We start from the raw sequence: 57,468 nt of genomic DNA, 5'->3' as shown, positions 1-57,468 counted from the left end.
TCAAAAATGCGGTTTTAGAATGACTTCAATTGATCGTGATTTTTTTGTTAGGCATTATGATGAACCAATATATGAAAATGGCATCCAAGTTATCGATATGGTTCGACTTTCTCAATATTTATAAGGGTTATCGTCTTAAAACAGCCTTCAATAGGGCGCGTTCTTATTGTGGAATACAAAATAACTTTTTTGTAACTTATTTTTGGTTCAACAAACGAACAACTATTTTTTTAAGCAGCCGCATTTTTCAATGAAAAAATGCGGCTTTCGGACGCTGAAGGCAAATGACTTTATTTGTACTGAACAACAGAAGCCCAACATTGGGCAAAAAGGGTTTATGAAAAATTGTCTGTTTATAATACTTTACAAATCCATTTTTAGTTGGATTTATGAACATGGGCTAAAATAAAGTTTGATCAGAATTCAACTTTCGTGTTCCGTTAAAGGGACGCTTGTATTATAAGGTCAATTAAAATTTTATTTTCTGGTTAATTATGCTTCATAGTTTAATTGTTTATAAAGGTATACCTTTAAGGATGGCGAAAGTACAATTATAAAACCGTGATAGATCAAGTTTGTAAACGTGGTTAATAAAATTTATAAACGTTTGTATATTTTATTTACCTTTACAAACAAAAGTTTTATAATTTAGTAGTATAAAAGGGGGAAATGAACATGGCAGCCACTTATGGATACATACGGGTAAGTTCCAAAGATCAGAATGAACAGCGTCAGTTACACAAAATGATGGAGAAGGGTGTAGAGGCACGCCGCATTTTGGTTGATCGAGCAAGCGGAAAAAATTTCGAACGCCCACAATACCAAATACTGCGTAAAATTCTCGGTGAAGGAGACATTGTTTATTTAGATGCCCTTGATCGCATGGGGCGTAACTACGATGAGGTCATTGCTGAATGGAAGTACATAACAAGAGAATTAAAAGCGGACATCGTCGTACTTGAGAACGAAACCTTATTTGACAGTCGCAAGTTCCGTGAAATGGGCGATATGGGACGTTTAATGGAAGACCAATTTTTATCTTTGCTTTCGTATGTTGCGGATCAAGAACGTAAGAAAATTCGTCAGCGACAAGCAGAAGGAATTGAGGTAGCTAAATCCCAAGGGAAACACTTAGGGCGACCCCGAATGAACTTTTCCAATTTGAGCAAGAAACAGCGCCAAATACTAGAAGAAAACCATTCGAAATGGAGGAACGGAGACATAACCGGCGCTATGTTTATGGAGATGCTTGAACTCAAGAAAAACACGTTTTATAAAATAATGAAAGAATATGATGAAGTAAGGAGCAACCAGCTTATATAAAATACCTTTTTGTCCCAAGTCATGTTATCAAAAATAACTTGATAAAGAGTTCTAATCAGTATGAAAATCAACTACTTCAAAAATTATTAGAAGAATCAGGCGAAGGGAAATGCTAAAATGAAAAATATAATACTATAGCAGCGTTTCATATTTTGGGCACTGAGAATGGGGCTTTAAAATTAAATACAAATAAAATGTATCATTGGAATATACCTAAACGTTTGAGAAAAGATCCTATTCAAAAAGGTGATATTGTGTTAGTCCCCACAGCACATGGTAAAAGTCGTGTGCTGGTAATGGATGTTTTTCGGGAGGAATTTGAAGAAACACAAAAAACATATAAGAAGGTGATAAAAGTAATTGAAAAAGCACCAATCAATGAAAGAGGTAACCAATCATAAAACAACCCATTATTGTAAAATAACTGGAAAATTTCAAAATAATGCCATGATGTTTATGAAGCTGAAACGAAGCAGGCAGTTGAACGATTCCTGAAAGAAGTAGAACGCTAAATAGCTTGCTCCGGATTCGGGCCATATTTTTGAGTAACACAATTTTGGAATCATTAACCACGGAGGGAGATAAGTGAGACAAAATATTTACGACAATCCAAATTTCTTCAAAGACTACACAACCTTGCGTGAAAGTGAAATAACCGCTAATGACTTCATAGAACAGCCAGCAATCAAATCATTAATTCCGTGTTTGAAAGGAAAATCAGTATTAGACTTAGGTTGCGGTGATGGTTATTTTTCAAAGTATTGTATAGAAAACGGTGCGAAAAACGTAATAGGTGTAGACATCTCAAATAATATGATTGAACGGGCTAAAAAGTTAAACTTGGATGATAACATAGAATTTATGTGTCTTCCTATGGAGGATTTGGAACTAACCAATCAAAAATTCGATCTAATCATAAGCTCACTCTCTATACATTACGTTGAAGATTATCCGGCAATGATCCAAAAAATTAATGGACTGTTAAAAAACAGTGGGGAATTTATCTTTTCAACCGAACATCCGATAGCAACAGCTCGAAAGGGAAACAATCACTGGATAAAAACTGTGGATGGTAATAAATTACACTGGGCATTAGATAATTATCATGAAGAAGGAATCAGAGAACACGACTGGTTTGTTGAATTTAGTGTGGTGATTTATCATAGAACCATTTCTACCTTAGTAAATGCTTTGATTGAAAATGGGTTTTCGCTGGATAAAATTATCGAACCACAATCAACTTTGACAGGAATAGAAAAAATGCCAGAATTAATAAATGAAAAGCGTAGACCATCTTTTATTATAATTAAGTCAAAAAAATAAAATAATTTTTACCGATCGGGCGCCATTCCGGAATAAGACCTGGTGCCCCTTTCATACATAGGGCCATATTCTTGATTTCTATTAAGTCAGGTACAGTAAAGAGGAGATAAAAAATGATTAATCCAGATTTAAAAGGAAAAACAGTCTTAGTAACAGGTGCAAATTCAGGAATAGGAAGGGAGTTATCCGTTAATTTCGCCAAAATGGGTTGTAATATAATCCTTCATTATTTTGAAAATGAGGAAGAGACAAAAGGGATTATTAAAACACTAAATGAGTACAATGTAGAAGCTCATCCAGTTCAAGCAGACTTGAGAAATGAAGATGAACTCAATCGTTTATATAATAGAAGCATTGAATTGTTTGGATCTATTGATATCTTAGTCAATAATGCAGCAGTTGCATTGTTTCCTGATAATATTTTTGAGACAGATGAAGATTCATTTAACAATCACTTTAATGTAAACACAAAAGCCACACTACTGCTAATCAACCATTTTGTGAAAATGCATAAAGAACAAGAGAAAAAGGAAGCAAGTATTATAAATATCTCAACAGATGCCTCTCAAAACTTCCCAAATCAGATTTCTTATGGAGCAAGTAAGGCGGCAATTGAATCTTATACTAGGAGTATAGCAACAGAAGTAGGCTATTTAGGAATTACAGTGAATTGTATATCACCTGGTCCTGTACAAACAGGTTATATCACTAAAGATCTTGAGGAATATGTATTACCTGACATCCCTATGAATAGATTAGGGACGCCAAAAGATATCTCAGATGCTGTAACTTTCTTTTCTTCCGCACAGGCAAGATGGATAACAGGTCAAGTATTACTAGTATCTGGAGGGCATTACATTTAATTGACCAACAATATCAGATAATTTCAGAAAAGGACTATTCAAGAATAGGGAGCTTTCGCGGAATAAGAAATGAGATCACTATTGCTTTCTTGGACCATTATATGGAATAACTTACTGTGAGAATTGGGGGATTAAATGCGTAGTGAAAAAGAGATGCTAAACCATTTTGAAAATATTGTTAAGAATGACGATGGTGTCAGATTATCAGTTCTTGAAGGCTCTAGAACAAATCAAAACATTTCAAAAGATGACTTTCAAGATTATGATATTTCCTTTTTTGTTAAAGATATAACATCCTATAAAAAAGATGATGATTGGCTAAATATTTTTGGTGATATCGTTTTTATGCAAAAACCGGAGGATATGGAGTTATTTCCTGCAGAATTTGAGAACTGGTTCAGCTATATTATGTATTTTAACGATGGTATAAAAATTGATCTCTGTCTAATCCCCATAGATGAGGTCAACCAATATTTTTCTAACTCAGATGGGTTAGTGGAAATATTAGTTGATAAAGACAATCGAATCAATCAAGAGATTATTCCAAGTGATTTTAAATACTGGATAAAAAAACCCAATGAACAAGAGTTTGATGATTGCTGTAATGAGTTTTGGAATGTGTCAGCTTATGTAGCAAAAGGGTTGTTTAGAAAAGAACTTCTTTTCGCATTGGATCATTTTAATCAAATTCTCCGTCCAGAACTATTAAGAATGATGTCTTGGGAAGTTGGTCTACGTAAAGGTTTTAATTTTAGTGTTGGTAAAAACTACAAATTTATCGATAAGTATCTACCCGAAAAGGAATTTGACAAACTGACTAAAACATTTTCACTAGCAGGTTATAAAGAAGCTTTTGGATCCTTTGAGTTTTGTTGTCAAATGTTCAGGACATATTCTAAAAAAGTTGCTTCTGCATTAGGATACAAGTACCCCGAATACGATCAAAAAATGACAGGCTTTATTCATAATGTTTATGAAAAAATGAGTGAAAAGTAATTTTATGAAATGTAAACTCATGCTTACGCGGAACAAACATTGCCCGCATTATTGCTTCATCGGGCCATTTTCTGAAATACTTATGGTCAAAAGAAATAAGAAGCTGACTGTTGCAACTTTACAAACAGCTATGGTATGTTCAAATGCTAAGAAATAAAAAATAATAACGAGAGAGGTGGATGAATTGCCATCAAGGCAGGATGATTCAAATTCAACACCTAAAAGTGATGAAGATCTTCAGAAGGCTACGGTTGGAGAACGTAAGCCTCACAATGCGCCCATCACCCTTCATGAATATGATTCACGGTGGCCTGAGCTATTTGAACGGGAAGCCAACCGGATACGCTCTGTACTTGACAACACGGCCTTGCAAGTGGAACATGTTGGCTCAACGTCAGTGCCGGGACTGTGTGCCAAGCCAATTATAGATATTTTATTGGTTGTAACGGACGCTGCTGACGAAACGACCTATGTCTCGGACTTGGAGGAAGCAGGCTACACGCTACGTATTCGGGAACCCGAGTGGCTTGAGCACCGTATGTTCAAAGGTCCCGATACAGATATTAATTTACACGTATTTAGCAAAGGTGTATCTGAGGTTCAAAGAATGTTGAGATTTCGGGATTGGCTTAGAGCTAATGCGTCTGATCGAGATCAATATGCATCTGTTAAACGTCGTCTGTCTCAGCGTGAATGGCGACATGTACAGCACTATGCGGATGCCAAAGATTCAGTTGTCCAGGAAATCATGGAGCGAGCAGAGGAGTTTGTCGTTGATGAGCAGTATGACTAATGAAGAAATACCAAAGGAAGCATTTGACGCGTTAGGAATTGCGAAGAATGTACTCGGAAGCAAGTTAGTTGGTGTGTCTCTTTATGGTTCGGCAGTTATCGGCGGGTTACGCATCAATAGTGATGTCGATGTTCTCGTTGTCGTGAATCAGCGATTATCTGAAGCTACTCGAAGAATACTAACAGAACGCTTAATGCCGATATCGGGAAAAATAGGAAATGAAAAGGGGATGCGGTACCTTGAATTAACCGTTATTAATGAAGGAGATAGTGTACCTTGGCAGTATCCACCAAGGAATGAATTGGTCTATGGTGAATGGCTTAGGTCTGAGTTTGAGAATGGTCAAATTCCGGAACCAACGTTTGATCCTGACTTAGCTATTGTTTTAGCACAAGCACGAAAGCATAGCGTTTCACTATTTGGTCCTGATCTCTCAACGATACTTGATCCCATTCCGATAACAGATATTCAAAAAGCAATAGAGGAGTCTTTGCCAGAGTTAATTGATGATATTAAGGGTGACGAACGTAATGTGCTATTAACTCTCGCTCGCATGTGGCAAACAATGGCTGAAGGTACAATTTCTCCAAAAGATGTGGCTGCACAATGGGCGATCCCTAAGTTACCGAAGCAGCAAGTGGAAGTGCTCGATATCGCTAGAAAAGCGTATCTTGGCGAGTATGATGATGATTGGGACGGAATGGAAGCCGAAGTCATGTCATTGGTCAATCATATGAGGGGCAAAATAGAGGCTTATTATAGTATCTGAGCAAGTTCTTGGAAAACCATGATCTTCCTCAATTGGGTTTTTCTGGAATAAAAACTATTCCGGATTTGGGCCATATTGTGTTTGGGAATATAATGCGTGAACAGAATAAGTCTAACCAAGTATCTGGGGGAAAATAAGTTATAAGGGATTGCTGTCATTAAAGCAACCCCTTAACACTATTTATTAAACAATTTATAACTATTGAAAAGAGATAAAAATTGTTTAAAGTTAACGTTATTTAAGTCATATATTTTTGCATGTTTCAAGGCTTGTCTGAACTGATTTTTAGTAAAAAGAGTGTGATATTCTTTGTTTACCCATCTATAAACAAACGATTGATATTTTTTGTAGTCTTTCTTTAAAATCAATGGCTCGTGGCGTTCAAGAATAATCAATACAGAATCCACACTCGGCTTAGGGTGGAAATACGTTCTCGGCACTTTTGTGAGAATTTTTATATCCATTTCTACCATCAACAGCAAGCCTAAAGCACGTTGCAGGTTTTGTAGCCTTTTCGAAAAACCTTCCTCCACGATAAGATAACTGTACTTTGCCTGGCTTTCAAAAGTAATTTTTTTAACAATATCCGTACTGATATTATAGGGGATATTGCCTAATATTTTATAGTTTATTTTTTTGGGGAAGGCAAATTTTAGAATATCCGTATGGATCACTTTTACATTCTCGAAAGGCTCCACCGCTTTTTGAGTGGTTAGACATAAATTTTCATCAATTTCTATGGCAGTCAGCGACCGACTCATTTTGACTAGCTCTTTGGTAAAATGCCCTTTTCCTGATCCGATTTCTATTACGTTGTCTTGTTTATTGATATCCGTATGATTCAATAGTTCTTTTACATGCTTTTTAGAAGTAATAAAATTTTGCGTATCTTTTGGGCTTTTCTGGTTCATTATAACCTTCTCCTTGCTGGTTATAATGAACTGACTTTAAGCGTTCATTATAACCAATTAATTTTGGTTTGGTTGATAATGAACTCTATTAATGACAAATATAGAAAATAAACCCATACCTTTATCTCCTTTCCATTCTTTTCATTATAAAAGAGATAAGGTAAAATCGACTACTGCTATGCTAGCACACATATTTGAACCCTCCATGACTTGCCTTTTATGTAACTCATTATATCATTTTCGTAAACAAATACTCAAATACAGGTTCTCGTTTGCAAGCCCCTTAAAACCGTAAGCTTTTTTCCGCAACACGATCGGGCGCTTTTCTGGAATAACAGTTAAGAACTTTTTTATCACAAATTTTGTGTGTGATGATTAGGTGAATGTTGAAAGTAAAGAACTATTTTTTAAAGCAGCCGCATTTTTCAACGGAAGAATGCGGCTTCACGTTGTCAAAAGTAAACAACTTTATTTTTACATAACATCCCCTGAAAGCACATATGGCTTTCAGGGGATTTATTTATAATTCAACTTTATATTCTGACTGTTTCTTTTTCACGTGCGGCAAATGTCACAACGAGCAGTACTAATGTAGATACAGGCAGGCCGATAAAAATCGGATGCAGTCCAAACGGATGCCCGGCTATCTGCCAGATAACTGCAGTGATCAGTCCGGCCCACATGGAAGCGACGCCTGCCTTCATTGTCGCTTTTTTCCAGAATAAGCCGAACATTATCGGTGCGAGCAGGCCGGATACCGCCATCGCCGTGCCGGTGACCATCAAGTTGACCAGTCCCGGAATTGTGAGCGCGAGAACGAGACCGACGACGGATATGATTAACACGGACAATCTGCTCCACAGCAGCATCTTTGTATTGGAATAATGTGGGAAGCCCGGTCTGACGATATCGTTCACGATGGAAGATGCGCCAGCCAGCAGGAAAGAATCTGCACTGGATATCACAGCTGCGAGCAGGACAACAATCATTACAACGACAAAAGCAAATGGGAATACATCGCCAATCACACCGTAATAGATGAGTACGGGATCGATACTTTCGAGTTCGAGACCGTATCTGCCGAATACGCCGATAAATACGGCAAACACACCTATCGAAACGGCAATGACCATCGAAATCCAATAACCGGTGCTTGCTGTTTTTAAGCTGCCGGCTGCCCACACACGCTGCCAGAGATCCTGTCTCACAAACTGAAAGACAGCAAGCGTCAGTAGGTAGATGAGTATGTCCCCGGGTGTGATGTTCATTACGCTGAGCATGTCTGCTGCACCGGCTGAAGCGGCATAGTCAGCAGTCTCCTGCCAACCGCCGGATTGTCGCAGGACGGCAATGAACATCAGCGTTGTACCGATTACCAGTATGGTCCCGTGTATGACGTCCTGCCATATCACTGCTTTCAGACCGCCGAGATACGTTTTAAGCGTCAGTAATATCCACCCGATAATTATACCAAGAGTGAGATTCATTCCAATTGTCACATTCAATATCGTGGCAATCGACACAAAAAGTGTACCGCTCATCGCACAGTAAGAAAATAAAATGCTGATGACTGTCGGAAGGCGTGCAGCATTCCCATAGCGCAATGTGGTGAAATCTCCGATAGTAATCATTTTGTGCTTTTCTCCGAGAGCTCTGATCCGTTTGAGGAGAAATAATGCGAAAATGCTGATGCATGTAAACATCGTAATATGTATCCACTGCTGTCCCATACCGAGACTGTAACCATTCTCCATGTAGCCGAGCAATGTCGAACCGCCGACACCTGTTCCGATAAACGTCAGCAGCAGAGGTAAAAATGAAACAGAACGTCCTGCAACGTTGTAATCCTCATATGTCTTTGTTTTTTTGTTCATGTACAGTGCCAGTACAATCAGAAAAACAAAGTAAACGAAAACAATGATTGATAAGATGATTCTTTCTTCTCCGTTGAACATTCAATCACTCACTTCTGATTATTTGATTTATAAATGTGTAACACGATCACATGTATAAACCTTCTAAATTTTATCATATTACCAAGCGGATTGAGAAACGGTAAGCGACTGGGTGAAGGATAAAAGTAATGAAAATATTGCAGAAATACACATCGTTGCGCTATGCTCTGTAAAAAGCAGTTTATTACGAATAGAAAAATCGGGAGGCTTAAAAAGATGACCAATCATCCAAAAGAAATCGATCTGATTATACCAAAGGACTGTGAGAATGCACCCAGAAAAAAGATTCTGATTGATTTTACAGTTGCGGTAATGCAAGGTCTGAGTAATGTCATTGAAGATTATGCCCATGAAGATATTGTGTGGCAACAATTGAAGGAGCGAAAAGCTACAGTGGGGCTTTTCGCTCTGCTTTCGTGGTTGGAAAATGAAGGTGACGAAATTGATACGCTTGAAATTTATCAGGTCATCACCCACGGTAAATTTGCTTCTATCAATGGTGTCATCACACACTCAGATGATACTGAAGTTGATTTTTGTGATGTCTATACTTTCAGCAGCGCCGCAAAGTCGGGAAGAGTGAAAGAAGTAAAATCATACCGGTTGTAGAATATGAAGAATGTCCATATAGTTTTGGAGGGAATTATGCGAGAACCTTTAATCAGTTTGTTGAATTATATTATAAGGTTGAAAATTAAACAGCATGGCATGTTTGCAGAAAAGCATCTCAATAAAGAAGAGTCCATTTTGAATAATCATCAAAATGGAGTCTTCTTATATTTGTTCGAGTACTTTGATCTATTCTTCTGCCGGCTGTCTTTTAACCAGCAGGTGAAAAGCAATAAACCCGATCAGCACCGTGGAAAATAATATCAGACCCATCGGTACTGCGGATGATTCATCAATACCCGCGAGTGGTGTGAATATTGCACCCAGAGTCAAAGGCAGCATACCGAGCACTGCACTGGCACTTCCTGCGCGGTGCCCCTGTTTGGACATGCCAAGGGTGAACGTGCTTGTAATGACCATTCCCATAGTCGTCATATATATGAAAATCAGTATGACGATGGAAGCAAGCGGTCCTTCAACAATTGTCATGACCAGGAGAACCGAAGTTGTTACGAGAGCAATCGTTACAGCTGTCTGAAGCAGTTTTCTTTCGTGAATGATACCGCCGAAACGCCCGATCAAGAAACTGCCGATTATGATGGCCATGCCGTTTATTCCGAAAAGTATGCTGAACGTCTGCGGTGACACACCGTAAATTTCCTGATAGATGAATGGTGTGCCGGATACATAGGCGAAACTTCCGCCATGGACGAAGCCGACTACGAGGGCATAACCGATGAATGAGCGGTCTTTCAGCAGGTTGCCCATTGTAATGACGGTCGCACCGAGAGAGCTTGGAATTCTGTTTTCCGGCGGAAGCGTCTCCTTCAACATCAGTGCTATGATGACAACGATTAAAACACCGATAAAAGCCAGGAAAATAAAAATGCTCTGCCAGTTTGTAAATTCGAACGACAGAATTGCTCCGCCGGCTATCGGTGCCATCATCGGAGCGACAGCGTTAATGACCATTAAGAGTGCAAAGAATTTTGTCAGTGCCTTGCCGCTGAAAACATCACGTACAACGGCTCTTGAAAGTACGACGCCTGCAGCGGCTGTGAAGCCCTGAATGAATCTTGCGGCGATTAAGGTTGTGATATTGGGTGCAAAGGCACAAAGCACTGAAGCCAGCGCAAAAAGGGAAGTGGCAATCAGTAAAGGTTTCCTTCTGCCCTGACCGTCACTGATCGGACCGATAACGACCTGACCGAGGGCAAGGCCGAGAAGACACGAAGTCAGGCTCGCCTGAACCATTGTGGCACTGGTGCCGAGGTCACCGGCAATGCCCGGGAACGCAGGCAGATACATATCGATATTTAAAGGACCGAGTATAGCGAGCAGACCGAGAAGAAAAGCCAGCTGCATCCGTTTTTTCCCTGTTGGATTATGTAGTAATGTATTTTGATCTCCGTTATAGATAAGGCTTCACTTCCAATCTTTACATGAATGAACATCGCATATGTTCCAGGAAATATTATAACAGGAAAATATGAGATTGATACAAAATCTGTCTGGAAAATGGGCGGACTTTCAGATAAACTTAACAATGGTATTAATCCGGTTAAATGGATGAATGAAAATGAGTGATAAAAATATTTGAATATCAGACTCCTTTGCAAAAGTGTGTAAAGGAGTCCGTTTATTGTTCATATGGAAGGTATATAGGAGGAAAAAGAATTGATAACATTAGCAGGTACGATCGGTGCAGGGAAAACGGCATGGGGCGGAGTGATAGCAGAACATTTTGGTAGAGAGCTGCTGATAGAAAAAGTGGAAGGCAATCCATTTCTGGCAAAATTTTATAAAGACCCGAAAAGGTACAGCTTTCATCTGCAGGTATATTTCTTAAACCATAGATTCAAAGCATTGAAAGAAGCGATGATTCATCCGAATACGGTGCTCGACCGTTCCATTTATGAAGATGCGATGGTATTTGCAAGGTTGCAGTACGAAAATGGCTCCATGGATGAAGATGAATTCAATACTTATCTTGAGCTGCATGACAACATGATGGAAGAACTTCATGATCTGTATGAACAGCAGGTCATTCTTAAAAAGTCCCCGGACCTGCTGGTATTTGTGCACGGCTCTTTTGACGAAGCGATCAGAAGAATAAAAAAGCGCGGCAGATCGTATGAACAGATAGAGGGCGATCCGGGGCTGTATAAGTATTATCAGGAACTGTATGATATTTATGAAAATGAGTTTATAAAAGAATATCAGAAAAAAGAAATTTCTCCTGTCTATACGCTGGATATTGATAAATATGAAATTTCCAACCCGGATGATGTCAAAGAAGTTATGGATGGCATCGAAAAAATGCTGGAAGAAGAAAGAGGATTCGTCTTTCCGGAAGACTGACGTGTGCTTAATTTGAAAAGAATAATATTGAGAACTGTAAAATTATATAATGAAAACAGGGCGATACTTATTAGACTAAGTATCGCTTTTAAATGGATTAGATTTTCTTAGATTTCTAGTCTGAGATGATGGAAATTGGACATCAGTAGCAAATATTCAGAGATATTGAGCTATAAACGCATTGAATGATAAAACACAGCAGAGTAAAAAAAGTTTTTAATTAGTATGTATTAGTGTTGGATGAACATAGGGACAACGCAGGGAGAGTGGAGTTAAAGGAGGGATGAAATACGTAAATTATCATTTCAGAATTTATTACTTTAGACGGTGTTATGGAAGCCACGGATGAATGGGTGTCTGATTTTATCAGTGATGAACAGGAAATGTTTAAACTCGAGGAACTGAAAGAATGTGACGCTCTATTAATAGGCAGACGGACTTATGAAAGATTTGCTGATTCATGGCTGGAAGTTGTCGATACTACAGGTTATGCTAATATGATGAATGAATATCCCAAAAATGTAGTTACATCAACTTTGAAAGAAGCTAAATGGAACAATACAATGATTATCGACGGAAATAATATACTCGGTGAAATCTCTGAATTGAAGCAACTCCCAGGTAAGGATATATTAGTTTTGGAAGTGCAGAACTTGTATATAATCTGACAGATAACAACTCAATTGATGAGTACAGGCTCATGGTTTTCCCTATCATCGCAGGAAAAGGGAAACGGATTTTCAATAACCTGCATTCCAACAAATATTTATAGTATATTGATACTGAAACATTCGATTCAGGTGTGACTGTTTTAAAATACCAGCCTGAATGAAAAGAGTGAAAGGAATATAATCGATGTCGTATTCGGTTATCCGCATATATTTTTTGTTTTGTTTTCTTTCTTGTGCCAGTTTCTTTGTAATAACGGATATAGTATTAGACAGCAATTAGATCATTTGAATAAACATGGGCATAAAACAGTGAAAATATCTATGGAAGCGGGGGGGGGTCATTCTGCTCAAATCGGGCATGAGTACCATGTTTATGTCGAAATTGTAAAGATATATCAAATATACTACTAAATTATTGTGAAAAAATTGTTAATCTCATCGAAATCATTTATAATGACAATGTATGGCATAAACTAATCAGAACAGAAATTAGATTATCTTTAATGATAAATAAGGAGGAAATTTTAATGGATTTTCGTTATTTACCAGTTACTGAAACTGATAAAGCAGAAATGCTTGAAAAAATCGGTGCAAAGTCCACAGACGAACTCTTTTCAGATATTCCTGAAAAAGTTAGACTGGGCAGAGAATTACAGCTTAAAAAACCTACCAGTGAGTATGAATTAAAACAAGAACTCACTAAAATGGCAGCGAAGAACGCTAACTTGACAGAGTACACTTCGTTCTTGGGTGCCGGGGTATATGATCACTTCATCCCATCAGTAGTTGACCATGTTATTTCAAGGCAGGAGTTCTATACTTCTTACACGCCATATCAGCCTGAAATGACGCAGGGTGAATTACAGGCTATGTTTGAATTCCAAACAATGATTTCTGAGATTACAGCTATGCCTATTGTAAACTCGTCACTCTATGATGGTGGTACAGCAGTTGTTGAAGCTGTAAACTTGAGTGTCGGCCAAACTAAGAAAAAGAAAGTGCTCATTTCATCTGCTGTACATCCTGAACACCGTCAGTTGGTTAAAACAGCTTCAAAAGGTAAAAACCTTGAAGTGGTGGAAATCGACCTTAAAGACGGTAAGACAGATCTTGACCACTTAGAAAAAGAGCATGACGAAGATACTGCTGCATTCATCGTTCAGTATCCTAACTTCCTTGGCCAAATTGAGCCACTTGAACAAATAAATGAAATTGTTGAAAAACAGTCTAAATCTATGTTTGTTGTATCAAGCAACCCGTTATCCCTTGGTTACTTGACACCTCCGGGTGAATTCGGCGCTGACATCGTTGTTGGTGATACACAAGTATTCGGTATCCCTGCACAATTCGGCGGACCGCACTGTGGTTACTTCGCTACAACGAAAAAATTAATGCGTAAAGTGCCTGGACGTTTCGTTGGTGAAACAGTCGACCAAGACGGTCAGCGCGGTTTCGTATTAGTTCTTCAGACGAGAGAACAGCATATCAGACGTGAGAAGGCGACTTCAAACATCACATCCAACCAGGCATTGAACGCAGTGGCAAGTTCAGCTGCTATGAGTGCACTTGGTAAGAATGGTGTTAAAGAGATGTCTGAATTAAACATGCAAAAAGCTAGATATACTAAAAATCAGCTGGCTGAGGCAAACCTTTCAGCTGCATTCAGCGGAGCATACTTCAATGAGATTGTAGTTAAACTTTCAAAACCGGTATCAGAAGTTAATAAAAAGTTATTTGAAAAAGGATTTGTCGGCGGGTTCGACCTTGGCAGAGTATATCCTGAATTCGAAAATCATATGTTGATAGCTACTACTGAAATCCGCTCTAAAGAAGAAATCGATGCATTTGTAAAAGAAATGGGGGATATCAATAATGGCTAATGAGAACTTTCCATTAATTTTTGAACGCAGTAAAGAAGGCAGAAACGGTTACAACCTGCCGGCGCTTGATGTTCCGGAAGTAAATCTGGAAGAAGAAGTTGGCGAAGCATATGTACGTAAAGTACAGGCTAACCTTCCTGAAGTTGATGAATTGGAATTAATGCGTCACTATACTGGATTATCCAACCGCAACTTCGGTATTTTATCAGGATTCTATCCACTTGGATCATGTACGATGAAATACAACCCGGTAATCAACGAAGATGTTGTCAGATTACCAGGGTTCAGCCATATCCATCCTTATCAGGATACAAGCACAATCCAGGGTGCTCTAGAAATGATGTACGATCTTCAGGTACACCTTGAGGAAATTACTGGAATGGATGAAATCACACTGCAGCCAGCTGCCGGTTCACAAGGTGAGTGGACAGCACTGATGATCTTTAAAGCTTTCCATGAAGCAAATGGTGAATCACACCGTAACGAAGTGATCGTACCTGACTCGGCTCACGGTACAAACCCTTCATCTGCAGCAGTTGCTGGATTTAAAGTGGTTGAAGTTAAATCAAACGATGAAGGTCTTGTTGACGTTGAAGACTTGAAGAAAGTAGTTAACGAAAACACTGCAGCGCTTATGCTGACAAACCCTAACACGTTAGGTCTGTTTGAGACTCAAATCGTTGAAATGTCAGAAATCGTCCATGAAGCGGGCGGTAAAATGTACTATGACGGTGCAAACCTGAACGCTATCATGGGTTACACTCGTCCGGGAGATATGGGCTTCGATGCGGTTCACTTGAACTTGCACAAGACATTCACTGGTCCGCACGGCGGCGGTGGTCCTGGTTCAGGTCCAATCGGTGTAACAGACGAACTGAAACCATTCCTGCCTAAACCGGTCGTAACTGAAAAAGACGGCGTATATGATTTGGATTATGATCTTCCACAGTCAATTGGTATGGTAAAAACATACTACGGTAACTTCGGAATCAACGTTCGTTCATACACGTACATCCGTACACTGGGGGCTGAAGGACTTAAGAAAGTCAGCGAAGGCGCTGTGCTGAATGCTAACTACATCATGCGCGGCCTTGAAGACAAGTATGAACTTCCATTCACTCAGCATTGTAAACACGAATTTGTAATCTCCGGAAACAGACAGAAGAAACAAGGTGTGGCAACAGCGGATATCGCGAAACGTCTGATGGACTTCGATATTCACCCACCAACCGTTTACTTCCCATTAATCGTGGATGAGGCACTGATGATAGAGCCGACTGAGACTGAATCTAAAGAAACTTTAGATCACTTCATCGACACTATGAATCAGATTGCTGATGAAACTGAAAATAATCAGGATGTCATCCACAGTGCACCACACAAAACTTCTGTTAAACGTTTGGATGAAACAAGAGCTTCACGTAAGCCTGTTTTACGCTGGAACGCAGAAGGATAATTTAAAGATAGAGACCCCTGCCTCAATACCTGTCAGGTATTGAGGCAGGGGTCTTTTGTAATGAGAGAACATATTGAGCTTGAAGCAATTATATATTATTATTCGAAGATTTAAAGTTTGGTAAAAGCGTAAAATGTTGCTTGGGTACTTAGCAATCAAGTGCTGTAACCGGGACAGTAATTTTTGTTACGTATTTTTCGCTGTCGTTCACCGATATGCGGTCGAGAATCGGTTCTTCATAAGCATAATCTGTAATACTCAACCGGTTTTTTGTTAAAAATTCTAAAATTTCAGCGTAAGTATGATTAATATCTTCATACTTTCCGACATGATAGGCAACTGTCTGCTGTGTCAGTTCTTTTTTAACGAGTGGCAGCGCGTCGGTATAGCTAGTTCTCACAAAAGGTATTTATAGCTGTGTATTTTCTCTCTACGCAGACTTTCTATGTCAACCATCGCACCTATAGAATAATTTTCATGCAGTTCTCTCATACATATTTTATAAAAGTCCGAAATGGCAGCTCTGTTCTCATCGTCATCATAATTTAACAATGGCGCGCTCAAATATAAATATTCTTCCTCAGTTTCAGTCAGGACAATTTCGCTGAAATCAGTGGTTTCAGCTTCCTTGGTTACTGCTATTTTTATTTCAATCTTATTTTGAATGCTTTTCAGAGTATTAATTTTTTCTGATATTTGTTTTGATTTTTCCGTAAACATTCTAATCATCGTTTCTGGCGTTGTCACACTGATGAATTCCTTAATCTCACGAAGCGGCATTTCCATTTCTTTTAATGATTCAATCACGTACATTATGTCTAATTGTACATATGAGTAGTAACGGTATCCTTTTTCATCTTTGTGATCGGGATGAAGAAGTCCGATCTTGTCATAATGCAACAAGGTTTGTTTCGTGACTTCACAAAGTTTCGCAAAATCACCGGAAGTAAAATAAATTTCCGATTTCATAAGACTCACCTCTTGACTGTATAGTTACTGTATACCTTATATTATAATAGGTCATCAAATTGATGTGTATTGTTTATGCTCAATATTCAATACTTTTAATTAATATTACGAGGTGTGAAAATGACAGAAAATAAAAAGATAAAATACGAATTTTTATCTGACGATCCAAATGCTAGAACGACGCCGATAATGGTGGCATTAATTATGGGTGCATTCTTTGCGGTTTTAAATGAAACATTGCTTAATATTGCTTTAACGACTCTTATGCAGGAATTTGGAGTCGCACTTTCTACAGTACAGTGGGTAGCGACAGGATTCATGCTTGTGATGGCTATCGTCATACCGATATCCCCTTTGTTAATGGGCTGGTTTACGACTAGACAGATGTTTATCGGTACGATGGTTACGTTCTTGGCCGGGACTGTAATTGCAGCGCTCGCCCCGACGTTTTCTATTTTGCTGGTCGGACGGATGATACAGGCGATTGGTACAGGTTTAATCATGCCAATCATATTTAACGTATTCCTGTTAATCTATCCGCCGCATAAAAGAGGAAAAATCATGGGTATCATCGGGCTGGTCATTATGTTTGCGCCTGCGATCGGACCGACACTCTCCGGTATTATCGTCGAATACTTCGGATGGAGATTCTTATTTATCTTTGTAATTCCGTTTACGATCCTTTCAATTTTGTTTGCTTTAAAATATCTGGTTAATATTACTGAAATCAGAAAGCCGAAAATAGACTGGCTGTCTATTATTTATTCGACGATGGGTTTAGGTTTCACAATTTACGGATTCAGTCATGCAGGTGAATCTGCGGAAGGATTTATGAGTGTGACGGTTTATGTGCCGATTATAATTGGTGTTATTGCAATGATATTCTTCGCGGTCCGTCAGTTCAGACTGGAAGAGCCCTTAATGGATTTGCGTGTCTTTAAATTTCCGATGTTTTCACATGCGGTTTTGTTGTTTATCATTATTGTCATGACAATGTTCGCTTCGGAACTGATACTGCCGGTATTTATGCAAGGTCCAATGGGACTTACAGCAGCGGCTGCAGGGTTGTTACTTCTGCCCGGGAGTCTGTTAAGCGGAATTATGAGTCCATTTATGGGTTCCTTATTCGATAAGGTCGGCCCGAAAATTATGATGATTCCGGCAACGATAATACTGGCAGTTACGATGTTTATGTTCAGTAATTTGAATGCAGACACCCCGCAGTGGGTCATTATCGGCGGATTTATGCTGATTATGCTGAGTGTTTCCGCAACGATGATGCCGGCAGAGACGAACGGCTTAAACCAGCTGCCGAAACATTTATATCCACATGGTACAGCTGTCGTCTCTACCCTGCAGCCATTGTCAGGAGCAATCGGGGTATCGGTGTTTATAGGAATGCTTAATTAACGACAGCAAAGTTTTCTTGAAGGTGCTGCAAACCCGGAATCGGAAGCGGCGCTTACGGCGGCTATGGTTTCAGGAGTAGAGTTTGTCTACTTTATAATATTTATCGTTGCATTGATTGCAGTTGTTATGTCGTTTTTCGTGTATCGTGCGACACCGCTTGAAAATGTAGTGCCTGGTCCGTCTGAACAAGACAATAAATAATGAATTTTATAAGATTACTAAAACCATCGTCAGTTGCGATTAAAATTGCAACTGATGATGTGTATCTAGCCTTACAATATAACTATAAACAAGGCATCCAATGATCTATATATAAGCACCATCTGAAGTCACGAGCAGATGGTGCTTTCTTCATGTGAAAATTAATCATATTCACCTTTTAGTGGAGAACTTTATTTCACTGAGAATTTTTCAGACGTGATTCATACAGTTCAATCCATTCTTCGACGGTTGTTTTTTCTGCCAGTTCACCAAGGAGTTCATAAGGGACTTTTTTTGGATTGTTGAAACGTATACAGCTCTTTCCCATGTTCAACTTGGTGTCCATATGCTTTGGATATTCATTGATGAATCATTCGTATAATGCATCATCTCGATGAAGTCCCATGTGGTAGACAGCCAAATGGCGTTTTTGCGCAGCAATCGCTATGAAAGGAAGCGGGGTCTGATCGACGTGGTATCCATCTGGGTAAGTGCATTTCGGAACTGCGAATCCGGGCATACCATGCTGTATATCCACTATGAATCCCTCGGGCAAGTGTCCTTCTATCATATTCCATGTCTTTAAAAAACTATTTTTCCATTTTTCATCGATATTTTCTACATATTCATCGAATGTCATCGTAGTCCCCCTAATTTTTATATTGGTTTTATTATATAATAAAAGAGAGGTTTGTTAATTTTTAAAGTTTACCACTGTTAAATATAACGATGTGATAACATAGTCTTAAAAAAGAAGGAGTTACATATGAATTTTAAAAAGGTGCGCTTAACGGCTGCACTTGCCATCAGCAGCATGCTACTGATGGCTTGCAGCAACCCATTTGATGAACTTGCAGATGACATCAACAATGTTTTAGGTCTCGGGTCCTCGACGGAGGAAACAGATAATGGTGAAGAGAATTCCGGAGAAGAAGAGGAGACTTCTGAAGAGGAAGATGTTGAAGTCGAAGAAGAAACGACGGATGAAGAAGAGGTTCAGGAAGAAACAGGTCCGGAGCGTGATGAGGCAACTGATGAAGACCTCGATCCTATGTATGAAACGATTGACTACAGTCATTTATACGGTGAAGGTGAAGAGGTAACTATTGAAGAGGGCGAGCATACTGCCGGAGGTGATATAGTGCCCGGGCGTTACAGTATTACTACAACTTCGGAATATGGCTCATACTTGAGTATTTATGATTATGAGGACAAATATGTTGCCGGCGAGGCACTGATGAGTGAAGACAGCGAAAACGGTACACAGGGTTATCCTACAGAACTTGTGGCCTACATAAGCGAGGGGGATAATATCGAAGTGACAGGTGCCGAAAGCTTTACTTTGACTCCGGTATCTGAGGAGTATGAAGGTGAACTGCCTGCCGGAATGCATATCGCCGGTGAAGACGTAGAGCCGGGTGACTACAGAATTTCGACTGAAGAAACAGATTTGGTCGGTCAGGTGCAAACGTCTCATGCCGATGTTTATATCACTTCAAGCAATGCAGTCGGAAATCCTGATGAAGGCGGCAGAGAGTCATTTGTCATGACCATCGAGGAAGGCGACCTTATCGAGGTGATAGGGGTCGACAGCATCAATTTGGAAAAATTGGATTAATTTAATGTATAATAAACAGATGCAGACAAGCACACAGGAGGACAAATCTTGATTTTTCCAGCAAAGTTGTGGCAGCGGTTTTTTGCACGTATGATAGACGGGCTGATTATCGGTGTGCCTATCGTGTTTTTATTAAGCTTTACCATTGGCTATGATTTTGTCATAGAACCAAGGGCGAATTTCATATTCAATCTATTCATGTTATTGATTGTCACAGTCTATATGATTTCACTGCCGGTAACCTGGTATGGATGGTCAATTGGGAGACGGCTGCTCGGCATAAGAGTTACACAAGTGAATGGTAAAGATGTTACATGGCAGGTTATGGTTAAAAGAGAATTATTTATATTAGTTGTATATATTCTGACATTTGGATTGTTTTTATTACTGTCAGGTGTAATGATGATTACAAGGAAAGATAAACGTGCATTGCATGATTTGATGGCAGGCACTAAAGTGACAGACGAAAATGCGGAGTAATTATAATTAAAAGGGGTGGACGATTATGAGCAACTTTGATGCATTGGTAGTAGAAAAAGTGGATGGCAATCCGGAAATGTCCATAAAAACACTGTCGACTGATCAACTTACAGCGGGGGATGTATTGATTAAAGTCCATTATTCAAGTGTGAACTACAAGGATGCCTTGATTGCAGTTAACGGACAATTTGCAGAGAAGTTCCCAATGGTGCCCGGAATAGATTTAGCCGGTGAAGTGGTTGAATCTGTCAGTGAAAAATTTAAACCGGGAGACCAGGTACTGGCTACAAGTTATTATATCGGGACACGGAATTTTGGGGGATTCAGTGAAATGGCAAGAATTCCTTCAAAATGGCTTGTACCTTTGCCGAAAGGATTGTCTTTAAAAGAAGCAATGACTCTGGGGACAGCAGGCTTCACCGCAGCACTATCAATCGATAAGTTGGAACAAAATGGATTGAAGCCGGAGGACGGCAAAGTGCTGGTCGCAGGTGCAAGCGGCGGTGTCGGCAGTTTATCCGTCAATATGCTGGATGACCTGGGATATCACGTAGAGGCGAGTACAGGGCATACAGAAGAAGCACAGTATTTGAAATCAATTGGTGCAAAACGTGTGATACATCGCGATGAAATCTTTGATGAAGACCAGAAATCCATACGTAAAAGACAGTGGATTGCGGCAATCGATCCGATTGGCGGTAAAACGACACAGTATATATTAAGCAGCCTGGACTATGGCGGATACGTTGCCACCTGCGGACTGGTCGGCGGTGTGGATGTTCAGACGACTGTCTTACCTTTCATTTCCAGAAGTGTCCAGTGGATTGGTGTGGATTCCGTGAAGTATCCAATGGAAGGCAGACAGAAAATTTGGGACAGGCTCGCAACGGACTTGAAACCATCCAAGCTCACAAATGATATCGTCAATGAAATTACTTTGAATGAATTACCGGATACATTGAAGAAGATATTAAAAGGACAGATCAGAGGAAGGGTCATCGTCAGTTTTACAGAATCTGAAGATGAATAATCTGGCAATCGAAATGTCCTGTGTCTATGACTGAGGTGAATATTTGTGAGTGAAGAAGATAAAAATAACAAACGTAAACAGACGCTGCAGCAGATTACAGATGACGGAATATCAAAAACTAAAAAACAACGCCGCGTGACGAAAGATCAGCCGGATGCCACTTTAGTCGAGCATCTGGATGATTTACGAGGTGTTTTAATAAAATCAATTGTAGTGTTTGTTATATTTTTTGCTCTGATATTTTTAACAATACAGTTCTGGTTCCCTTATTTGACTAAAGGTCACGACCTGATTGTACGGGGACCGTTCGAAGTGATTCGTTTCTACTTGAGGACGGCGGGTTCACTCGGCATCGGACTGAGTCTGCCATTCATCTGCTATTATTTATGGCAGTTTATGAGACCCGGTCTCGTTGAGAAGGAGACAAATTTTCTCAAGTCATATTTTCCATTCATGATGGGTTTATTTATACTTGGGATTTTATTCGGTTACTTTGTCGTCCATCCAATCAGCTATTACTTTTTGATACAGATGGGCCAGCAAAACTTTGAGGTGCTCGTAACGGCGGATGAGTATATGTCATTTCTGCTGATTACGACGATGCCGTTCGGCTTGATATTCCAATTGCCGATCATCGTTTTATTTCTGCACCATATTGAACTTCTCGACTCAGTAATTATGAAAAACGTGCGTTTATACGTCTATTTTGGACTGCTGGTTCTCACTGCGCTCATTGCGCCGCCGGACTTTTTCACACATATGATTACAGTGGCGCCGATGATTGTTCTTTATGAAATCAGTATTTATATAGTGAAAATAAAAGAGCGTCGACGCCAAAAGAAAGAGGCGGAGATGGAAACAGAAGAGTAGGCCGTGCCTCATTAGAAGCGGGCCTGCTTTTTATTTTGGGGACGATGATGTCGGGTGTGGTTGTGGCAGTGTTGGGACCGGCTCTGCTGCTTACTCGGGGGAGATATATTAGTGTGAGTGAGCAAATTTTCATTCTTTTATAAATGTTCAGGGTTCTGAAGCATATAGTAGCTGTTCAGATAGCCATGAAATCGCATCTATCTAAACATCCTCCTCCCCCAAAAGATTCCGCCCTTCCAGCGAAGTTTCCATTCCCTATCCAAACAAAAAAGAGCCTTAGCCAGGCTCTTTCTCTCTATCGTTTGTATTAACCTTTAAAGTCGCCGATCATATCGAAATCAGCGAAACCTGAATTTCTTAATTCTTCAAGACGTGTTTCCACGTAGTCTTGGGACAGTTCATTTTTCACGATGTAGCGGTTGCGTGAATGTTCTGCGCATTCGAGTGAACATCCGCCTAAATGATATGCTTCATTTTCTTCTGAAGCGATAATCTGGGCGTTACATTCAGGGTTTGCACAGTTGATATATCTTTCGCATGGTGTACCGTCATAGTGATCCTTGCCGACAACATTGTGTTCAACCTGGTTGACGGGTACTGTCAGTCTTTCATCAAAGACGTACATCATACCATCCCATAATTGTCCTTTTGCGACCGGATCTTTACTGTATGTTGCGATACCGCCGTGCAGTTGGCCGACATCCTCAAATCCTTCACGCTTCAACCAGCCTGAGAATTTTTCGCAGCGTATGCCGCCTGTACAGTATGTCAGTACTTTTTTACCCTCGAACAGTTCACGGTTTTCGCGCACCCATTCAGGTGTATCTCTGAAAGTGTCCACTTCCGGACGGATTGCGCCTCTGAAATGACCGACGTCATATTCATAGGTGTTGCGGACATCCAAAACGACTGTATCTTCGTTTTGCATTTCTTCATAAAATTCAGCCGGCGATAAGTACTCGCCTGTGATTTCATGAGGATTGACGTCATCTTCCAGGCTCAGGTTCACAAGCTCCGGGCGCGGTCTTACATGCATTTTCTTAAATGCATGTCCTTCTGATTCGTCCACTTTGAACGCCATACCTTTGAATAATGGATGATTTTCCATATACTGACGGTATTTATCAGTGTCTTCTACAGTACCTGATACTGTGCCGTTGATGCCTTCATTGGCGATTAAGATTCTGCCTTTTAAATTCATATCTTTACAGATTCTCAAATGCTCTTTACTTAAGCCGTCCGGGTCAACGATATCAGTATAGTAATAATAAAGTAATACTCGATATTCCATTGTCTATTCCACCTATCAATTATATTTGCAGGATATACCTGAATAGGGTTTTAAGCCCGTTATCATGGGCTTTTAAAATAGCATGTTCATGTTTTTGTTCATGCTTTCCGCTATTTTAGATTTTCTGATACATTCCCCATGAGCTTGCTAAACTTCGAGGAAGCATCTTTTTTCATGTTTTTAGTCATTTTGGCGTAGATGTCCATGGTTGTCTGAATGCTTGAATGTCCCAATCTTTCCTGTATCTCTTTGATGTGTACCCCGGCTTCAATCAAGAGTGCCGTGTGGGTGTGCCTCCAGGAGTGGGAAGATAGGGATTTATCTATGCCCGTCAATGCTAAAACACGTTTCATTCTATCATTTATCAGCGTAACTGTTAAGGGATAGCCATCACTACTGGCAAATATAAAGCTGTAGTCCTGATAGAACATGTGGTTATGCTGCTTCACCATCTCCTGCTCCATCTGATGCCGTTGTAATAGATCTACCACAAAGGGATCTATGCTAATGGTACGGATGGACTTTTTTGTTTTAGGAGTGAACAGGTTGAACTTTTTACGGTTATTGCTGACATTATGGATTGTCTTTGTCACCCGTAGGGTTTGCGCCTCAAAGTCAATATCAGTCCATTTTAAGCTTCTTACTTCGCCGACACGCAGCCCAGTATATGCAAGTGTAGTAAACAGGATAAAGTCATTTTCCAGACCGTGTTCTTTTGCAGCCATTAGAAATGCCTCTAATTCTTCTTTCTCCATAAAGTTATAGGAGGTTTCTTCATTCTCGATATCTTCAACGGTTTGTTTCTCTTTAGGCAGCTTGATGCCATCACATGGGGATTTACTGATTATTTTTGTGTATTCCTTGGCGTACTGGAATAACATCCTGGCTGTTGTATGGATAATTTTTACATGATTTACGCTGTGAGCCTTGGCCATGTCATTGATGAATGTCTGATAGTCATTTTTAGTGACTTTCTGCACCTGGCAATTATTAAACGCAGCAATCAGCTTCTTCAACGCTTGGCTTCTCATTCTGACAGTGCTGTCCTTAACATCCACGCTATATGCATCAAGCCATGCAGTGCCTAACGCTTCAAGAGTGAGGCTGCTCGGTTCGATGTATTCCCCATTGTGGAATTGCCTTTCAATGAGTGCTGCTGCTAGTTGAGCATCTTTCTTTGTGCGAAAGCCGCCTTTGCTGATCTGTTTATCTTTTCCAGTGATTGGATCCTTGCCTACATAGACACGATAAGTATATGTTTTCCCTCTTTTGTAGACCGCCATTTAATCACTCTTTTCTTGACAATCTTCGTCTTTATACCCAGCCCACTTCAATAGAAAATCTTCATATGCCCTAGCTCTTCTATGAATTTCTTCAATTTTTTCTTCATGGTTTATACGTTTACTAGCAATCTTCTTATAGCTAGAAATTTGGTGGAAAACAAGGTTTAAGTCCATTACTTCGTTGAAATCAGCATCTTCTATAACTTTTAATAGTTCATTTATAGTACTTCCGGCAAAAGGAGATATTTTTTTATTCTCTAAACGCTCTAATCTCATATTTAATTCATTTTCTAAGTCGTTTGAGATATTTTTGAAGTTCTCGAACGTCATATAACTATCATCTGATAGCTTTAGATACATATTTTTACCGTTAATTAAATGATCCACTGTAACGTTCCCATGTTCTGCAATCTTTTTCATTCTTTCACGATTAGGAGCATTGATACCTCGTTCCCATCGAGAAACCAAGCTATCACTGGCAGGAGGGTCAAAGATTAATCCAAATTCTTTCATAGTCATTCCTAGAGTTGTTCTAATTTTTCTAATGCGTTTGCCTATCATTTTTTCATCCATATTTCGCGTCCCCCTTAAATGAATAATAGCATATAAAAGACGAAAAACGAAGATTTTGTTGTGTTTTACGCTTAATCATGTTACTCTATGTTTGATCCTACGAAAAAAGACGAAAAGGGGGTGGGAGAATGAATAAAGTACTAGGATATAGAAAAATGATTGGTTTGACTCAAACAGAAATGGCAGAGAAGTTAGGAATTTCAGAAGCCACATACCGTGCAAAAGAAAAGGGGAGGTCTCATTTCACTAATCAAGAAATACTAATATTTATCGAATTGATTAAGGAAAGCGACCCATTTATAACATTTGATGATATTTTTTTTAGTAAAAATCCTACGAAAAAAGACGAAAGGTAGGGGGCCAAAATGCTTAATGTAAAAGTGGACGAAAAGACAGTAAAAGAAATGATGCAGCAAGCAATTGATGAACGTGTAGATGAATTGGCAAAGCAGAAATACTTCATAACCTACAATGAACTAGCTTCATATCTTAACATCAGTAAGCCGGTTATCGAAGATCGTTTGATTAAGAACGGTTTGAAATATTACAAGGTAGGAGCCAAGTACTTGTTCAAACGGGATGAAGTAGATGCGTTCCTTGATGAAATGACCGCAAGCATGACGGCCACAAATAATGACATTAAATTCTTTGAGAAATTGAAGGAGGGTTAATCCAAAGAAGAAAGGAGGGATGAAATGTATATACCCGAAGCAATAAAAAAGCACCGTTGGCAGACGGCGCAAAAAGTGAGTTAGACATTATACGGTTAGGAAAATATCTTTCTTCAATTGTACCAATATGGAGCGACTAATACAACAAAAACATCAGAAGGAAGTGGGATATATGGTGCTTTCTATAGATAAAGAGATCTTGCCGGTACAGATCGAAAACATACCGGATGAAATGAAGCAAATTCCACATTGGATTATGTGGAGGGCAGAGAAAAGAGGGGGCAGGCTCGAGAAAGTACCCTATTCACCAAAGCAGCCCACCGTGAATGGTGAGGAAACTATAGCAAGATGGAGCGATAAAAGAATATGGCTGTCTTTTGAAGAGATGGAGGCAGCCTATCAAACGGGGGAATATGACGGCATTGGATTTTTCCCTAATCCGGACAACAACCTCTATGTACTTGATATAGACGGTGCTACAGAACATGAATATCATGAGCATCTGAAACATGCCACTTATTGTGAGTATTCCCCATCAGGGAATGGCATACACGTATATATGTCCGGTGAGAAGCCGAAGAGCCATAGCAAGAAGAATAACCAAGAGAATATGGAACTGTTCTCACTGACTGGCTTTGTAACCGTCACAGGGCATGCCACAGGGGACATAGACTATATTCATGACATGGACAGCCACATTGATAAATTAATCGCACAGGCCTTCCCTAAAGAGCATACAGGAGGCCAACAGCTTGAAGATACAGGCAAGTCCAAGATACCGCAGGCGGAAGTAGTCAAGAAAGCAGCAGCCGATAAAAAGAGGGGTGAACAAATCACGCACATTCTTAAAGGAGATTGGGAGCAGGCAACGGACACGCAAGGGAAGCCGTTCCCCAGTCAATCAGAATCAGACCAGTCACTAATGAACACATTGGCGTTTTACTCTTGTGGCGACAGCAATATGATGTACGACATATGGTGCAACAGTGGGGCGTACAGGAAAGAAAAGGATCATAAGAATGGTGGAATAGGCAAGACGATTGAAACCGCAGTACATGGCTTAAAAGGTGGATACGATCCGAACTATTCAAAACCTGAATATGAATTTACTATTCTTCCTGGATGGGGTTCAGGTAGTAACTTAAAGAAGGCAATTAAAAAAACCCGGCATGATGAATTGCAACGTATGGAGGAAGCTTGGATAGAAGAAGGTAAGAATGGCCGTAAGCCTACCACAATTAGCCCGATAAGGTGTGCTGTCCTTTTGCAGGAGCATGTGCAGTTTGCACTGTTCGACCTGGAGGAAAACACGAAACTTGCTATGTATGTGCCGGATGAAGGCATCTATACGCAAAACAGTACACGCATACAACGCATCATATCGTGGTTAGAACCGAAGCATAATGAAAATAAAGCGAAAGAAATTATATATCATATTTCCAATATGGCAGATGTGAGGGAGAAAACGAATGACCGTTACTTGATACCGGTGGAGAATGGTGTATTCAACATTAAGAGCCGAAAGCTCGAACCATTCAGCCCAGACTATGTATTCACTACAAAAATATCCACACGGTATATAGAGAACCCTAGCAGCCCGATTATAAATGGTTGGGATGTAGAATCCTGGATCAGATCTATTGCTTGCGATGATGAGCAAGTTATCACACTACTGTGGCAGGTCATTAATGACAGCTTGAATGGAAACTATACCCGTAAAAAAGCCATCTTCTTAATAGGAGAAGGAAATAATGGTAAAGGCACGTATCAAGAGTTGCTTTCTAATTTGATAGGTCATCAGAATGTGGCAAGCCTGAAAGTGAATGAGTTTGATGAACGCTTCAAGTTGAGTGTACTAGAGGGCAAGACGGCAGTAATTGGGGATGATGTACCGGCCAATACCTATGTAGACGATTCATCTAATTTCAACAGTGTTGTAACTGGTGACAGGGTGCTTGTCGAGTTTAAGGGGCAACCGCTATACAGTACCGTCTATAGGTGTTCTGTCATACAGTCCACAAATGGGATGCCTAGCTTCAAGAATAAGACGCAAGGCACGCTAAGGCGAATCATCATCGTACCGTTCAATGCAGACTTCAATGGGGATGTAGAGAACGCAGCAATCAAAGAGGACTATATCAAACGCCCTGAAGTCCTGGAGTATGTGCTGCATAAAGCACTCAATATGGACTTTGAGAAATTTGAAGTACCGGATGTGTCCTTGAAAGAGTTGGAGATATTCAAGCAAGATAACGATCCTGTCTATGAGTTTAAGGTGAATGTGTTCGATGAGTGGGATATACCGAAAGTGCCGATGTATATCGTCTATGGTTTTTACAAGAATTATTGTGAAGAAAATGGATTTAAACCCTTATCCAACCGCAAATTCCACAATCAGTTTAAGAAGCATATAGGGAAAGGATGGAGCGCAGGGGTGCTTGAACGGTTTGATTGGCACTACCTAGAACCACATATTGGCGACTTGGACAGAATGGACATAGGGATAAAGTTTCCTGATCCAAAGAAAAGCCAAAGGTCATATAAAAATGAAGTGCAACCAAGCAACTGAAATGCAACTGAAAAATTCTGTTCGGTTGCAAGGATAAACAGCACCATATCAACGTTTAGAAGGTGTTTGCAACCAAGCAACTGAAAATATCATCAAATCACTATAAAAAACAAGTGACTTAAAAAAGAGTATTGCACTTAATTGTGGGAGAGGGTGAAAATCTCGGTTGCAAGTTGAAAAATCACTGAACCCCTTGTGCCCCAAGGGTTTTGGTGTGCAACTGAAAAATTCTGTTCGGTTGCAGGCTCACTTATTGTGGATATTTAAGAAAGGAGGAGCGAATAAATGATACAGATGAAAATTATCAAAAGTCACAGCATCCAAGAGCATCAGGATAATTTCAATGCCTTTAGCGAACTATTCAATGACAGTAATCACCAATTAAGAGAAGTAGAATCCAAGGTTGAAATGAATCAAAAAAATGGCCGGACACTCTACTACACATTTATCACTTATTTCACCGAAAACCCTTGACACAACTGGATTTATATACCCCCGTATGGTATAATTTAATTAATATAAAATGACAATTTTAGAATAAATTTACAGGAAGGAGTGAGCGAGTGGCAAAGTGGTTAGATCGAATACTTGGCATAGATAAACTACAGGCGCAGCAGACAGAACGCATTGAGCTATTGAGTGGGGGCACGCCTGCTTTCACACCGTTCAATGGCAACGCCTATGAGAATGATGTATATAGGACGGCTGTGGATGCGATAGCACGGAACGCTGCACGCCTAAAGGGTAGACATATCATTTATACAAAAGATAATAATAAGCGCATGCAGGGCGACCAGACATTAAACCGTATTTTGCAGGTGAGGCCGAACCCGTACATGACAAGCTATGACCTTATATATAAATTGGTTACGCACTACTACTTGCATAACAACGCCTTTGCGTACCTACAGAAGGATGAACGGGGCAACTTAATAGCGATATATCCGCTTTCTTCCAACAATGTAGAATATATGACAGATCCGACTGGTGAAATGTATTTAAAATTCCTGTTTGGAAACGGGCAGGAAGTCACCTTCCATATATCAGAAGTATTCATAGCCCGGAGATTTTTCAACGGCAATGACTTGCTAGGGGACGGCAACGGAGCGATTACAGCCGCCTTGGAACTGGCTCACAATCAGAACCAGGGATTGAGTGAATCCATCAAGAGCAGTGCCAAGATTAAAGGGATATTGAAATACAATCAGGTACTAAGTCCTGAAAAGCTGAAAGAAGAAAAAGAAGCCTTTACGAATGATTACTTGTCCATGAGCAACCATGGGGGCGTTGCTGCCATTGATAACAAATTTGATTACATTCCCCTGGAAGAAAGCAGCACCACCATAGACACGCAACAGATGGACACAGTGAAGCGAAAAATATATGACTATATGGGCGTTGGGGAATCCATCGTAAACAGTACCTATACAGAGGACGAATGGGGCGCATTTTATGAATCTGTGATTGAACCCCTAGCGATACAGTTTTCACTGGAGCTGACGGATAAACTCTTTACGCAACGTGAACAGGCGTTTGGCAATTCCATAATATTTGAATCGAACCGCCTACAGTTTGCAAGCAACCAAAGCAAGACCAACATACTCAAGGAACTTACACCACTTGGCTTGCTGACCATCAACCAGGCACTGGAGATATTGAACCTGCCGCCTGTGGATGATGGAGATAGAAGGCTTCAAACATTGAATGTGGTTAATGCTGATAAAGCTGATGAATACCAACTTGGCAAAGATAAGGGGGACACCGCAGATGAAAGAGTTACGAATAGCGGAAATAAGAGCTAAAGAGCCGACAGGCTCGGACAGCCTTGTTTTAAGTGGTAGGCCGATTATTTACGATCAGCCCACCACAATAAATGCACCATTTGGGGAATATGTCGAGGTTATCAAAAGGGGCGCATTGGATGATGCCGACTTGTCGGATGTCCGGCTGCTTTATAACCATGACATGAACAAAATTCCTTTGGCACGTACACCTAAGACAATGCACCTTACATTAGAGTCGGCAGGCTTAATGATGAGGGCAGAGCTACCAAGTACAGAAGATGGGCGCAGCGTTCATACGGCAGTAAAACGTGGCGACCTGTCCGGCATGAGTTTTGCTTTCAAAGTACCAAAAGGCGGCAGCCGGTATGATGCAAAGACGAACACCCGGACGATAAGCAAGATTGAGAAAGTATATGAATGTTCTATAGTAGCTTTCCCGGCCTATCCGCAGACAAGCGTAGAAGCACGTTCACAAATTGAGGACACATGGGAAGCACTGAAATCAAACGAAAGACAGCAAACAAAAATTAAACTAAACCAACTACTAAGGAGAGATTTTTAATATGAAATTCAATACAGTACAAGAAGCATTTAACTACTACCGTAACCAGTCTATTGAGGCCATTGAACAAAGAGCGACAGAAATTAGAAATACCATTGATACAGATCCAACAGCTGATGTATCTATCCTGAATGTGGAAATTGACGGCTTGAACCAGGCGAAAGAAAACATCAAAGAGAAGGAACAACGCAGCGCAGCAACAGGCAACATTGAACAGCGCAATCTAAACCCGATTACAGGGATGCAAAAGCAAGAGGAGCGTTCTGTACCAACTGAAAATATCTTTGGCAGTGTCGAGTACCGCAACGCTTTTTATAAGAACATGCTCGGCCAAAAGCTGAATGACATTGAACAGCGCACCTTTAACAAAGCAATGGAAACACAAGATGCAGAGCGCAGAGCAGATGCCTTCAACACAACAACAAACAGCGCAGCAGTGTTGCCGACTACTACCCTGAATGAGGTTATCAGTAAGGCACGTACAATGGGCGGCATCATGGCACACGCTCGGAACTTCAACATACCGACAAATATCAAGGTTCCAATTGGCACACCGACAACTAAAGCGAAGTGGCACACAGAGGGGGCAAAAGTCGAAAGTGAGAAAGAGAATGTGGCAGCCGTACAGTTTGCCGGATATGAAATCATCAAAGTGTTCTCGATGAGTGCAGCAGCTAAGAAGATGAGTGTACAAGCGTTTGAATCGTACCTGACAGAAGAACTCACGAACTGTGTCATGGAAGCCATTGCAGATGCGCTAGTCAACGGTACAGGCTCGGCACAGGGTACAGGGCTACTCACTGGCATCACTTGGGATGCATCAAACACTGTGGACATGACAGGAGAGTATGCAGACTTCACGCAAGCACTGGCAAAACTGAAGCGAGGCTATAATGCCAACGCCAAGTTTGCAATGAGCAATGCGACACTCTACAACAAAGTATATGGACTTGTAGATACTAACAATAGGCCGATATTCATTAATGATCCTAAGAATGAAGCAGTGGGTCATATCCTCGGCAAAGAAGTTGTAATAGATGACAACCTGGAGGATGATGTCATCCTACTAGGAAACTTCCAATACCTCGGTTACAACTTGCCCGAAGGACTTATGCTTGAAGTTTCAAGAGAATCAAGCTTCAGAAGTGGCCTAGTCGACTATAGAGCAATGGCAATCGCTGATACTAAGCCATTGGTAGATGAAGCCTTTGTTAAGATTGCTGCACCAGTAGGCGCATAAGAGATTGAATATACAAGGGGTGTCGGTTAATCCGATGCCCTTTTTTAAAAGATAAGGAGGCATACTATGATAATGAATATCCAGGAAGCAAGAGATACATTAAGAGTGGATGGAACAGATAATGACCCGATCATTGAGCCATTGCTTGAATCCATTCCAGGCTATCTTGAAGTGACAACTGGCAGGCGTTGGGATGATGACACAGAAGTGCATCCATTGGCGCAGACCACAGCGAAGTTTATTCTCCAACTTTGGTTTGATCCGCAGACACAGGACAGCGTAAGGCTGAAGCGCACCATTGACAGCTTGCTTGTATCACTGACGGCCATAGGGCGCACGTACAATGGCTAAAGAGTGGGCTAGGGGATTCTATAAGAGTAAAGCATGGCAGGCTTGTAGAGAGGGCTATATGCAGTCGCAGCATTATATATGTGAGCGTTGTGGTGGTATGGCAGTTATTTGTCATCATAAAGTATGGCTGACACCTGACAATATAGGCGATCCAACCATCAGCTTGAATTGGAAACGATTAGAAGCACTATGTCAAACATGCCATAACTTGGAACACCACAGCCAAGGAATCATATCAGATGGATTGGCATTTGATAGCAACGGCAATCTGATTAAAAAATAAATTGATACCCCCCCCGATTCCTAAAGTGAATTAGAGGTCGTGAGTACCGACGGGGAGGCTTTCTCTTCCTCCACGTAGCATTTCATATTATGGGAGGGATAAATAAAATATAGTTTCATAAAAGGAAGGATGATACTCCATGACATCAAAGCAAAAGTCGAAGGTTTCAACCGATATGCGAAAAGTTAAAAGATTATTGAAGGAGATTCCCGAAGAACGGCAGGCTATAGCTACAGGCCTCTACAATGAACTGGTATTCATGCAGAATACTTTGGACAGCCTAAAAGAGCAGGTGGAACGTGAAGGGGCAGTAGATATGTTCAAGCAGGGAAGCCAAGAGTTTCTAAGGGAACATCCGGCATTGAAGGCGTACAATGTGACCATTCAAAGGTATAGCTTAATTTATAAGCAGTTTATTTCTTTGCTGCCCCGGATGGATTCTGAACAAAAGCATGATGACCTACTCGATTTTATCAAGGGTGATTAAATGAATTATGTATTGGAATATTGGGAAGCGATCAAGTCCGGGCATGTGGTTGTTTCCAAAAGGGTGTACAAACAATATAAACGCCTGGCTGATGATATAGAGCATCATGAGCAGTATATCTTTGATGAAGCGAAAGCCAACCGCCCGATAGAGTTTATAGAGCGTTTCTGTAAGCACTCTAAAGGTGAATGGGCAGGCAAGCCGGTTAAGTTGGAACTCTTTCAAAAAGCGTATATCAGCGCACTGTTTGGCTTTGTCGATAAGGAAACGGGGCTGCGTCGATATAATGAAAGTATGTTCTATGTTGCCAGAAAGAATGGGAAATCTGTAATGCTTGCTGCCATATCTCTTTATATGCTCATTGCTGACGGGGAAGCAGGCGCAGAGTGCTACAGCATAGCATCGAAGAAAGACCAGGCACGCATACTGTTTGATGAAGCCCACAATATGATACAGCAAAGCCCGTACCTATCAAAGCATATAAAGAAGCGTAAGAGCGACCTCTATTTCAATCATACTATGAGCAAGTTTATGCCGCTTGCCAAAAACAGTGACACCCTGGACGGGCTAAATGGCCACTTTGTCTGTATAGATGAGCTACACAGCATTTCAGATCGTAATAGCTATGAAGTTATGAAGCAATCACAATCCGCACGGCAGCAGCCAATGCTTATTATGATAACCACAGCCGGCTCAAAACGGGGCACGATCTTTGATGATATGTATGAGTACGCCTGCGATGTTGTGGATGGGAACTTCATAGATGACCACTTCTTGCCGATTATGTATGAACTGGATGATAAGAAGGAATGGACGAACCCCGAAGCCTGGCCAAAGGCGAACCCGGCACTTGGCAGCATCAAAAAACTCGATGACCTGACACAAAAGGTAGAACGGGCAAAGAATAACGCCAATGAAGTAACTGGCATCCTAACAAAAGACTTCAATATCAGAGATACAGTGCATAGTGCCTGGCTTACATTTGATGAAATCAATAATGAAGCCGTATATGACCTGGAACAATTCAGAGGCGCATATGCCATAGGGGGAGCCGATCTATCCATCACCACAGACTTATCATGTGCCACCTTGCTATTTGTGGACAAGGACACAGAGCAGCGATATATCTATCAGATGTACTGGCTGCCCCGTGATAGCTTTGAGCAACGTGTGGAGATAGACAAGATACCTTATGACAAATGGTATGAGCAGGGCTTATTGAGGCTATGTAATGGCAATACAATCAACTACAGCGATATTACAGAGTGGTTTATAGAGATTATGAATGAATACAGCATTACACCTCTATGGATCTATTATGACAGCTATAGTGCCCGGTATTGGGTGGATGAAATGGAACAGCATGGCTTCAAGATGGAAAGATGCATACAGGGGGCACGCACACTGTCCTTGCCGATGCAACAGATGGGGCAGGACTTGAAGGCCAAGAAGATTAATTATAACAATCACCCTATTTTAAAATGGTGCTTGACGAATACGGGCATCCAGGAGGACAGAAATGGAAATATAGTGCCGGTAAAGAATCAAGCTGCTAAGATGAGGATAGATGGAACAGCCTCCATGCTTGATGCCTATGTTGGACTATATGACCACTTGGAAGAGTTTATGAGAGCGATGTAATTTAATGGTTAGGGAGGTCACAGAGTATGAATGATATTGTTTTCACGCTTGAATTTGATGATGATAATGCAGGAGATAGAGCAAATGAAATGTTAGAAAAAGGGTGGAAGTTATTACATGTAGGGTCAAAGGTAGTTGAGATATCGTCTAATGAACAGCTTTATTACAACACTACTTATGTAGTTGGGGCAAATAAAGAGCAACACGCAATATATAAGAAGAAAATAGAAGAAGAAGAAAAGAATGATCCTTTAAAAGATTTAATTTAATAAAATAGGAGGTGCGAGCATGGGGCTAAGTTTCACTAAAAGAATTGAGCTTGTCAGCATTGAAGAATCATCCGGGCCGGAAGCGCATGGCTCACAGGAAGTATTATTTTCTAAGGCTTGGGCTGATATTAAGACGATGAAGGGATCAGAGGTGCAAAGCCTGGGCTTGTCTGGGCATGAACTCACTTCAAGATTTATCATCCGATATATGCAAGGGGTCGAGCCGGATATGCAGATTAAATATAAAGGAAATACCTATGATATCCACAGTATTGTGAATGATGATGAGAGAAACCGCACAATTACAATGATAGGTAAGGCAATATCGTAAAAGTGCAAAAAGTAACCGCGTAGGAAGCCTGTAGAGCAACAATAACGGTTGTCCATGACATATTTATCATGGAGTTGTTAAAATGACTCTATGGGCTTTATTTTGCGTTCTATTGGGTATATAGCTATTAGAGCAGATACTTAAAGGAAAAGCTACACACATTTCAGGACTACTTAAATAAATTATAAAAAAAGCTTGACAGAGATTCTAAGCGTTTTTTTAATATAACCACTATAGGTAGTTTTTTGAGGTTGTTTATAACTTCAAAACACAATATGTAGTGGTTTGAAAAAAATAAAAGGTGATAAAGGCAATATGTTATAATAATTATATAGTGATTGAGCTCGTGCGGATACGTCCCACGGGCATTTTTTTATATAAGGGAGAAAAATATGACTGTCGTGGAAAAAATTTACCAAGATTATCATGAGAGAATAGAAACCTTAAAAAACAGAAATATGACTATTAATACAAGGTCATCAAAGCATAGAGATGTTATTAAGAATTTCAATTATTATAATGTGATAAATGGTTATAAAGACTTATTCCTAGTTAATAACAGTAGTACTGAAAAGTTTAAAACCGGAACAACTCCTAATGAGTTGTTTGCGTTATATAAATTTGACGAAAGACTTAGAATTATTGTGTTAGAATTTCTACTACCTATAGAAGAAAGATTAAAACATAACATCACGCAGTCCTTCTATGAATATCATTTAAAAAGACAAGATCTTAGTGAAGAGAAAAAGAAGAGGTTACATAGAGAAACACTTTATTTGCGAAAGGAGTTCTACGAATGTAAGGACTCTCAAGGGAATAATGATAATAGAAAAGATTTTACATATCAAAAGTTTAATAAAATTGCTAATGACCAAATAAACTATCAATATTATAAAGGAAATGAATCCATAAAAAAGTATAAAGACGAACATCAATATATACCTATGTGGGTGTTATTCAATATATTGATGTTTGGAAACATGAGTAAACTGTTCACAATTTTACCTCAAGAAGTTAAAAAAGATGTTATGAGGAGAATGGGGCTTTCATGGGGCTTTCAATTAGAAACTCAAACAATAGAACAATTTGAGTATACTTTGGAAATTTTAACATTAGCTAGGAATAGATCTGCACACAATGAAAGACTATATAATTTTAAACATAATATGCCTTTAAAAGACAGGTATTTATCTTTTAAAGATGCTCTCCCTAGTGTAAATGATACTGTTTCTTATCCGAATAGATCTGAAATGAAGTTCAGCATATTTTCTATTTTATTCCTTATTGCTCATTTTTCAAGTAAAGGTGATAATAAAAGAATGGTTAAATATTTATCCAAAGAGGTAAAAAAACTAGCGAAAGAATTACATGTTATTAATGAAAAGGACGTCTTAAGATTCATGAATATGAATCACGACTGGGAAACAGCTCTATTAAGTATTAAATAGTTATTCAATAGGTGAATAATGATTGAATAAAATTAATGGACATCGAATAAATGAAGCATTAACAATAAATAACATATAATATTGTGCATGTTTTGTTCATGACATCCTTTGTAAATAGTGAATTATAGTTCAGCGAGAATAATAAAAACCCCATTCAAATGGGGTTTTTATTTTGTAACTCACTTCATTTTGTCATCAATTATATTTGCAGGATATACCTGATAGTTAATACAGTTAACCATTATATCAAAATGCGTAACGTTTATGAAGTCAATTGTATGCAATGATTGTTATATAATTGTGACACACATGGCTAAATTGCTTATAAACTGTTAAAATTTAATAATTAATGAATATTTAAAGGACGGTGGATTATGGATCGTAAAAAAGCATTAGTCGTTTTTTCGGGCGGCCAGGATTCGACGACCTGTATGTTTTATGCCATGGAAAACTATGACGAAGTCGAGCTCGTCACTTTTATGTACGGCCAGAGGCATGCGTTGGAAATAGATGTCGCCAAACAGATCGCAAAAGAGAATGACTTGAAGCATCATGTTCTGGATATGAATCTGTTGTCCCAGCTCAGTCCGAATGCGCTGACTTCGCACGATATGGAAATAGAGGACGATGATAAAGGCATTCCAAATACATTTGTCCCGGCGAGAAATATGCTATTTCTGTCATTTGCCACTGCACTTGCCTACCAGATTAAAGCGGGCACGATTATGACGGGTGTCTGCCAGACGGATTTCAGCGGTTATCCGGACTGCCGGGATATATTCGTCAAGTCGATGAATATTACCGCGAATCTCGCGATGGACGAGGACTTTATTATAGAAACGCCTTTGATGTGGCTTGATAAAAAGGAAACATGGGCATTGGCGGATGAACTGGGCCGGCTGGACTATGTCAGGGAAAATACGCTGACTTGCTATGAAGGGGTCATCGGCGACGGCTGCGGAGCATGTCCAGCTTGTGAGTTAAGAAATAAAGGTCTCGATGAATATTTGAATGAAAGAGGGGATAACGATGATGTATCCGATACCGAGTCATGAGTATGAGTACGAACTGAATAAGGATCTGAATTTTTCAGCAGCACATTTCATCCCGGATAAAAGAGCGGGAAAGTGTGAAAGGGTTCATGGCCATACATACCATGTGAATATCACAATCGCAGGCGATACACTGGATGAACTCGGTTTTCTGGTGAACTTTTCTGCACTGAAAAACCTCATCATGGAAGCGTTCGATCACAGGCTGCTGAATGAGCATGAGGCATTCAGTGAAATACCGCCGACCTCTGAAACACTGGCGAAAGTGATTTATGAAATGGTGGACAAATATATAAAAGAAGAACAGGAAAATGAGCTGAAATGTCTGCAGATCATCCTGAAGGAAACACCGACAAGTTACGTTGTTTACAGACCGAAGGAGAAAGATAAATAATGAAAATACCTGTATTGGAAATCTTCGGCCCGACATTTCAGGGTGAAGGTGCCGTCATCGGCCAGAAGACGATGTTCGTCAGAACTGCCGGATGTGACTATCAGTGCAGCTGGTGCGATTCCAAGTTTACATGGGACGGCAGTCAGAAGGAGAATATCCGTATGATGTCTGCAGAGGATATATTCGAATCACTCGATGCACTGGCTGAAAACAATTATAATCATGTGACGATTTCCGGCGGTAATCCGCTGCTGCTTAAAAATCTCCAGGCATTCGTCAAAGAGGCGAAGGAAAAAGGGGTTCAGCTTGCGGTTGAGACTCAAGGGTCAATGTATCAGGACTGGCTGCAGCTGATCGACGATGTCACAATCAGTCCGAAGCCCCCGAGTTCAGGAATGAAGACCGATTATGGCAGGCTCGAGCATATATTCACCAAACTCGATGAAAGTGACACGTCATATAACTTGAAAGTGGTCATTTTTGACGAAGATGATTTCGAGTATGCCGCAGATATGCATAAGAGATACCCGGATAAAGCCTTTTATCTGCAGGTCGGTAATCCGTATCTCGATGATGAAAATGTCGACAATCACACAGAAAAACTGCTCAGTCGTTATGAACAGCTCGTTGATATGACGATGAACGACAGCCGCATGAACAACGTCAGAGTGCTGCCGCAGCTGCACACACTGTTGTGGAGCAACAAGCAGGGCGTCTAGCCCGCGCCATTGTCATTTGGATAATGGATATAGTACAATATCAGAGCAGATAAAAAAAGAGGTTCTTAGCTCCTAACCCTCTATAAAAAACTAAGACACACATAAAAGTCATGTGCCTTAGAAGAGGACATGACTTTTTTTATTTTAAAAAAGGCGGGATAATATGTCAGGTGAAAATATTGAGGATTTAACATTGCTGGGCAATCAGGAGGTCAAATACAGTTTTGATTACGACCCTGAGGTTCTGGAGACATTTGATAATAAATTTCCGGGACGGGATTATTTTGTGAAATTTAACTGTCCTGAATTTACGACGCTCTGTCCGATTACAAATCAGCCGGACTTTGCGACGATTTATATTTCGTATATACCGGATGTTAAGATGGTGGAATCGAAATCGCTGAAGCTTTATTTATTCAGCTACAGAAATCATGGAGGCTTTCATGAGTCGAGCGTCAATATGATGATGGATGATCTGATCGAGCTGATGGATCCGCGTTATATAGAAGTGTGGGGCAAGTTCACGCCGAGGGGCGGCATTTCGATTGATCCGTACTGCAATTACGGCCGTCCGGGGACCAAGTATGAAGAGATGGCGGATAAAAGGCTGATGGAGCATGATATGTATCCGGAAACGATAAATAACAGATAAATAAAAGTGCTTAAAGCCGGAGCTTTAAGCACTTTTCCCTTTTCCCATCCCAAAAACTATTATTCAGCAGCTGTTTTACTGCTTTTATTGTACGTGATTAATTTGTATAAATGATATATGGCTCCGTATAATACCAGCAATGGTATGCTGATGACGATGAGGAAAAAGAACAGCCCCACGAATTCACCGAATCCCAAGTTGACAAACATGCCGCCGGTATTCCCTTCCACCAAAGGCGGCAGGAAGGCAAAGTAAAATAAAAGGCCGAGAACCGCCAACGAAAATAAATAAAATATCATATTTGAGATGTGATAAGGGATTGTATCTTTGTCAAATTTAAACATTTTACAAGTCCCCTCTACTATAATAGATAATTACATTATACAATAGGATTATTAAAAATAATAGACGGATTGATATAAAATATTATAAAACAACATGGAGTGATGAATATGTTTTTAAGAGAGGCGACAGAACAGGACCTGCCGGGTATTTTAAAGATCAAAGAAAGAGTGGTGCCAATCATGCAGGCGGCAGGCAATTCACAATGGTCGGATAAATATCCTGATGAAGAAAAATTCACTGCAGACCTTGAAGAGGCGTCTTTGTATGTATATGAGGAAGGTGCGGTTATAAAAGGATTTGCTGTGGTGGATAATAAACACCCGTATCCTTATGACGATATTCCGTGGGAGCTGACGAGGGCTGACTCCAGAGCGCTTCACAGAATGGCTGTAGATCCTGATTTTCAGGGACAGGGCATAGCGTCCAGAATGATGGAGGAGATTGAAGCAAGGTTGATTGAAGCGGGAATTAAAGGCATTCATACCGATACATCACTTGAAAATAAAAAGATGCAGTATCAGTTTGAGAAAAACGGTTATGAATTTAAAGGTCAGCTGAACCTGGACGAAAATCTTGATGACTGGTATGTCGCCTATGAAAAAGTGTTCGGAATGTAAAGTGGAAAAAGTTACGAAAACCTTTTCATAAATGCATGAATTTTTATTTATTTTTAAACTGTATAATGTATAATCGACTTAAGCTCTAATAAGGGGGAGAAATTTTGAAGTTAATAATCAGGCTTATTGCAGGCATTTTAGTGGGAATCACGGTTGGTTCTCTGTACTATGCTTTCGGCGGAACATTTTTTGAATTTTTATCACGGTTATTCATTACTGGTGAGGCGATTTTAGGATCGGTCATATTCTTTACCATTCCTTTCATCATTTTGTTCTTTATCGCTTCGGGTATTTCAAGAATCACAGGCGGTTCAGGAAGAGTAGTAGGTGTAACTCTGGGGGTCGCATACATATCGACTATCGGTGCAGGTTTACTTGCATACTTCGCTGCTATTCTGATCATGCCACGAATTACAGACGGTGGATCGGTACCTGAAGAAGGTACAGAACTGACTCCATTTTTTGAATTTGATATTCCGCCGATAATGGACATTTTATCAGCGCTTGTCCTTGCATTTGCGATTGGTATTGTCATTACAGTGACCAAGACAGATACGATGAAGAAATGGGTGGATGACGGTAAAGTCATCACTGAATATGTTATTGAAAAAGTCATCATCAACATTTTACCGTTCTACATCGCAGGTGTCTTTGCGGGGATGGCAGCGACAGGCACAGTGTTCGATACATTGGCAGTGTTCGGTGTCGTATTAATCGTTGCAATTCTGTTGCACTGGGTATGGATTACTATCCAGTATACAGTGGCAGGACTTGTGATCGGTAAAAATCCATTTGTGATGATTAAAACCATGCTGCCGGCTTATGTGACAGCGCTTGGAACGATGAGCAGTGCAGCAACGATTCCGGTGACATTGAAAAGGGTTAAAGAAAATGGTATTCGAAACCGGATTGCAGACTTCGTAGTGCCACTGTGTGCGAACATACACCTGTCAGGCAGTACGATTACAATAATCAGCTGTTCAATTGCCGTAATGACAGTATTGCCGGAATACACAATGCCGGGATTCTTTGAAATATTGGGTACTATTCTGCTTTTAGGTATTGTAATGATTGCGGCTCCTGGTGTGCCGGGCGGTGCGATCATGGCAGCAAGTGGTGTACTGATGGCCAACCTGGGATTCAATGAAGCGGCAGTTGCATTCATGATTGCACTTTACATGGCTCAGGACAGCTTCGGTACTGCAGCAAATATTACCGGTGACGGTGCCATAGCAGCTATCGTGGATAAATATGAACAAAAAATAAATAAAGCATAGACCTTGAAAAGCTTAAGATTATTCTTAAGCTTTTTCTTTTGGTTTGCCCGGCATGGGTGTACACTAACGGGTGAAAGTCCCGAGAGCGACCGGTAGCGGTAAGCACATAGTCGAAAGCAAGGGTGTCTGTGGCGACATAGAATCTGAAGGAAGCTCGAGGCAAACCTCTGGTCCGACGCATAGAAACCATATAAGAGGCGGTGCATGGGGATAAGGCTGCCAAAGAAGTCAAAGTCCGATAGCTATGGAATACCATGTGACGTAAATATGGCGGATGTATGGAGGGAAAGCGTACATACCTTAACCGGGGAGGTCTCACTGGTCTGCACCAAACCTTTGTAGTGATACGAAACTGGACAGTGAGAAGTCAGCCGAAGCCGTAGTAGCGAAGAGTGCTGGTGAAAGCCAGAAGGAGCGAAGGGCTGAACAATTTTATCGTTATTGAATACTGGATTGGAAGCGGAAAGAGACCACTGGCATCATGCGTTAAAGTGGATACCGACTTCACGAGAGAGAAAGGAAATAACACACATGAACACACAGACGACAATGCATCGTATTTTGGAGAGAGACAACCTCAATGCAGCATTCAAACAAGTCAAACGCAATAAAGGCGCTGCCGGCGTTGACGGGATGACAACGGATGAACTGGGGGCCTACATGAATGAAAATAAGACAGAGATACTCCAACAAATCCGAAACAGAAAGTATCATCCGGACCCGGTGTTACGGGTAGAGATACCGAAACCAAACGGCGGTGTCCGCTTACTGGGGATACCGACAGTCAAAGACCGCTTGATTCAACAAGCCATCGCCCAAGTATTGACACCAATATTCGACCGACAATTCAGCGAATACAGTTACGGCTTCAGACCCAAGCGATATGCAGAAATGGCTATCATCCAGGCACTGGAGTATCTGAATGACGGATATGACTGGATAGTGGACATTGACTTGGAACGTTTCTTCGATACGGTCAATCATGACCGGCTGATGAACCTGGTTGCGCGCACGGTGGATGACGGAGACGTCATTTCCCTGATCCGCAAGTTTTTGGTCAGTGGTGTCCAGGTGGACACGGCATATAAGGAAACCATTATCGGTACACCACAGGGTGGGAACCTATCGCCGTTACTGAGTAACATCATGTTGAATGCGCTGGATAAGGAACTCGAATCCCGGGGCCTGCGTTTTGTTCGATATGCCGATGACTGTATCATCATGGTTAAAAGCGAAATGGCGGCGAATCGAGTGCTTCGGTCAGTGACACAATTCATAGAGGAGACACTCGGTCTGACTGTCAATACGACAAAGTCAAAAGTGACCCGCTCTTATGACCCAGCCATGAAATTTCTAGGCTTTGGTTTCTTTAGAGACCCTCAAGCCAAGCAGTACAAAGCGAAACCGCACCGGACATCATTAGAAAGTTTCAAGTACAAATTGAAACAACTCACACGCAGAAATTGGGGTGTCAATACCGGGTACCGGGTGACTCGGATTAACCAAGTGATTCGAGGCTGGGTCAACTACTTTAAGATTGGTGCGATGAAAAAGGCGTTGAAGCGCATTGATTCCCACCTTAGACTCCGTCTGAGGGCATGTATCTGGGTTAAATGGAAAACGGCGAGAAATCGCCGGAAGAATCTCATCAAACTCGGCATGAACAAATACAATGCTTACAAATACAGTCACACCAGTAAAGGTATTACCCGGACTGCCTATTCCTGGATATTAACGACCACCATCACGAACAAGCGATTAAGCCAATTCGGCCTAATCGCTTGTTCGGAACATTATAGTAAAGTGCATGTGTAGTATAAAGTTGAACCGCCGTATACGGAACCGTACGTACGGTGGTGTGAGAGGACGCGAATTTAATTATTCTCTCCTACTCGATTTTTTAACTGAGTTGTTTTGAAATACTTATGTCCGTAATTCAGTTATAATGGTATATGTATTTATCTTTCGGAGAAAGTGGTTTTCATGAGTAGATTATTGTTTGTTGTTGTCTTTATTTGCTTTTTGGATTTATTTATAGAATTACCGATTATTACACCGTTCGCATTTTCCCTTGGGGCATCAGAATACATCGCGGGTGTAATCGTCGCTACATACTCATTTTTCAACCTGATCGGTAACGTTTCAGGCGGCTACCTGTCTGACAAAATCGGCCGGAGAAATATTCTGATGACAGGTATGGCTGTGAATATCGTTGCTTTAATGACCTACTCTCTTATAGATTCGGTGGAGGCATTACTGTTTCTGCGGGTTATCCACGGCTTTTCAGCTGGTATGCTGACGCCGGTCGCATTCAGTCTGGTCGCTGACTTGTCGAGACGTGAAGCAATAGGGCGCTCGATGGCCCTGACCGGCATATCAATCGGTTCCGCAGCGGTACTCGGTCCGGCTATGGGCGGTATCATTTCAAGTCTCGCGACTTATCAGACTGTCTATTTTGTACTTGGTTGTATATATATCGTTGGAATACTGCTTGTCATATTTACGATTAAAGAAAGTATGAGCAAAGAAGAGAGAACGTTCCACAATGTGACCAGTTACCGAAAATTATTATCACGCCCGTCACTGATCATCGCTTATATTTCATCATTTACATTGATGGTGGCAAATGGTTCACTCGCATTCGGTCTACCGATTAAAGTGAACCTGATAGGGCTTGAGGACCACATAACAGGCATGCTGCTCTCGGTCTTCGGCTTAACGGCAATTATTGTTTTTGCGACCCGGATCAATGTAATCTACAGTAAAATAAAATCCATGAAGCTGGTGATATTAGGCATATTCATCGTCAGTATGGCAATGGTGCTGCTGCATTTTGCACCGAGTCAATCAGTGGTTTTAGTAGTGATGATCATTTACGGCGCAGGCTTTGCCCTGATATTCCCGTCGATGAATAAAATCATCGCAGAGAATACAGAGATATATGAACGCGGAAAAGCCAACGGCATCTTTTACGCCTTTTTTTCAATAGGCTCGGTCTTCGGTTCATATTCTTCAGGTATATTTACGACATACTTTGATATACCGTTTGTGTTTATCGGTATTATTTTAATGGTAATGTTAATTATTATCGTCACGATGCAAGGGAGATATGCAGCAGAAGGCTGATGCAGGAAAGGATGGTTTTTTGAAGAATGTTTTGTTGATGGGCATAAGTGGAAGGATAGGTAAGAACCTGTACAGAGAACTGAAGTCGGAATACAATCTGTTCGCCTTCTCAAGCCCGAACCAGGAAGACGATGATTTGGATATCACTTTTTTAAAGAAGGATCTGTTCATCCTCCCTGAAGTGGAAGAGGCACTGGAAGACGTTGATATTGTTATATTTTTTGAAGATCCGATTATGAGGCTGAACCGTATGACGCAGGGAAAGTTTTATGATATTTATTCACTGATTGCAGATAATATTGCACGGGCATCACAATTGAATGGTGTTGAGCAGATAATATATGTTGCGGATGAAATCAGCTCAGGGGAAACGGTCAAGATTCTGGGTGCTTACGGCACGCCTGTCGAGGTGACGGAAACACCGGTCAAAAGATACGGCAAGAACTTATCTTATAAGGCATCTGATTACAACAATGTGAGAAGCATTCAAAAAGCGCCCCTGCCTGAAGGCTGGTCGGTCAAAAAGGCGGCCAATTATTATTTTGAGTGGCTGAATGAAATTTTATATAATGTGGTCAATGTGGTCGCTGAAAACGGGCAGTATAAAATTTATGTCACGAAGCTGGACCAGCCGGTCCTTGTTGCAACTTATGATGCAGAGGAAAGTGTCGATGATATAGAGATCTTTCAGATTACAGGCGGCATGCTGTCAAAAAAACAGCCGAATAAAATTGCGAGACTTGAATTTCGAAGGCTCGGCAATAAAGAAGCGTTCATTATGGCACTGCATGATTTCGAACCGAACCTGCCATGGGGGATATATGTATTTACACAGGCGCCGCTCCATGCCCTGGTCAATCGAATATATCAGGTTGAAATGATCATCAGCCGTCATGAATACAGAGAATAGGAAAATGAGCGCATTTACTTATATGTAAATGCGCTCATTTTATATATTAATGAATGAAATTGTGGTTTGCTGCCTGAGAAGCACTCAGTGTTCTGTGACCTTTAACACCAACGCCGGTGCCAAAGTTCATTTCTGAAATCAGGATGGATCCATCCGGGTTGATTCTTTCAACAACACCGACATGGCCCATGCCCCATGAATTATTCGTCCAAGCGTGCGCCTGAATGATTGCACCTACTGAAGGGCTGTTGTTTACACTGTAGCCTGCTGATCTTGCCTGACCTGCCCAGTTGCTTGCATTGCCCCAGCCGTTGCCGACAGGTTTGCCAAGCTGCTTACGGCGTTCGAATGCATACCATGTGCAGTCTCCCCAGTAGTACCAGTTAGTTCCCCATGATGTCGCGCTGCTTGGGGCAGGTGCGTTGTAGCTTGAACTTGAACTGTTTGAGCTTGACGCACTTGAGCTGTTATCAGAAGCTGAAGAAGTATTTGAACTTGAGCTTGTGCTCGATGTGTTGCTTGAAGAAGCGCTTGAGCTCAGCTTCAAAGTCTGTCCAGGGTGAATGATATGCCCTGAAATATTGTTGATGCTCATTAATGTTCTGTAGTTCATTCCGTTGGCACGTGCGATACTGCTTAAAGTATCACCGGATTTTACCGTGTACGAACCGGCGGTTGAAGTGTTTGAACTTGAAGAGCTTGATGAACTTGATGTTGCTGAGCTTGAAGAGCTGCTGCTTGAACTGCTTGAAGCAGAGCTGTCAGAGCTTGATGAACCAGAAACTTTCAGGTTCTGATTTACAAGAATCAGATCAGATGATAAGTTGTTCCAGGATTTTATTTGAGAAACTGAAACGTTGTTCTTTTGAGCGATGGACCATAGTGTGTCTCCGCCTTTCACAGTATGTGAAGATGCTTCTGCGTCCTGCGCAAATGCATATGTAGATATTGCAGCTGTTGCTGTCAACGCTGTGATTACCTTTTTCATGAAATGTTATCCTCCATAGTATAGTAATTATATATATATGTATGACTGATATGTATGTTTTATGTATGCATATTGAGCACAGACTAATAATATCAAAATTTATCTCGAATATGAGCGATGTAACCGAATTGTAATATAATTTAAATATTAGAGCGGTTTTTGTCATAATTGAAATATATTGTTATATAATTACACAAAATGCATGAACATGATCACGGAGGGTATGTGAATTTATAGAATTTTTTAGGAGTTGAAGGAAAATGATAAAAGACCATGGGAGAGTTTGGCTTTATTTCTTATATTACTGGGTGATATTTGGTATCGGCACATACTTCGGGCAATTTATACCTGAAGAATGGCGACCGACATTATCAATGTCAATGTTTGCTATTATCATGATTTCTTTCTTTGTACGAGGGTTTAACAGATCAGGTCCGATACTGAGTCATATTTATGCCATTTTAATCGGGCTGGTGTCATTCGGGACGTTTGAAGGCTTTATCAATCAATTCGATGCGACAACCTTCTATCAGATAGTCATGATCGGCATCTCCGTCTTTATATTTTTTGGTATTATCGGTTATTTCTATTTGAAGGATATATCTTCATGGGGAAAATATTTGTTCATGGCATTGCTGATTTTAATATTTTCATCGTTGTTAAACTTCTTTATCCAGCTGGACTGGCTGTCTTTTGCAATTACAATCGTCGGTCTGCTGTTGTATCTCGGGTTCACTATGTATGACTTCAACAGGATGAAAAACAATAAATATAGGAATCCGCGTGTCATGGGTTTTAATTTATTCATAGATTTAATCATCCTGATCAAACGCATACTTCAGTTATATCGCCGCTTTGGCAATAAACGATGAATGATGTTATATTGTATGAGAATTTTTGTAGAGAGAAGATGAGATTATGGGCAGAAAATGGAATAATATTAAGGAAAAGAAAGCGCAGAAGGATCAGAATACGAGCCGTATCTATGCAAAGTTCGGTCGTGAAATATATGTCGCGGCCCGTAAAGGTGAGCCGGAGCCTGAATCCAATCAGGCTTTAAAGGCGGTACTGGACCGTGCAAAAACGTATTCGGTACCAAAGCATATTGTCGATAAAGCCATTGAAAAAGCCAAAGGCGGGGATGATGAAACATTTGATGAACTCCGTTATGAAGGTTTCGGGCCGAACGGCTCCATGATTATTGTAGATGCTCTGACGAATAACGTGAACAGGACAGCATCAGACGTCAGAGCCGCTTTCGGTAAAAATGGCGGCAATATGGGTGTGAGCGGTGCTGTCAGCTATATGTTCGATGCTGTTTCGGTATTTGTTTTTAAGGACTTCGACAGTGAAGAGGTGCTTGTTGATTTAATGGAGAACGATGTGGATGTCAACGATGTCACGACAGAAAATGATTTTACAGTCGTCTACGGCGACCCGCAAAGTTTCCATGAAATAAAAAGTGCACTGGATGAAATGGGTGTCAATGAATATGAAGTTGCCGAGCAGTCCATGCTGGCTCAGAACGAAGTGGCGCTGGAAAGTGACGACCATGAACAGTTTGAAGAGCTGATTGATGCCCTCGATGACCTGGAGGACGTGTCAAACGTATATCATAACGTCAATCTGGAATCATAAAACTACCAGTCAGTATAGTAACATGATAACTTAATATCAAAGACGATGGTTAAGGGGGATTATCATGGATTTTGGATATGAAGGAAAAGCAGTTGTCATTACAGGATCGAGCAAGGGAATCGGCAGACAAACCGCAGAAGAGATGTTGAAGCTGGGAGCTAAAGTGATGCTTGTTGCAAGAGGTGAAGAAGCTCTGAGCGCAGCACAAAAAGCGCTCAGCATCCACGGAGAAGTGGAATACATCGTTCAGGACGTGACTGAAGCGGATGCCGGCGAAAATATCATCAATGCTGTCATTGATAAATTCGGCCGTCTGGATATATTGGTTAATAACGCCGGCGGTGCGTTCGCAGAAAGCTTTGAAGATATCGAATTAACCGACTGGGAAGGCGACCTCAATCTGAAATTGATGTCAGCTGTAAAAATGTCCAAAGCCGCGCTGCCGCACCTGAAAGAAAACGGCGGAGCAATATTGAATTTGACAGCTGTTGCCGGGAAAGCACCGGAAGCATCTACACTGCCCACAGCAGTTTCAAGAAGTGCCGGACTGTCGATGACCAAGGCGATGAGCAAAGATTTAGGGCAGTATAATGTACGTGTTAACGCAGTGTGTATCGGTCTGATCCACAGTGATCAGATTGAGAAAATGTGGCAGAAGGAAGCGCCGGAACTGACATGGCAAGAGTTTGCGACGACAGGTCATGATGATATTCCCCTCGGAAGAATCGGTGAAACGAAAGAAGCGGCGAACGTAATTACGTTTTTATGTTCAGACCTTGCTTCATATATCACCGGTGTTGCAGTCAATATTGACGGCGGAGTAAGTCCGGTACTTTAAATTGAGTTGAATGAGCTGGCCCCTGGGTTAATGATTATTAACCCAGGGGCTTTTTGTCGTGATAGAGGCGCTCTCGTGCCATGGTTTTAAAACGACGGCAAGGAAGCAGGGTTCTCGTGCCATGGCATTCAAACGATGGCACAGCAGCGGTGTTTTCCCGACATGGCGCAAAAAAACGATGTCGGGAGCCGGCTCAATAATTCATTATTGTAATTATACTGTACTAACTGTATTATTATAATTAATACAGTTGGAGCGGAGGGATAATCATGTTTGATGTCGATTTTCGAAGTCGTGTGCCTATCTATGAACAGCTCGTAGATAATATTAAAATGATGATTATTCAAAAAGTCCTTAAAAAGGATGAAAAATTGCCATCGGTCAGAAAGATGGCACAGGAGATTACGATTAATCCGAATACGATTCAAAAAGCTTACCGTGAGCTTGAGAATGAAGGGTATATTTATTCCGTACCGGGAAAGGGCAGTTTTGTCAGTGATACTAAATACACAGTCAGTAGTCAGAAAGTGGAGTTACTGGCGGAAGAATTGGAAGGGATTGTTAAAGAACTTATCTATCTTGGGGTATCCGTCAAAAGAATAAATTCAATGGTGGAAGAAGTTGAAACTGGAATGAAGGAGGATGGCAGTAAATGAAGATAAGCGTAAGAAATATTGATAAATCTTTTGGTGGGAAAAAAGCCATCAACAAAGTGAATCTTGATATTACACCGGGGATGCTGCACGGGCTGCTCGGTTCTAATGGTGCAGGTAAAACAACATTCATGAAAACGTTGATGGGAATTTACAGACCTGACAACGGTGAAGTGCTTTTTGGTGAAAAAAGTGTTTATGAAAATCCTGAAATTAAATCAGGGGTCATATTCATACAGGATATACCTTTCTTTTTTGCATCAGCGACGCTGAATAAGATGGCTGAATTTTACCGTGGTATCTACCCCCGATGGTCGGAAAAAAGATTCAAACAGCTTGTTCGGCATTTCAAGCTGAATCCGACTCAAAAGTTAAATTCGCTTTCGAAAGGAATGAGGCGTCAGGCATCATTTATTCTTGCCATTTCTTCACGTCCGAAAGTGATGCTTCTTGATGAGCCGTTTGACGGTCTGGATCCAATTATCCGTCAGCAGGTTAAAAATCTTATTCTTCAGGATATTGCGAGTCATGATATGACAGTGATTGCTTCCAGCCATAACTTGAGGGAGATGGAAGATATATGTGATTCCGTTTCAATTTTGCACCATGGAGAGCTGTTGTTTAACAGAAATTTATCAGAGATAAAAGGCTCTCATTGCAAGCTTCAGATTGCATTTGACAAACTGCCTGAGGCTGAATTTTTTGACGATATCGGTGCCGTTCATAAAACTGTGAAAGGCCGTATTATTACCTGCATCATCAAAGGTGACATATTTGATGTGGAAAAGAAGGTTACAAAATACAATCCTCTGATGTACGATATTCTGCCGCTTACTTTAGAAGAAATATTCACTTATGAAATGGGGGAAAAAGGTTATGAAATCTCTAACATCATTGTGGAATAGTACTTTGGTACGCCATTTTATAGGTCAGACATTCTGGATTGCAGTGTTATATACAGTGATTTCCCTGGTGACGCTGCCGCTCAGCCTGTGGCTTGTTTCATCTAACATGGGAAGCATGGATAATATTACAAACTTTGAAAATAATGATATCGCACAGACATTGATGCAGGTGAATTTATTTTTTAGTATTGTTTTTGCTGTGACATTGGCGATTTTTACAATGAATTTTAAAAATAATGAAAGCCTGTCGGATTTTATGCACAGTCTGCCCGTAAAAAGAGCATCGGTTTTATCATCGGTATATATCGTGGGTGTTTTACTTATCATCGTACCCACTTTGTTAATATTAATCATTCTGCTGTTCGAAAGGTATATTCTGGTGTTCGATCTATCTTTCGTCGATCTTCTGCTATGGGCGGCCTATACAGTGATTACAATGATCATCACTTATATATTTACCGTGTTTGCCGGTTTTTTCACGAATAAACTTTTTATCCATATCCAGCTGATTGTAATGTTATTTTTCCTGCCGCTTGCGATGTGGGGGGCGATGGTTACAACAGCGAGCATGGTTTATGACGGCATTGCTGTCTACAGCGGTATGAGAGGTTTTGACCTGTTATCACCGGTGGTCAACAACACATTTCCAATATTTGCGGTATCACAGAGTTTCGATCATTTTTCTATGATGAAATCGATGATATGGATAGCAATCGCTTTAATAATTGCGGCAACATCATACTTTTTGTATATGAAGCGGAGAAATGAGTATGTGAATTCCAACTTCACTTATACTTCTGTGAGATATGTCCTCTCAGTCGTTATTACAATTCTCGGTATGCTGATATTAGGGAGTGTACTTGGATATATATTGTCCGGTAATGATGTGGTGAAAGTCATTTCATTTGTTCTCGGTTGGCTCGGTTCATATATCATTGTAGAAATGCTTTTTCAAAGTACAGCTAAAATCGATATAAAACCGAAATCGATGATAATATCTGCAATAGGCGCTGTCGTATTCATGGGAGTATTTTATGCAGGGTGGAATTCGTATACTTCATACGTTCCAGAAAGTGAAGATGTTGAATCGGTCATAGTATATTCTTCCGATGCGGGAGCAACTTATACTAATTATGAAGGACATGAAATCATGAATGAAGATTATATGACAAACGATGATCCAAACTATATCAGTGATACCATCAAGGCACACGAGTATGCAGCAGAGAGCGATATGGCTGAGGTGGAACCCGGGTATTACCGTGTGTTCGAAGTGTCTTACAGAATGAATGACGGCAGGGAGATACACCGTTCATTCAATCATTATCCAGATAGTGATGAAGCATTGCAGACTTTGAACCAGCTGGACTCAGTAAAAAATCTGAGAGTGACGGATCTCATACTCAATATCGAGAAGCATGACTGGATGACAAGCATCATGATGAGTTCCTCTAACGGTGAGTCTGTGTATATCAGCGGTGAAGATGAGATGAACCGATTTACCAATGAATATAAGAGTGCATTTCAAAGCTCTGCAGATGGCAGGTTGGATCTGGTAGATATGTCCTCAGAAAATTCATTCAACTTTGAAATCGAGTATCAGAAAAATGACAGCCAAAAGGAGTACATTTATGGTAATGGCAACCTGTATAACCCTGCTGTCATCGAAGCAATATCAGAAAAGATGCCGCTCAGTGAATTTCTTGCAGTAGATGAAGCGGAAGAAATTTATGAATATCAGGTAGTGAATCCGGATGTCTTCTATGATGATTTCAAAAACTCATCGATGAGAGAATTAAACAGCAAGTATAATTTTAAAGTATTGGATGAGGATGGAAAAGAAGATATGAAAGAAGAGATAGATAACGGTAATCTTAATAAGGACAGTGGCAGAGTCATCATGTTCAATAATCCATACTATTACCCTGCTGACAGCAATGACAATCCATCGGCCCAGTCTACGCATTCCATCATTGGCATCGAATAACATACAAAAGAGATACGATATTTATTGATTTGAAGTGAAGCCCAAGCGTTGAATATTGGATTTCAACTTTAGGGATGCACCTTGATTAGGCGTATCTCTTTTATTTTATACAAACCATGTCACAAGCCATGGCGTAATGATTGATACTACAAGTGCACTGTTCACCATTGCGACTGTGCTGATGGAGCCGGTGAGCTGACTTTCCTTCATCACTTCTGCAGTGCCGATTGCATGGGCGGCGCTGCCCATACCGAGGCCGCGGCCGAGTTCTGAGCGTATGCCGAACAACTTGAATATAAATTGATGAACAATGACGCCGCCGATACCTGCAATGACGACCATGATTGCCGACAGTGAAGTGATACCGCCAAGTGTTTCTGTAATCACAACCGCAACAGGTGTTGTAACGGATTTGGCCGAGATGGCATATAAAATCTCTTCAGAGAAGCCTGCCCAATAAGTCAAAGTGAGACCGGATATGACACCGGCAAATGCACCTGCAACCGTGCCGAGCAACAGAGGCGCTGCAAGTTTCACCAATGTCTTCCGCTGTATATAAAGCGGATAAGCTAGTGCCACAACAGCCGGTCCGAGAAGCTCGTTAATCCATTCGCCGCCGATCATGTAATGTTCATAGGACGCTCCAAAGAGTAACAGAACAGTAATTATAAATATCATCGACAGCAGAACGGGCAATGTGAATGGATGCGGCCATTTTCTATGTATTCGGAGCGCGAGTAGGTACATCACAATTGTCAAAGCAATGGTCGAGAAACCGATAAGCACATTCATTGTAGTCACTTCTCCCCCCGTTTAAATAATTCGCCAATCAGTCCAGAGGCTACCATTACAAGAATCGTACTGAATAGAACGATGATAAGTAAAAGAAAACCTTTGCCCGCAAAAATCTTATAATATACCATCAGTCCGATAAAAGCCGGGATAAAGAAGAAAGGCAGATATTTCACCATGAATCCGGCACCTTCTTCTATCCACTCCACCTTCAACATTCTCGTGAAAAGCAGAATGATGAGCAGAATCATGCCGATGACACTGCCCGGTATCAGCAGGTTGAAAGTGTCGGTAATCCATTCACCAATCCGGTATAAAACATATAATATTCCGATTTGAAAGACTATCTTCAATAACTTGCTCATTTGAATTCACCTCTGGTCATCTATTATGTATATTACATGATTAATGCTGCAGAAAGAATGATAAAGTGAATCGAGATTCAATTGCGTATCCCTTCACTTTTCTTTTACTAATTATGTATAATGTAAAGAAGGAGATGAGAGCCATGAAAATGAAGTATTTGGATAAACGCGGATGGCGCCGTTTATTGAAGTCTACATATGATGAAAAACTGACTTATTTCAATGATGAGAAATTTTTAGTCAGTCTCATTGACATGAAAGAAATACGTTCACCTCTCGTCGTTCCGGTCGTTAACAAGGAAGTAAAAGTCGTCGATACAGATTTTAAATGGATGCAGATTCTGCCTGAAGACAGGGAATACAGTATTACCGTGATGTATAATGAAAAGTGGGAGAAACTGCAGTACTATTTTGATGTCAATACAAAACATTATCTGGAGCTCGGCAATGCAAGAAGAAAAGATATTTATCTCGATGTGCTCGCACTTCCAGATGGCAAGTATGAGCTGGTGGATGAAAAAGATATACATCGTGCACTGAAAAATAAAAAGATTACAGAAGAGGATAAAGATAAAGCTTATAATGTAGCGCATCATATTATGTCAGAAATTGATAAAAACTTTTCACAGTTTGAAACGCTGGCGGATTACTGTCTGAAAACAGTAAGGAAATAATGGCTGTAAAACTGCATACATAAAAAGGCAGACCAATAGGTCTGCCTTTCAATTTGAGCCGCTGAAAATTTATCAGCTTGAAGTGAAGTCGCCGCCGTTTACGTGGAGTACTTCACCTGTCATATAGCTTGAATCGTGTGCCGCGAGGAATACATAACTCGGACCGAGCTCACTCGGCTGGCCGCGTCGTCCCATCGGTTTATCTTCACCGTGTTCTTTGACACCTTCTGCATCAAAAGTAGCTGGTATCAGCGGTGTATAGATAGGCCCGGGCGCAACAGCATTGACCCGTATCTTTTCAGGCGCAAGATTTTGTGCAAGAGATCTTGTAAATGAAGTGATTGCGCCTTTTGTTGAAGAATAATCTATGAAAACCGGTGAACCTTTAAATGCAGTGACACTCGTGGAATTAATAATAGTGTCTCCGGCTTCCAAATGAGGATAAACTTCCTGTGTCAGCAGTATCATGCTGATGATGTTCGTTTCAAATGTTTCTCTCAAGTTTTCTTCTGTGATGCTGAGAAAGTCTTTTTTAGGGAATTGAACACCTGCATCATTGACCAGGATGTTTATTGTTCCGAAATATCCCACGATATCATTGACCGTATCTTTCCTGACTTCCGACTCATTGATATTACCGCTGTACAGTCTGCATCTTACATTTTCTTTTTCAATGAGAGCTTTGGTATACTCAGCATCTTTTGTTTCTTCTTCGAGGTGCAATATCGCAACATCTGCGCCTTCTTTTGCAAAGTGTACTGCAACTGAACGGCCGATACCTGAATCACCGCCGGTAATTAAAGCTATTTTGCCGCGTAACTTTTCACTGCCTTTATAATCGTCGTCGATAATAATCGGTTTTGGGTCCATATCTTTTTCAATGCCTGGCTGCCGTTTCTGAGTATATCCTTCGACCTGTTCGTCGACCTTTTCATAATCCTTCTCATTATTCATAAATATACCTCCCTGCGTAAATGTTATTTACATATACCCTCAATTTGAAGTGTTATTCAATTGCGATAAAGTATGATAAGATTTTCTTATAGATGAAAGAAAAGGTGATTCAATGAAAGTTGATGATTATAAATTACTGGTCACACTCAATGAAGCAAAAACATTGAGACAGGCCGCTGAAAGACTGTTTATATCCCAGCCGGCAGTCAGTCAAAGGCTGAAATCGATAGAAGAAGAGTGGGGTGTTGATATATTCATCCGCACCAAGCGTGAATTGTTTGTCACGGGTCCAGGTGAACGAATTATCAGCCATGCCCATAAAGTAGTGGAGAACGAAACATTGTTGAAAGAATATCTTGTTTCTCATGAAGGTGCCGTGGAGGGGAATTTAAATATCGGTGTTTCCTCTTTAATAGGGAGTACGATGTTAGCAAGAGTGCTTAGAGAATATACAGCATTATATCCTGATGTTAATGTTAACATTCAAGTCGGCTCTTCCCCTCAAATATCAAATGATGCAGCGGATTATCATATATCTATCACCCGGGGGAGGCAAATATTAAACAAAGAAAATGAAGTTTTATTTACAGACAGACATTATTTCGTGGCGCCTAAAAGTCTGGCCGGCCAGGACGATGCTCCGGTTATTGAATTCTTTTCAGAACCGATTTATATCCGCCTGATTGAGAAGTACTTCGAGGAGAGGTTCAATAAAAAGTATGAACCCCAGTTCAGTGTCGATCAGATTGCTACGTGCCGGGCACTCCTTCTGGAAGGGGTCGGTGTGACGGTACTGCCGGAAATCGTCGTCAAAGATTTTGATGCCGGACTGTTTAATATCGAAGAAGCGCTTGTAGATGATGAACCTATTACAAGGGATACTTATATTTCATATGATAAAAATGTGGTTGAACTGCCTCAGGTCAAAGCTTTTATTACCGTAGTGAGAAGTTATATTAAAAACTTTGAAATGTAAGCGGAATGAGTCGCTGCCGCTTGCAAATATTTCTGAAATGTTGTTAGGATTAGTTACTGGTTAAAGTACGTATATTGAAGTAAAAAGGAGTCTTTTGATGGAGATTTTATGGTGGATACTGATAATAGTCAGTTTTATCCTCGGTTTTGTCGGTGTGATAGCGCCGGTCATTCCTTCAGTAGTGATGTTCTGGGTCGGATTTTTGATTTATCACTTTTTAGTCAACAGTGATACGCTGACCTGGATGTTCTGGATGGTCGCAGCAGTTCTGACACTGCTTGTTTTTCTCAGCGATTTTATGGCGAACAGCTATTTTGTTAAAAAGTACGGTGGAT

At 40.6% G+C, this 57,468-nt stretch carries 69 protein-coding genes and 1 riboswitch (2 of these 70 only partly in view); of the genes, 53 read left to right on the top strand and 16 right to left on the bottom strand.

The window, feature by feature from the left end; translation table 11 throughout:
- From BO48_RS06505 to ant(9), 8 genes are all read left to right on the top strand, one after another.
- On the top strand, positions 1–124 hold the end of the coding sequence (locus BO48_RS06505) for a GNAT family N-acetyltransferase (protein WP_483101475.1). The gene continues 326 nt to the left of window position 1, outside the view; 124 of the gene's 450 nt are visible here — the last part of the coding sequence; the start codon falls outside the window, past its left edge; it ends in the stop codon at positions 122–124.
- A gap of 551 nt (positions 125–675) precedes the next feature.
- On the top strand, positions 676–1,323 hold the full coding sequence (locus tag BO48_RS06500; RefSeq protein WP_496366611.1) for a recombinase family protein: 648 nt from the start codon (positions 676–678) through the stop codon (positions 1,321–1,323).
- Positions 1,324–1,457: 134 nt separating this feature from the next.
- Positions 1,458–1,724, top strand: a complete 267-nt coding sequence (locus BO48_RS06495) for a DUF5839 family protein (protein ID WP_496366635.1) — start codon at positions 1,458–1,460, stop codon at positions 1,722–1,724.
- A 184-nt stretch (positions 1,725–1,908) separates the two neighbouring features.
- The gene (locus BO48_RS06490; protein WP_496366610.1) at positions 1,909–2,646 is read left to right on the top strand and encodes a class I SAM-dependent methyltransferase; all 738 of its coding nucleotides are present in this window, start codon (positions 1,909–1,911) and stop codon (positions 2,644–2,646) included.
- 113 nt (positions 2,647–2,759) lie between these two features.
- Entirely contained in the window at positions 2,760–3,509 is a 750-nt protein-coding gene (locus tag BO48_RS06485; RefSeq protein ID WP_496366609.1) for an SDR family NAD(P)-dependent oxidoreductase, read from the top strand.
- A 135-nt stretch (positions 3,510–3,644) separates the two neighbouring features.
- Positions 3,645–4,505: an aminoglycoside 6-adenylyltransferase gene (gene ant(6) / locus BO48_RS06480; protein ID WP_496366608.1), complete on the top strand. Its 861-nt coding sequence runs from the start codon at positions 3,645–3,647 to the stop codon at positions 4,503–4,505.
- Between the two features lie 175 nt (positions 4,506–4,680).
- Entirely contained in the window at positions 4,681–5,298 is a 618-nt protein-coding gene (locus BO48_RS06475; RefSeq protein WP_496366606.1) for a GrpB family protein, read from the top strand.
- Complete coding sequence (gene ant(9) / locus BO48_RS06470) at positions 5,282–6,067, top strand: aminoglycoside nucleotidyltransferase ANT(9) (protein ID WP_496366605.1); 786 nt, start codon at positions 5,282–5,284, stop codon at positions 6,065–6,067. The genes BO48_RS06475 and ant(9) overlap by 17 nt, the downstream gene beginning before the upstream one ends.
- Positions 6,068–6,243: 176 nt before the next feature.
- Here ant(9) and erm(A) read toward each other — a convergent pair whose 3' ends face one another.
- The 3 genes from erm(A) to BO48_RS06455 form a co-directional block, all read right to left on the bottom strand.
- Positions 6,244–6,978: a 23S rRNA (adenine(2058)-N(6))-methyltransferase Erm(A) gene (erm(A), locus tag BO48_RS06465; RefSeq protein WP_163528082.1), complete on the bottom strand. Its 735-nt coding sequence runs from the start codon at positions 6,976–6,978 to the stop codon at positions 6,244–6,246.
- Positions 6,979–7,035: 57 nt separating this feature from the next.
- Positions 7,036–7,095, bottom strand: coding sequence for an erythromycin resistance leader peptide (locus BO48_RS06460; RefSeq protein WP_163531292.1), 60 nt, complete (start codon positions 7,093–7,095; stop codon positions 7,036–7,038).
- A 416-nt stretch (positions 7,096–7,511) separates the two neighbouring features.
- Positions 7,512–8,933 carry a sodium:solute symporter family protein gene (locus BO48_RS06455; RefSeq protein ID WP_496366604.1) on the bottom strand — a complete coding sequence of 474 codons (1,422 nt, stop codon included), beginning with the start codon at positions 8,931–8,933 and terminating at the stop codon, positions 7,512–7,514.
- A gap of 216 nt (positions 8,934–9,149) precedes the next feature.
- Between BO48_RS06455 and BO48_RS06450 the strand changes: the two genes are divergently transcribed.
- On the top strand, positions 9,150–9,542 hold the full coding sequence (locus BO48_RS06450; protein ID WP_496366603.1) for a hypothetical protein: 393 nt from the start codon (positions 9,150–9,152) through the stop codon (positions 9,540–9,542).
- Positions 9,543–9,731: 189 nt separating this feature from the next.
- On the opposite strand, the gene BO48_RS06445 is transcribed toward BO48_RS06450, so the two are convergent.
- A complete protein-coding gene (locus tag BO48_RS06445) occupies positions 9,732–10,907 on the bottom strand; it encodes a Bcr/CflA family efflux MFS transporter (protein ID WP_496366602.1) in 1,176 nt (391 codons plus the stop codon).
- An 81-nt stretch (positions 10,908–10,988) separates the two neighbouring features.
- Between BO48_RS06445 and BO48_RS06440 the strand changes: the two genes are divergently transcribed.
- From BO48_RS06440 to gcvPB, 6 genes are all read left to right on the top strand, one after another.
- Positions 10,989–11,129: a hypothetical protein gene (locus BO48_RS06440; RefSeq protein WP_496366601.1), complete on the top strand. Its 141-nt coding sequence runs from the start codon at positions 10,989–10,991 to the stop codon at positions 11,127–11,129.
- 90 nt (positions 11,130–11,219) lie between these two features.
- Positions 11,220–11,903: a deoxynucleoside kinase gene (locus BO48_RS06435; RefSeq protein ID WP_496366599.1), complete on the top strand. Its 684-nt coding sequence runs from the start codon at positions 11,220–11,222 to the stop codon at positions 11,901–11,903.
- Positions 11,904–12,235: 332 nt separating this feature from the next.
- Positions 12,236–12,571, top strand: a complete 336-nt coding sequence (locus BO48_RS06430) for a dihydrofolate reductase family protein (RefSeq protein WP_496366598.1) — start codon at positions 12,236–12,238, stop codon at positions 12,569–12,571.
- The gene (locus BO48_RS06425) at positions 12,535–12,675 is read left to right on the top strand and encodes a dihydrofolate reductase family protein (protein ID WP_496366634.1); all 141 of its coding nucleotides are present in this window, start codon (positions 12,535–12,537) and stop codon (positions 12,673–12,675) included. Before BO48_RS06430 ends, BO48_RS06425 begins: the two co-directional genes overlap by 37 nt.
- A gap of 426 nt (positions 12,676–13,101) precedes the next feature.
- On the top strand, positions 13,102–14,454 hold the full coding sequence (gene gcvPA / locus BO48_RS06420; protein WP_496366596.1) for an aminomethyl-transferring glycine dehydrogenase subunit GcvPA: 1,353 nt from the start codon (positions 13,102–13,104) through the stop codon (positions 14,452–14,454).
- Entirely contained in the window at positions 14,447–15,910 is a 1,464-nt protein-coding gene (gcvPB, locus tag BO48_RS06415; protein WP_496366595.1) for an aminomethyl-transferring glycine dehydrogenase subunit GcvPB, read from the top strand. Before gcvPA ends, gcvPB begins: the two co-directional genes overlap by 8 nt.
- A 148-nt stretch (positions 15,911–16,058) precedes the next feature.
- Here gcvPB and BO48_RS06410 read toward each other — a convergent pair whose 3' ends face one another.
- Both BO48_RS06410 and BO48_RS06405 read right to left on the bottom strand, forming a co-directional pair.
- Positions 16,059–16,310, bottom strand: a complete 252-nt coding sequence (locus BO48_RS06410; RefSeq protein WP_496366594.1) for a GyrI-like domain-containing protein — start codon at positions 16,308–16,310, stop codon at positions 16,059–16,061.
- A complete protein-coding gene (locus tag BO48_RS06405) occupies positions 16,307–16,879 on the bottom strand; it encodes a MerR family transcriptional regulator (protein WP_496366593.1) in 573 nt (190 codons plus the stop codon). The genes BO48_RS06410 and BO48_RS06405 overlap by 4 nt, the downstream gene beginning before the upstream one ends.
- A gap of 120 nt (positions 16,880–16,999) precedes the next feature.
- On the opposite strand from BO48_RS06405, the gene BO48_RS06400 reads away from it, so the two are divergent.
- Together BO48_RS06400 and BO48_RS06395 are read left to right on the top strand one after the other, a co-directional pair.
- Positions 17,000–18,289, top strand: coding sequence for a DHA2 family efflux MFS transporter permease subunit (locus BO48_RS06400; RefSeq protein ID WP_496366591.1), 1,290 nt, complete (start codon positions 17,000–17,002; stop codon positions 18,287–18,289).
- Positions 18,290–18,352: 63 nt separating this feature from the next.
- A complete protein-coding gene (locus BO48_RS06395; protein ID WP_496366590.1) occupies positions 18,353–18,490 on the top strand; it encodes a hypothetical protein in 138 nt (45 codons plus the stop codon).
- Positions 18,491–18,686: 196 nt separating this feature from the next.
- Here BO48_RS06395 and BO48_RS06390 read toward each other — a convergent pair whose 3' ends face one another.
- Both BO48_RS06390 and BO48_RS06385 read right to left on the bottom strand, forming a co-directional pair.
- Positions 18,687–18,836 (bottom strand): hypothetical protein, encoded by a 150-nt coding sequence (locus tag BO48_RS06390; protein ID WP_496366588.1) that lies wholly within the window; start codon positions 18,834–18,836, stop codon positions 18,687–18,689.
- Positions 18,837–18,860: 24 nt separating this feature from the next.
- Positions 18,861–19,130, bottom strand: coding sequence for a hypothetical protein (locus tag BO48_RS06385; protein ID WP_496366587.1), 270 nt, complete (start codon positions 19,128–19,130; stop codon positions 18,861–18,863).
- A 126-nt stretch (positions 19,131–19,256) separates the two neighbouring features.
- Here BO48_RS06385 and BO48_RS06380 point away from each other — a divergent pair, with 126 nt between their 5' ends.
- From BO48_RS06380 to tatC, 4 genes are read left to right on the top strand one after another with little or no spacing between them, the layout of a single operon-like run.
- Positions 19,257–20,108 carry a hypothetical protein gene (locus BO48_RS06380; protein ID WP_496366586.1) on the top strand — a complete coding sequence of 284 codons (852 nt, stop codon included), beginning with the start codon at positions 19,257–19,259 and terminating at the stop codon, positions 20,106–20,108.
- 48 nt (positions 20,109–20,156) lie between these two features.
- Entirely contained in the window at positions 20,157–20,588 is a 432-nt protein-coding gene (locus tag BO48_RS06375) for an RDD family protein (protein WP_496366585.1), read from the top strand.
- Positions 20,589–20,613: 25 nt separating this feature from the next.
- On the top strand, positions 20,614–21,618 hold the full coding sequence (locus BO48_RS06370) for an acrylyl-CoA reductase family protein (RefSeq protein WP_496366584.1): 1,005 nt from the start codon (positions 20,614–20,616) through the stop codon (positions 21,616–21,618).
- A gap of 45 nt (positions 21,619–21,663) precedes the next feature.
- Positions 21,664–22,488 (top strand): twin-arginine translocase subunit TatC, encoded by an 825-nt coding sequence (tatC, locus tag BO48_RS06365; RefSeq protein ID WP_496366583.1) that lies wholly within the window; start codon positions 21,664–21,666, stop codon positions 22,486–22,488.
- Positions 22,489–22,795: 307 nt separating this feature from the next.
- Here tatC and trhO read toward each other — a convergent pair whose 3' ends face one another.
- The 3 genes from trhO to BO48_RS06350 form a co-directional block, all read right to left on the bottom strand.
- On the bottom strand, positions 22,796–23,779 hold the full coding sequence (gene trhO / locus BO48_RS06360) for an oxygen-dependent tRNA uridine(34) hydroxylase TrhO (protein ID WP_496366582.1): 984 nt from the start codon (positions 23,777–23,779) through the stop codon (positions 22,796–22,798).
- A gap of 110 nt (positions 23,780–23,889) precedes the next feature.
- Complete coding sequence (locus BO48_RS06355) at positions 23,890–25,062, bottom strand: site-specific integrase (RefSeq protein WP_496366581.1); 1,173 nt, start codon at positions 25,060–25,062, stop codon at positions 23,890–23,892.
- On the bottom strand, positions 25,063–25,635 hold the full coding sequence (locus tag BO48_RS06350; RefSeq protein ID WP_496366580.1) for a helix-turn-helix domain-containing protein: 573 nt from the start codon (positions 25,633–25,635) through the stop codon (positions 25,063–25,065).
- Between the two features lie 128 nt (positions 25,636–25,763).
- On the opposite strand from BO48_RS06350, the gene BO48_RS06345 reads away from it, so the two are divergent.
- From BO48_RS06345 to queF, 18 genes are all read left to right on the top strand, one after another.
- Positions 25,764–25,991 carry a helix-turn-helix transcriptional regulator gene (locus tag BO48_RS06345; protein WP_496366579.1) on the top strand — a complete coding sequence of 76 codons (228 nt, stop codon included), beginning with the start codon at positions 25,764–25,766 and terminating at the stop codon, positions 25,989–25,991.
- 9 nt (positions 25,992–26,000) lie between these two features.
- The gene (locus tag BO48_RS06340; RefSeq protein WP_496366578.1) at positions 26,001–26,306 is read left to right on the top strand and encodes an excisionase family DNA-binding protein; all 306 of its coding nucleotides are present in this window, start codon (positions 26,001–26,003) and stop codon (positions 26,304–26,306) included.
- Positions 26,307–26,433: 127 nt separating this feature from the next.
- Complete coding sequence (locus BO48_RS06335; protein ID WP_496366577.1) at positions 26,434–28,875, top strand: phage/plasmid primase, P4 family; 2,442 nt, start codon at positions 26,434–26,436, stop codon at positions 28,873–28,875.
- 285 nt (positions 28,876–29,160) lie between these two features.
- Entirely contained in the window at positions 29,161–29,349 is a 189-nt protein-coding gene (locus BO48_RS06330) for a hypothetical protein (protein ID WP_496366576.1), read from the top strand.
- An 89-nt stretch (positions 29,350–29,438) separates the two neighbouring features.
- The gene (locus BO48_RS06325) at positions 29,439–30,677 is read left to right on the top strand and encodes a phage portal protein (RefSeq protein ID WP_496366575.1); all 1,239 of its coding nucleotides are present in this window, start codon (positions 29,439–29,441) and stop codon (positions 30,675–30,677) included.
- On the top strand, positions 30,616–31,221 hold the full coding sequence (locus BO48_RS06320; protein ID WP_496366574.1) for an HK97 family phage prohead protease: 606 nt from the start codon (positions 30,616–30,618) through the stop codon (positions 31,219–31,221). Before BO48_RS06325 ends, BO48_RS06320 begins: the two co-directional genes overlap by 62 nt.
- A 1-nt stretch (position 31,222) precedes the next feature.
- A complete protein-coding gene (locus tag BO48_RS06315; RefSeq protein WP_496366573.1) occupies positions 31,223–32,461 on the top strand; it encodes a phage major capsid protein in 1,239 nt (412 codons plus the stop codon).
- Positions 32,462–32,527: 66 nt separating this feature from the next.
- On the top strand, positions 32,528–32,812 hold the full coding sequence (locus tag BO48_RS06310; RefSeq protein WP_496366572.1) for a head-tail connector protein: 285 nt from the start codon (positions 32,528–32,530) through the stop codon (positions 32,810–32,812).
- Positions 32,805–33,095, top strand: a complete 291-nt coding sequence (locus tag BO48_RS06305) for an HNH endonuclease (RefSeq protein WP_496366571.1) — start codon at positions 32,805–32,807, stop codon at positions 33,093–33,095. Before BO48_RS06310 ends, BO48_RS06305 begins: the two co-directional genes overlap by 8 nt.
- Positions 33,096–33,234: 139 nt before the next feature.
- Positions 33,235–33,582 (top strand): hypothetical protein, encoded by a 348-nt coding sequence (locus BO48_RS06300; RefSeq protein ID WP_496366570.1) that lies wholly within the window; start codon positions 33,235–33,237, stop codon positions 33,580–33,582.
- Positions 33,583–35,223, top strand: coding sequence for a terminase large subunit (locus tag BO48_RS06295; RefSeq protein WP_496366569.1), 1,641 nt, complete (start codon positions 33,583–33,585; stop codon positions 35,221–35,223).
- A 26-nt stretch (positions 35,224–35,249) separates the two neighbouring features.
- On the top strand, positions 35,250–35,492 hold the full coding sequence (locus BO48_RS06290; RefSeq protein ID WP_496366568.1) for a hypothetical protein: 243 nt from the start codon (positions 35,250–35,252) through the stop codon (positions 35,490–35,492).
- A 19-nt stretch (positions 35,493–35,511) separates the two neighbouring features.
- On the top strand, positions 35,512–35,823 hold the full coding sequence (locus BO48_RS06285; protein ID WP_496366567.1) for a phage head closure protein: 312 nt from the start codon (positions 35,512–35,514) through the stop codon (positions 35,821–35,823).
- Between the two features lie 392 nt (positions 35,824–36,215).
- The gene (locus tag BO48_RS06280; RefSeq protein WP_496366566.1) at positions 36,216–37,271 is read left to right on the top strand and encodes an Abi family protein; all 1,056 of its coding nucleotides are present in this window, start codon (positions 36,216–36,218) and stop codon (positions 37,269–37,271) included.
- Between the two features lie 374 nt (positions 37,272–37,645).
- A complete protein-coding gene (gene queC, locus BO48_RS06275) occupies positions 37,646–38,326 on the top strand; it encodes a 7-cyano-7-deazaguanine synthase QueC (RefSeq protein ID WP_496366565.1) in 681 nt (226 codons plus the stop codon).
- Positions 38,304–38,717, top strand: a complete 414-nt coding sequence (gene queD / locus BO48_RS06270; RefSeq protein WP_496366633.1) for a 6-carboxytetrahydropterin synthase QueD — start codon at positions 38,304–38,306, stop codon at positions 38,715–38,717. The genes queC and queD overlap by 23 nt, the downstream gene beginning before the upstream one ends.
- A complete protein-coding gene (queE, locus tag BO48_RS06265; RefSeq protein ID WP_496366632.1) occupies positions 38,714–39,436 on the top strand; it encodes a 7-carboxy-7-deazaguanine synthase QueE in 723 nt (240 codons plus the stop codon). Before queD ends, queE begins: the two co-directional genes overlap by 4 nt.
- A gap of 52 nt (positions 39,437–39,488) precedes the next feature.
- Positions 39,489–39,536: riboswitch (PreQ1 riboswitch) on the top strand.
- Between the two features lie 63 nt (positions 39,537–39,599).
- On the top strand, positions 39,600–40,088 hold the full coding sequence (queF, locus tag BO48_RS06260) for a preQ(1) synthase (protein WP_496366564.1): 489 nt from the start codon (positions 39,600–39,602) through the stop codon (positions 40,086–40,088).
- Positions 40,089–40,147: 59 nt separating this feature from the next.
- Here queF and BO48_RS06255 read toward each other — a convergent pair whose 3' ends face one another.
- On the bottom strand, positions 40,148–40,432 hold the full coding sequence (locus BO48_RS06255) for a hypothetical protein (protein ID WP_496366563.1): 285 nt from the start codon (positions 40,430–40,432) through the stop codon (positions 40,148–40,150).
- Positions 40,433–40,540: 108 nt separating this feature from the next.
- On the opposite strand from BO48_RS06255, the gene BO48_RS06250 reads away from it, so the two are divergent.
- The 5 genes from BO48_RS06250 (at position 40,541) to BO48_RS06230 (ending at position 46,363) form a co-directional block, all read left to right on the top strand.
- Entirely contained in the window at positions 40,541–41,050 is a 510-nt protein-coding gene (locus BO48_RS06250; protein ID WP_496366562.1) for a GNAT family N-acetyltransferase, read from the top strand.
- A gap of 104 nt (positions 41,051–41,154) precedes the next feature.
- Positions 41,155–42,327: a dicarboxylate/amino acid:cation symporter gene (locus BO48_RS06245; RefSeq protein WP_496366561.1), complete on the top strand. Its 1,173-nt coding sequence runs from the start codon at positions 41,155–41,157 to the stop codon at positions 42,325–42,327.
- A gap of 441 nt (positions 42,328–42,768) precedes the next feature.
- Complete coding sequence (gene ltrA, locus BO48_RS06240; RefSeq protein WP_496366560.1) at positions 42,769–44,142, top strand: group II intron reverse transcriptase/maturase; 1,374 nt, start codon at positions 42,769–42,771, stop codon at positions 44,140–44,142.
- A gap of 168 nt (positions 44,143–44,310) precedes the next feature.
- Positions 44,311–45,453: an MFS transporter gene (locus BO48_RS06235; RefSeq protein ID WP_496366559.1), complete on the top strand. Its 1,143-nt coding sequence runs from the start codon at positions 44,311–44,313 to the stop codon at positions 45,451–45,453.
- The gene (locus BO48_RS06230) at positions 45,437–46,363 is read left to right on the top strand and encodes an NAD-dependent epimerase/dehydratase family protein (RefSeq protein ID WP_496366558.1); all 927 of its coding nucleotides are present in this window, start codon (positions 45,437–45,439) and stop codon (positions 46,361–46,363) included. The genes BO48_RS06235 and BO48_RS06230 overlap by 17 nt, the downstream gene beginning before the upstream one ends.
- Positions 46,364–46,409: 46 nt before the next feature.
- On the opposite strand, the gene BO48_RS06225 is transcribed toward BO48_RS06230, so the two are convergent.
- Positions 46,410–47,351 carry a LysM peptidoglycan-binding domain-containing protein gene (locus BO48_RS06225; RefSeq protein ID WP_496366557.1) on the bottom strand — a complete coding sequence of 314 codons (942 nt, stop codon included), beginning with the start codon at positions 47,349–47,351 and terminating at the stop codon, positions 46,410–46,412.
- Positions 47,352–47,611: 260 nt separating this feature from the next.
- On the opposite strand from BO48_RS06225, the gene BO48_RS06220 reads away from it, so the two are divergent.
- The 6 genes from BO48_RS06220 (at position 47,612) to BO48_RS06195 (ending at position 53,372) form a co-directional block, all read left to right on the top strand.
- Positions 47,612–48,223 carry a Bax inhibitor-1/YccA family protein gene (locus BO48_RS06220; RefSeq protein ID WP_496366556.1) on the top strand — a complete coding sequence of 204 codons (612 nt, stop codon included), beginning with the start codon at positions 47,612–47,614 and terminating at the stop codon, positions 48,221–48,223.
- 46 nt (positions 48,224–48,269) lie between these two features.
- Positions 48,270–48,989, top strand: coding sequence for a YebC/PmpR family DNA-binding transcriptional regulator (locus BO48_RS06215; protein ID WP_496366555.1), 720 nt, complete (start codon positions 48,270–48,272; stop codon positions 48,987–48,989).
- 64 nt (positions 48,990–49,053) lie between these two features.
- Entirely contained in the window at positions 49,054–49,827 is a 774-nt protein-coding gene (locus BO48_RS06210; RefSeq protein WP_496366554.1) for an SDR family NAD(P)-dependent oxidoreductase, read from the top strand.
- 269 nt (positions 49,828–50,096) lie between these two features.
- Positions 50,097–50,483, top strand: a complete 387-nt coding sequence (locus BO48_RS06205; RefSeq protein WP_496366553.1) for a GntR family transcriptional regulator — start codon at positions 50,097–50,099, stop codon at positions 50,481–50,483.
- Entirely contained in the window at positions 50,480–51,385 is a 906-nt protein-coding gene (locus BO48_RS06200; protein ID WP_496366552.1) for an ABC transporter ATP-binding protein, read from the top strand. The genes BO48_RS06205 and BO48_RS06200 overlap by 4 nt, the downstream gene beginning before the upstream one ends.
- Positions 51,357–53,372 (top strand): hypothetical protein, encoded by a 2,016-nt coding sequence (locus BO48_RS06195; RefSeq protein WP_496366551.1) that lies wholly within the window; start codon positions 51,357–51,359, stop codon positions 53,370–53,372. Before BO48_RS06200 ends, BO48_RS06195 begins: the two co-directional genes overlap by 29 nt.
- A gap of 105 nt (positions 53,373–53,477) precedes the next feature.
- Here the strand turns inward: BO48_RS06195 and BO48_RS06190 are convergent, their stop codons facing one another.
- Together BO48_RS06190 and BO48_RS06185 are read right to left on the bottom strand one after the other, a co-directional pair.
- Positions 53,478–54,164: an LrgB family protein gene (locus BO48_RS06190; protein WP_496366631.1), complete on the bottom strand. Its 687-nt coding sequence runs from the start codon at positions 54,162–54,164 to the stop codon at positions 53,478–53,480.
- A 5-nt stretch (positions 54,165–54,169) separates the two neighbouring features.
- Positions 54,170–54,529, bottom strand: a complete 360-nt coding sequence (locus BO48_RS06185; RefSeq protein WP_496366550.1) for a CidA/LrgA family protein — start codon at positions 54,527–54,529, stop codon at positions 54,170–54,172.
- 143 nt (positions 54,530–54,672) lie between these two features.
- On the opposite strand from BO48_RS06185, the gene BO48_RS06180 reads away from it, so the two are divergent.
- On the top strand, positions 54,673–55,203 hold the full coding sequence (locus BO48_RS06180) for a ribonuclease FAU-1 family protein (protein ID WP_496366549.1): 531 nt from the start codon (positions 54,673–54,675) through the stop codon (positions 55,201–55,203).
- A gap of 72 nt (positions 55,204–55,275) precedes the next feature.
- On the opposite strand, the gene BO48_RS06175 is transcribed toward BO48_RS06180, so the two are convergent.
- Entirely contained in the window at positions 55,276–56,157 is an 882-nt protein-coding gene (locus BO48_RS06175; protein WP_496366548.1) for an SDR family oxidoreductase, read from the bottom strand.
- A gap of 112 nt (positions 56,158–56,269) precedes the next feature.
- On the opposite strand from BO48_RS06175, the gene BO48_RS06170 reads away from it, so the two are divergent.
- Positions 56,270–57,133, top strand: coding sequence for a LysR family transcriptional regulator (locus tag BO48_RS06170; protein WP_496366547.1), 864 nt, complete (start codon positions 56,270–56,272; stop codon positions 57,131–57,133).
- A gap of 97 nt (positions 57,134–57,230) precedes the next feature.
- Positions 57,231–57,468, top strand: the start of a protein-coding gene (locus BO48_RS06165; protein ID WP_496366546.1) for a DUF456 domain-containing protein. It continues 248 nt past the right edge of the window; the window shows 238 of its 486 coding nt (coding positions 1–238); the start codon lies at positions 57,231–57,233; its stop codon lies off the right edge, out of view.

The sequence above is a fragment of the Lacicoccus kunmingensis DSM 17847 genome, from assembly GCF_059568765.1.
This window is presented reverse-complemented; position numbering and strand designations above follow the sequence as displayed.

Bases quoted from the DNA above. Each gene is read 5' to 3' on its own strand.
- BO48_RS06500 (WP_496366611.1), top strand. From the start codon at position 676: ATGGCAGCCACTTATGGATACATACGGGTAAGTTCCAAAGATCAGAAT.
- BO48_RS06485 (WP_496366609.1), top strand. From the start codon at position 2,760: ATGATTAATCCAGATTTAAAAGGAAAAACAGTCTTAGTAACAGGTGCA.
- BO48_RS06455 (WP_496366604.1), bottom strand. From the start codon at position 8,933: ATGTTCAACGGAGAAGAAAGAATCATCTTATCAATCATTGTTTTCGTT.
- BO48_RS06450 (WP_496366603.1), top strand. From the start codon at position 9,150: ATGACCAATCATCCAAAAGAAATCGATCTGATTATACCAAAGGACTGT.
- BO48_RS06445 (WP_496366602.1), bottom strand. From the start codon at position 10,907: ATGCAGCTGGCTTTTCTTCTCGGTCTGCTCGCTATACTCGGTCCTTTA.
- BO48_RS06440 (WP_496366601.1), top strand. From the start codon at position 10,989: ATGAACATCGCATATGTTCCAGGAAATATTATAACAGGAAAATATGAG.
- BO48_RS06430 (WP_496366598.1), top strand. From the start codon at position 12,236: ATGGAAGCCACGGATGAATGGGTGTCTGATTTTATCAGTGATGAACAG.
- gcvPA (WP_496366596.1), top strand. From the start codon at position 13,102: ATGGATTTTCGTTATTTACCAGTTACTGAAACTGATAAAGCAGAAATG.
- gcvPB (WP_496366595.1), top strand. From the start codon at position 14,447: ATGGCTAATGAGAACTTTCCATTAATTTTTGAACGCAGTAAAGAAGGC.
- BO48_RS06405 (WP_496366593.1), bottom strand. From the start codon at position 16,879: ATGAAATCGGAAATTTATTTTACTTCCGGTGATTTTGCGAAACTTTGT.
- BO48_RS06400 (WP_496366591.1), top strand. From the start codon at position 17,000: ATGACAGAAAATAAAAAGATAAAATACGAATTTTTATCTGACGATCCA.
- BO48_RS06395 (WP_496366590.1), top strand. From the start codon at position 18,353: ATGGTTTCAGGAGTAGAGTTTGTCTACTTTATAATATTTATCGTTGCA.
- BO48_RS06390 (WP_496366588.1), bottom strand. From the start codon at position 18,836: ATGGACACCAAGTTGAACATGGGAAAGAGCTGTATACGTTTCAACAAT.
- BO48_RS06385 (WP_496366587.1), bottom strand. From the start codon at position 19,130: ATGACATTCGATGAATATGTAGAAAATATCGATGAAAAATGGAAAAAT.
- BO48_RS06380 (WP_496366586.1), top strand. From the start codon at position 19,257: ATGAATTTTAAAAAGGTGCGCTTAACGGCTGCACTTGCCATCAGCAGC.
- BO48_RS06370 (WP_496366584.1), top strand. From the start codon at position 20,614: ATGAGCAACTTTGATGCATTGGTAGTAGAAAAAGTGGATGGCAATCCG.
- trhO (WP_496366582.1), bottom strand. From the start codon at position 23,779: ATGGAATATCGAGTATTACTTTATTATTACTATACTGATATCGTTGAC.
- BO48_RS06355 (WP_496366581.1), bottom strand. From the start codon at position 25,062: ATGGCGGTCTACAAAAGAGGGAAAACATATACTTATCGTGTCTATGTA.
- BO48_RS06350 (WP_496366580.1), bottom strand. From the start codon at position 25,635: ATGGATGAAAAAATGATAGGCAAACGCATTAGAAAAATTAGAACAACT.
- BO48_RS06345 (WP_496366579.1), top strand. From the start codon at position 25,764: ATGAATAAAGTACTAGGATATAGAAAAATGATTGGTTTGACTCAAACA.
- BO48_RS06340 (WP_496366578.1), top strand. From the start codon at position 26,001: ATGCTTAATGTAAAAGTGGACGAAAAGACAGTAAAAGAAATGATGCAG.
- BO48_RS06335 (WP_496366577.1), top strand. From the start codon at position 26,434: ATGGAGCGACTAATACAACAAAAACATCAGAAGGAAGTGGGATATATG.
- BO48_RS06330 (WP_496366576.1), top strand. From the start codon at position 29,161: ATGATACAGATGAAAATTATCAAAAGTCACAGCATCCAAGAGCATCAG.
- BO48_RS06315 (WP_496366573.1), top strand. From the start codon at position 31,223: ATGAAATTCAATACAGTACAAGAAGCATTTAACTACTACCGTAACCAG.
- BO48_RS06310 (WP_496366572.1), top strand. From the start codon at position 32,528: ATGATAATGAATATCCAGGAAGCAAGAGATACATTAAGAGTGGATGGA.
- BO48_RS06305 (WP_496366571.1), top strand. From the start codon at position 32,805: ATGGCTAAAGAGTGGGCTAGGGGATTCTATAAGAGTAAAGCATGGCAG.
- BO48_RS06300 (WP_496366570.1), top strand. From the start codon at position 33,235: ATGACATCAAAGCAAAAGTCGAAGGTTTCAACCGATATGCGAAAAGTT.
- BO48_RS06295 (WP_496366569.1), top strand. From the start codon at position 33,583: ATGAATTATGTATTGGAATATTGGGAAGCGATCAAGTCCGGGCATGTG.
- BO48_RS06290 (WP_496366568.1), top strand. From the start codon at position 35,250: ATGAATGATATTGTTTTCACGCTTGAATTTGATGATGATAATGCAGGA.
- BO48_RS06285 (WP_496366567.1), top strand. From the start codon at position 35,512: ATGGGGCTAAGTTTCACTAAAAGAATTGAGCTTGTCAGCATTGAAGAA.
- BO48_RS06280 (WP_496366566.1), top strand. From the start codon at position 36,216: ATGACTGTCGTGGAAAAAATTTACCAAGATTATCATGAGAGAATAGAA.
- queC (WP_496366565.1), top strand. From the start codon at position 37,646: ATGGATCGTAAAAAAGCATTAGTCGTTTTTTCGGGCGGCCAGGATTCG.
- queD (WP_496366633.1), top strand. From the start codon at position 38,304: ATGTATCCGATACCGAGTCATGAGTATGAGTACGAACTGAATAAGGAT.
- queF (WP_496366564.1), top strand. From the start codon at position 39,600: ATGTCAGGTGAAAATATTGAGGATTTAACATTGCTGGGCAATCAGGAG.
- BO48_RS06255 (WP_496366563.1), bottom strand. From the start codon at position 40,432: ATGTTTAAATTTGACAAAGATACAATCCCTTATCACATCTCAAATATG.
- BO48_RS06250 (WP_496366562.1), top strand. From the start codon at position 40,541: ATGTTTTTAAGAGAGGCGACAGAACAGGACCTGCCGGGTATTTTAAAG.
- BO48_RS06235 (WP_496366559.1), top strand. From the start codon at position 44,311: ATGAGTAGATTATTGTTTGTTGTTGTCTTTATTTGCTTTTTGGATTTA.
- BO48_RS06230 (WP_496366558.1), top strand. From the start codon at position 45,437: ATGCAGCAGAAGGCTGATGCAGGAAAGGATGGTTTTTTGAAGAATGTT.
- BO48_RS06225 (WP_496366557.1), bottom strand. From the start codon at position 47,351: ATGAAAAAGGTAATCACAGCGTTGACAGCAACAGCTGCAATATCTACA.
- BO48_RS06220 (WP_496366556.1), top strand. From the start codon at position 47,612: ATGATAAAAGACCATGGGAGAGTTTGGCTTTATTTCTTATATTACTGG.
- BO48_RS06215 (WP_496366555.1), top strand. From the start codon at position 48,270: ATGGGCAGAAAATGGAATAATATTAAGGAAAAGAAAGCGCAGAAGGAT.
- BO48_RS06210 (WP_496366554.1), top strand. From the start codon at position 49,054: ATGGATTTTGGATATGAAGGAAAAGCAGTTGTCATTACAGGATCGAGC.
- BO48_RS06205 (WP_496366553.1), top strand. From the start codon at position 50,097: ATGTTTGATGTCGATTTTCGAAGTCGTGTGCCTATCTATGAACAGCTC.
- BO48_RS06200 (WP_496366552.1), top strand. From the start codon at position 50,480: ATGAAGATAAGCGTAAGAAATATTGATAAATCTTTTGGTGGGAAAAAA.
- BO48_RS06195 (WP_496366551.1), top strand. From the start codon at position 51,357: ATGAAATCTCTAACATCATTGTGGAATAGTACTTTGGTACGCCATTTT.
- BO48_RS06190 (WP_496366631.1), bottom strand. From the start codon at position 54,164: ATGAATGTGCTTATCGGTTTCTCGACCATTGCTTTGACAATTGTGATG.
- BO48_RS06185 (WP_496366550.1), bottom strand. From the start codon at position 54,529: ATGAGCAAGTTATTGAAGATAGTCTTTCAAATCGGAATATTATATGTT.
- BO48_RS06180 (WP_496366549.1), top strand. From the start codon at position 54,673: ATGAAAATGAAGTATTTGGATAAACGCGGATGGCGCCGTTTATTGAAG.
- BO48_RS06175 (WP_496366548.1), bottom strand. From the start codon at position 56,157: ATGAATAATGAGAAGGATTATGAAAAGGTCGACGAACAGGTCGAAGGA.
- BO48_RS06170 (WP_496366547.1), top strand. From the start codon at position 56,270: ATGAAAGTTGATGATTATAAATTACTGGTCACACTCAATGAAGCAAAA.